This window comes from Acetobacterium malicum subsp. dehalogenans DSM 11527, from assembly GCF_000472665.1.
In the GTDB taxonomy this organism is placed as follows: Bacteria; Bacillota; Clostridia; order Eubacteriales; family Eubacteriaceae; genus Acetobacterium; species Acetobacterium malicum.
On record NZ_AXAC01000036.1, the window covers coordinates 1 to 50,029 of the forward strand.

Genomic DNA, 50,029 nt, shown 5'->3' on the forward strand with positions numbered 1-50,029 from the left:
AATATCATGAAGTTCCCAAACATCAGCACAAACGAGCCCTCGTTCTTACCGCAAGAAAACTAGTGCGCATGGTGGATGTGCTACTACGCAACCACCAACTCTATGCACCGGAAAGGAGTGTGTAGTATCGATTAATAAATCGATGCGCATATCCTTTTAAAAGCCTAATAGTATTAGGTCTGTTTAGTGATGCCTTTTTTAAAAAACAGCTCTAAATTTTTCTTAAACATTATATTGACTTATTACCACAAGTCTTTATAGAATAACATAAAATGGATATAGAAGAGATTACCCTCTCCTATATCCCTTGTACTTTTTGAAATGTTGTAGTTTACTGAATACTATTTATTAACAACTGTGGAATCATATTTTAATTGACCGCCATCGATTTTAATAATAGTAACTTCTTTGTCTTTTGGATTTCCCTCTTCATCAAACTTCAAGGTTCCGGTAACACCTGGGTGATCTGTCGCTTTTAAAGCTGTGATAATGTCTGCTGACTCAGTTGAACCAGCTGCTGTAATTGCTTCGACCATGGCATAAACGGCATCATAACCTAAAGCGGCAAAAGAGTTAGGAACTTTATCATACTCTGCTTTGTAGGCAGTGATAAAGTTTTGAACTGTTTCCGATGGTGAATCGGCTGCATAATGATTTGTGAAGTAATTTCCCTGAGCGGCATCAGCATATTCTTCCTGTACGCCATCCCAACCATCAGCTCCGACAAATTTTGCAGTAATACCCATTTCTTTTGCTTTTTGAAGAATTGGACCAACGGTTTGAACATAATCTGGAACAAACACAACATCAGGATTCATTTCTTTGATTTTTGTCAATTGTGCACTGAAATCTTTGTCCGCAGTACCGTAAGATTCGCTGCCGGCGATTGTGCCGCCTTTAGCAGTAAACGCTGCTTTAAATGCTTCTGATACGCCTTCTGAGTATGGATTACCCGTTCCAATTAATAAAGCAGCTGTTTTTGCACCTAATGTAGTAGCGGCAAAGTTAGCAGCAGCCTGACCCTGATAGTCATCCAGGAAGCACGCTCTAAATACATTTGGAGCATCTTGGGTTACTTCAACGGCTGTTGCTGTTGGTGACAATACTGGCATATTATCTTGAACCATGATGTCTTTCATTGCCAGGGTCTCGCCACTTAAGGTTCCACCAATTACTGCAACAACACCATCCTGGTCTCTTAATCGATTATAAGCATTGATTGCCTCAGTTTGATCCGCTTTTGAATCATAAGCAACCAATTCGATGTTTTTCCCATCAATCCCGCCGGCAGCATTAATTTCAGCTGCGGCTAATTGCGCACCTTCTTCTGCTGAGCTTCCATAAATAGCAGCATCGCCAGTCATTGGCCCAATAAAGCCAAGCTTAACAACATCTGCACTTCCGCCGGATGTCGAACATCCTGCAAATGCAAAAATAGAAGCGGTGAACATAACTACAAGTAAAACACTAACAACTCTTTTCTTCATTTCTTTTCCTCCTTTTTCTTTTCAATGATTATTTATAGTGATTATCATAAACCATTCTTAAGAAAAACACAAGAAATAATTGCTCTGTTCCTATGCTTCTTTAAAATTTTGGCTACCAAAAACGCAGAGACTATGCAGCATACAACCACCGCAATTGGGATTTCTTGCCGTGCAGCATTTTCGCCCATGCCAAATGAGCCAATGATGAGCCTGGGACCATTTATCTTTTGGGATACTTTTCATTAATTCTTTTTCGACTTCCAGAACAGTTTTTCCAGCGGCTAGCCCAATTCGTCGGGAAACCCGAAAAACATGGGTATCCACCGCGATAGCCGGGATATCAAAGGCGTTACTCATTACCACGTTAGCCGTTTTTCGTCCGACCCCCGGGAGTGTAATCAGTTCATCCATTTGATCTGGAACAATTCCGTTATATTCTGTCAGCAACCGATGACAGGTCAAAACAATATTTTTGGCTTTCGTTTTGGCCAGACCGCAGGTTTTTATTTTCGCCAGCAAGCCTTCTTCACCCAACTTTAAAATAGTTTCCGGGGTATTATAGTCTTTAAACAAGTCCCTGGTGACAATGTTCACCCGAACATCCGTACATTGTGCCGATAGGATGGTGGCAATCAGCAATTCAAAGGGGCTATTAAAATCTAAGCCACACTGTTCCTGGCCGTAAAGGCTTTCCAGTGTGGCTAAAATTTGTCCAATCTTCTTTTTTGTCACGAGTTTTCATTGAGAATCAGTGCCATAAAAACAAGATCCTCATCACCTGTATTGACAACGCTATGACTGCTCTGATCCGGGGTAACCATCACATCTCCGGGTCCGATTTCTGATTGCTTGCCATTATCAATTGCAATTCCATGCCCCTGTAAGAAATAAAAAATCTCACGTTCCCCGACATGCTGATGTTCCCCGATTGAATCGCCTGGTTTTACTGTGATCTGGGCAAAGAGTCGGCAATTATTTCCAAGAATTTCACTTCCGGTGATATGAGTAATTTCAATATCACCCTTACCACCACGCATACTCTGTTTTATTTCCTGCTGTTTCGATTTATTTTGGATGATCATCATCTTCCTCCTTCTTTAAGTAGTTGGGGTGGTCGGATCGGTTGGCGTCGTTGGATCGGTTGGCGTCGTTGGATCCGTTGGCGTGGTTGGATCCGTTGGGGTCGTTGGATCCGTTGGCGTTGTTGGATCCGTTGGGGTCGTTGGATCCGTTGGCGTTGTTGGATCCGTTGGGGTCGTTGGATCCGTTGGCGTTGTTGGGGTGGTTGGTGTGGTCGGAGTCGTTGGCCCGGTTGGCGTCGTCGGGGTCGTCGTTGTTGTATCCGTTGTTGTATCTTCGTCTTTATCCGTTGTGCCAGATCCCGAGTCGATCGATGATGCTCCCGAACTGTCACCATCATTGGACGTTCTTTCCATTTCTGTGATCGTCAGTAAGTCCTGATCGATAACCATGCCTAAATAACTCCCATAGATGCCAGCTGCTCTGGAACTACCGCCGTAAAGAACATCATTTTCCGGGGTACCCAGCCAAACTGAAGTCGTGAGATTTCCGGTAATGCCCGTAAACCATAAATCCTTATTGTCGTGGGTTGTTCCTGTTTTCCCGGCAGTCGTATAGATCTGAGACGCTGCTGACCCGGTACCATAACTGACAACGCCTTCTAATATACTCATCATGTTCGTTGCTGTGGTATCTGCCATTACTTTTTTAGTAGAAGTACTGGAAGCATTCTTGGTGTAAAGAACTTCACCGTTTACCTGCTCCAATTTAGTAACAAAGTACGGTTGGTTGTAAACACCGCCATTATTAAACACATTAAATGCGGCCGCCATTTCCAGCGGCTTGATACCATAGGTCATCCCGCCCAGTGCTGTCGCCAGATTATAATCGTCGTCTTCAAAGGTTGAGATACCCATAGTTTGCATAAATGCCACTGCTTCCTCAGGACCAACCTTATCAAATACCTTGACTGCCGGAATGTTATAAGAATTAACTAGGGCTGTTCTCACCGTAACAGTTCCATGGTAGCTACCATCATAGTTTCTTGGAGCATAGCCACCAAAATCCGTGTAGGTATCCGATATTGTTGTCGACGGGGTGATTAATCCCTTATCCATTGCTGCCGCATAATAGAGGGGCTTGATATTTGACCCCGGCTGTCTTGGCGTATTCGCCATATCTATTTGCGTGTTTCCGCCATAATAAGCTTTTACAGCACCGTCCAGATCCACAGTCACGATAGCTCCGGTTTCGTTGGGCAAATCTCCGTCCAGTGAACTTGTCAAGCTCTCAATTGCATCGCCCTGCATAGCCGTATTGATGGTCGTATAAATACGGTAACCGCCATTAGCAATATTTTCTTTAATATAATCAATGGCCTGATCTTCGGTGATTCCTCGTTCCTGCATAACCGCCGATGCTTTTAATCGTGCGTATTCATCCAACGCCTTGCCAACATATGCTTCATAATTGTCGACAATTTGATCGTCATTACTGATGGTCGCCGGATCCCGGATGACCAGTTCCATTGCATAAGCAGCATCAGCTTCTTCCTGAGTGATATATTTTTCCTTGACCATTCGGGTTAAAACTTCCAGTTGACGTTTTTTTGCTGCTTCAAAATCGGTATTGGGAGCATACGCACTGGGCGCCTGCGGCAAACCCGCCAGCATCGCGGCTTCTGCCAGATTGACCTGAGAAACCGGTTTATTAAAGTAAGTTTGGGCTGCTTCTTCAATCCCATATGCGCCGGAGCCAAAATAGTATTCATTAAAATACATTTCCAGAATTTGCTCTTTAGTATATTTTTCTTCCAACTGCAACGCGATTGATATTTCCTTTAACTTCCGCACCAGGGACTGATTAAAATTCTGCTCAGTTGCAATATCCGGCAGAAACAATACCCGGGAAAGCTGTTGAGTAATAGTACTGGCACCTTCGCCGATGCCGTTGCTGGCAATATTAGAGAAAAAGGCCCGGACAATGCCCAGTAAGTCAATCCCAAAATGATCATAAAACCGTGAATCCTCTACCGAGATCAGTGCCTGTTGTAATTGCACCGGGATCTGATCAATGGTAACATTGGTCCGATTCTTTGTGTACAATTCGGCAATCAGAGCATTGTCCGCCGAATAAATTTCGGTTTTATCTTTAGCCTGATACTGATAATCTGAGATATCCATACGATTTGCCGCATAGATTGAGTACATCACCCCAACGCCCAGGATTCCCAGGACTAAAAGAACAATGAGTACCTTAACTCCAATGTGTTTTTTCTTTTTACGTCTTTTTATACCTTTTACTTGCTTTTCGCTCATTCTATCACCTTTTCTATTTATTATCTATTAGACGCTTGCGAAGGTCTGTCAATTCGTTGTTATATTCGGCCTGAACGTGGAGATGATTTTTTCTGGGCAATGATAACTCCAGACTTCGTGCATGCAAAGCCTGATGAGTCATTCCAAAACAATCACTTCTTAAATTATCGCCATGATATAAGGGATCCCCGATAATCGGATTACCCAGATACTTCAAATGAACTCTAATTTGATGGGTTCGTCCAGTTTCCAGAATCAATTCCACCAATGACGCATTTTTATACTCTTCCAGTACCCGATAGCGAGTAACTGACGGTTTTCCCTTATCCATGACAACCCGATGAATGCTGTCTTCATAGGGTTGTCCGATGGGTGCATCAATGATCCCTTCGGTACCGGGAAGTTTTCCTTGAACAAAGGCATGATAAACCTTTTTGACCTTGCCTGAATTCATTTCGTTTTGGACGTAATGATGTACATATTTATTCTTTGCTATGGCCACAATACCGGTTGTATCACGATCCAATCGATTGATAAACCGAATCTTTGCAGAAATTCCTTGATCGTGCCAGTAATAACTGATGAAATTGGCCAAGGTATCCAATTGATGGCTTTTGGTGGGATGGGTCACACACAATGGCGGCTTGTTGACCACCAGCAGCTCGTCATCTTCGTAAACGACGCTCAGTTTACCGGATACCGGCTCGCCATCAATATCTTCCTGCGGCATTTTAATCTCAATAATATCCCCTGGCTTGATTTGCTGCCCCAGAAAACACTCTTTATGATTTAAACTAATTTTCCCAATCCGCTTAATTTCTCTAATTAATCGGCTGGAGTAACTATAACGGTTGACCAGTTCTTCCCTGACCAATTTTTCATGATTCTCTGATATCTGATATGTATAAACGAGACTGATAATCCTACCCCCGGTTCTGACTCTACTTGAAAACTGCTGCTGTAAATCAGTTTTCTGATTTGCCTGTTTTATTTATTTTGAACTTTTTTTATAAATCATTCAACTATAAAAACATGCATACTATTATACCCTAACTTGCAACAAGACGTTAGGTATTTTTTCAGTTTAAGTTAATTATAGCAGTTTTTCCTGCTTAAAACTCATGTATGTACCTCGTCCAATGATAATGTGATCCAATACTGAAATACCAATGAGTTCTCCTGCCTCGACCAGATGTCGAGTAATGCTTTTATCTTCAGCACTGGGTTCAGTATCCCCGGAGGGATGGTTGTGGGCTAATACAATCCCTGCGGAATGCTGTTTGATGGCCTTAACAAAGACTTCTCGTGGGTGAACCAAAGAAGAATTAAGGGTGCCTCGACTGATCTCCTCAATCTTGATCACCTTATTTTTTGTGTCCACCATGATAATCTTGAAACATTCTTGTTTCAGGTACTGCATCTCATCCATTAATAGTCCTACCACATCCTGCGGTGAAGTAATTTTAATTTCAGGAAAAACCTTCGGTTTCATCCGGCGGCCCAGTTCAATGGCAGCTTTAATCTGACATGCTTTAACAATGCCAACGCCAGATAGGTTTGGGTTTCGTTGCAACTCTAAAACATCCATTTGATGAAAATAAGAAAGATCATTATCCAGGTATTCAATGATTTTTCGCCCGACCTCTACTGATGTGGCATCCCGGGTTCCGGTGCGAATGATAATGGCTAGTAATTCGGCATTACTCAAGCTTTCGGCCCCATGACGGATCATTTTCTCCTGGGGTCGTTCATCTTCCGGGAGTTCTTTTATCGATGCGTGATAGTCTGACTTTTCGTTCACCATATGCCTCCTTATATCAACAATATCACCATTTTAACAGAATCCGAATTTATTTTATACATCTTTCCTAAAATTCTTATTAAAAATTTAACCCAATGCTCAATTGTCATAAATTCATAAAAAAAGGCTCCTCATTTTTCAATGAAGAGCCCTTTTATACTTATCGCTTATTTTGTTTTATTTGATCGCATTTCAATCGCATTTTTCTTACATTTTTTAAAGCAGATACCACAGCCGATACATTTTTCGTGTTCAATAATATAAGGTGGTTTTTTAATTTCACCAGTGATTGCTTCTACCGGACAATTTTTTGCACACGCGCCACAACCAATACAATTTGCATCGATGATGTAAGCTGTCTTTTTACCTGTTTCAACATCGCCTGAAATAGTATGCATTGGGCATTTAACTACACACTCGTAGCATTGAACACACTTGTCATAATCAATTTTCGCAATATTGTTCTCAACTGTAACCGCGTCAAATTTACACGCTTTCACACAGGCACCGCAGGCGATACAAGCTGTAGTACAAACCAGCTTTGCAGTTTTCCCTTTATCTTTGTTATTACATTTTACAATAACATCCTGAGCTGCCGGAACCAGATTCATAATCGCTTTTGGGCAGGCATCCACGCACTTGCCACAGGATGTACACTTATCAGGATCAATTTTGGGTAAACCATCTTCGCCCATAACAATCGCATCAAAAGGACATACCGCTTTACAGGTTCCTAACCCCATACAACCATAACGACAACCTTTTGCACCGCCAGAAGCAATCATGGCTTCACGACAATCCATTTCACCATAATATTCGGCTCGGTTTGGTGCTGTTTCACAGGTTCCCTGACAAATAACGGTGGCTACCCTTTTAACTGCACTTCCTGCTTCCATACCCATAATTTCAGCAATGGCGGCTGCACAGTCAGCGCCGCCAACCGGACAGGCGTCGATCGCTGCTGTCCCATCGACAATATTAGAAGCTAAAGCATCACAACCCGGCAAACCACAACCACCGCAGTTAGCGCCCGGAAGCGCCGCTCTTACCAATGGTACTCGGGGATCTTCATAAACTTCAAATACCTTGGCGGCAATTGCAAGACCGATCCCAAATACCAAGCCGAATACGCCGAGGATACCAACTGGAACTAAAATCGCATTTAACATTTCCATATCCTCCTAACCCAGTTTCATTCCGGAGAATCCCAAAAATGCAATCGCCATTAAACCGGCTGTTAACAATGCAATAGGAAATCCTTCCAGTGCTTTTGGCACTGCCGAAGTTTCAAGTCGTTCACGAATCCCGGCGAACAGTACAATGGCAAGAGTGAAACCTAATGCCGCACCGACACCATTAAAAATGGTTTCGATAAAGTTATATTCATTTTGAATATTGATTAACGCAACCCCAAGTACCGCACAGTTAGTGGTAATCAATGGCAAATACACACCCAGCGCCTGATATAGTGAAGGGCTTGATTTTTTGATAATCATTTCGACTAACTGAACCAATGCCGCAATAATTAAAATAAACGCAATGGTCTGCAGATAGCCAAGACCAAGTGGATCAAGAATAGAATATTGAACTACATATGTAATTGCAGAAGCCAGAGCCATAACAAAGGTTACTGCAACCCCCATACCCACAGCGGTTTCAACTTGTTTAGAAACCCCTAAAAACGGACAAATACCTAAAAATCGTGACAGTACAAAGTTGTTGATAAAAATCGCACTGATCATTATAAAAATTAAAGTCATCGATATCTCCCCCTATGCCTTTTTCGTTTTCCAATTAATGAGGCCAATTAAAAGACCAAGGGTTAAAAATGCCCCAGGAGGTAGGATCATTAACAATATCGGTTCATATGCTTCTCCGAACAGTGAAAATCCAAAAATACTTCCAGCCCCTAAAATTTCGCGGATCGAGCCAAGAACTGTTAAAGCCAGCGTAAAACCAAGACCCATTCCCAAACCATCCGCAAATGAGTCGGCAATACCATTTGTAAAAGCAAAAGCTTCTGCCCGAGCCAGAATAATACAGTTTACAACAATCAACGGAATAAATATCCCCAGTGCCGCATCAAGTGCCGGTACATAGGCTTTCATCAACATCCCGATAATCGTTACAAAGGAAGCAATAACAACAACAAAAGCCGGAATTCTGATATTATCAGGAATCACTTTTCGCAGTGCTGAGATGGCTACATTCGAACCAATCAGTACTGCCATGGTTGCCAGACCCATCCCCATCCCGTTAATGGCTGACGTGGTAACCGCAAGGGTTGGACACATCCCCAGTACAAGAACAAAGGTAGGGTTTTCTCGTATGATACCACGAGTTAGATTTTTAAAAAAATTCATCTCTATATTTCCCTCCTATTTCGACAAAGTCTGGTAAACTTGAATCGATGTATTTACACCTTCAGTAACCGCTCTAGAAGTAATGGTAGAACCAGTAATAGCCTGAATTTCATTACTGCCTTCTTTAGCGGTACCTTTTACCACAACCAACTCTTCTGTTGCCGATTTTCCGGTAAACTGATCATTCCATTCACCGGTAGCTAAAGCTCCCAAGCCAGGAGTTTCGTTGTGCTTAATGATGGTAATTCCTGAGATGACCCCATCCGACGAAATACCGGTCAGCACTTGAACTTCTCCTGAATAACCGCTGGTTGGACCCGTTTTGACCGTGTATCCGACGACTTCGCCGTTATTGGTGCCGATGTATACTTCCAGGAGTTCTTCGGGAGTTTCCATGTTGATTTCTTCAGCAATTTTTGCTACATCTTCAACTGGTACTTCTTCAAAATCAGTTGCGTCTGGAAGAACTTCCTGACGGGCGACAGTATTAGCCTGGATATTCATTTCTTCAATGGTTCCCGCTGTTACATAATTTGTTAATGCCAATGCACAGGCAGCCACAGCAGAAATGACAAACAAAATTAATCCGAGTTTAAAAACGACTTTCCAGTCGATTTGTACTTTTTCTTTGGTTTCCATTATGCTTTAGCCTCCTTTTTGACCTTAGTCACACCATAGATACGTTCTTTGGTGAAGCGTTCAATCAGAGGTGTTGCAACATTCATCAGCAGAATTGAGTAAGAACATCCTTCTGGATATCCGCCATAAATACGGATGATCATGGTAATTAAGCCACAACCGACGGCATAAATAATTTGACCTTTTGCTGTAACTGGTGAGGATGCATAGTCAGTTGCCATAAAGAAGGCCCCCAACATAACACCACCTGAAACAATATGTACAATTGGATCCTGTCCAACTAGCAACGCAAAAATTCCCACTGTTAATAAATAGATGGTTGGAATTCTCCAACTGATGATTCCTTTGAAGATAAGGTACAGTCCACCAACTAATAGCGCAAGGGCTGAAATCTCACCGATACAGCCATAAACACCGTTAAGTCCGGTGAAAAGATCGATTGCTGAAGGAGTCGCTTCGCCAGCCTTTAATAAGGCCAGTGGTGTTGCGGTTGTTACTGTATCAGTTACAGGAATATAAGCAGTACTGGTCATATGTCCTGGCCAGGATGCCAACAGGAAGGCTCTCGCTGCCAGAGCAGGGTTGATAAAATTCTGACCTAAACCACCAAAACATTGTTTAACGATGGCAATGGCAAACACAGAACCGACAACAGCGAGCCACCAGGGTGCATTAATCGGTAAGTTGAATGCTAAAAGCACACCCGTTACAACCGCACTCCAGTCATTGACGGTAATCGGTTTTTTGAGCAGTTTTTGAATAACCGCTTCTGTAACCACTGACGAGATAACACAAATAGCTACTAGTGCCAACGCCCATACCCCAAAAACAAATCCTGCGACAGCCAATGCAGGTAACAAAGCAATAATAACATTTTGCATAATATTGGCTGTGGAATGTTTTGCCCGGATATGGGGGGATGATGACACTGTAAGATTTAATTCATTCATCAATATTCCTCCTAATTTCCTTTTCTTCGTTGCGCGATAATTTCACGTTTAGCCACACGAATGGATGATACCAGGGTTCGTTTCGCAGGACAGATATAAGAACAGCTTCCGCATTCAATACAATCCATGGCATGGTTTGATTCACATTTATCCCAGTTATTCCGTTGCGAATACTCAGCAATATAAAGTGGTTGTAAATGAATTGGACAGACCCCCACACATTTACCGCAGTGAATACAGTTTGATGGTATCGCAATTTTTGCAGACTCTTTGCTTAAACAAAGAATACCTGATGTTCCCTTCATAACCGGAATTTCAGTTTCAAATTGGGTAACGCCCATCATCGGTCCACCGGAGATTACTTTTCCAGGGTCAGATGAGAAGCCACCACACTGGTCAATCACCGATTGAAAAGGCACACCGACGCGAATTTCCATAGTTTGCGGATTTTTAATGGCATCGCCAGTACAAGTCAGATACCGCTTATATAAAGGCATCCCCGTTGTCATAGACTCTGCTATTTGAGCTGCTGTACCAACATTCATAACGACGACGCCAGCATCTGCAGGCAGTGCCCCCGAGGGAACTTCGCGACCTGTGATTGCCGCAATTAGTTGCTTCTCTGCACCCTGTGGATACTTTGTGTGCAGTGAATAAACTTCCAGTCTGCTATCGTTTCCAATTGCTTTTACAAGCGCTTCGATGGCATCGGTTTTATTATCTTCCACACCGATAAAACCCTTTTCAACGCCAACCGCTTTCATGGCTGCTTTTAATCCCATGACAACCTTTTCAGCTTGATTCAGCATTAAGTGATGATCAGCTGTTAAGTAGGGCTCGCATTCAGCACCATTTAAGACAACACAATCAACTTTTTTGTCTGGTGGAATCGCCAATTTTACGTGAGTTGGAAAGGTTGCCCCGCCAAGACCAACAATACCAGAATTCAGAACCATTTTTTTAATGGCATCTGCGTCCATTTCTTCTAAAGTACCATATGGTTTGATACTTGGATCGATGGTATCTAAACCATCCGATTCGATCACAACCGACATGACCCGATCACCCGATGCATGTGGACGTTCTTCAACCGCAACAACTTTTCCAGAGACACTGGCATGTACCGGTACGGAAACAAAACCATTTGGTTCTCCGACTCTCTGTCCAAGAAATACCTGATCGCCTTTTTTTACGATCGGTGTACAAGGTGCCCCAATGTGCAGCGACATGGGTATGATCACCATTTCCGGCTTTGCGCCAAAGCCCAGAGGAACTTCAGCAGTACTTTCCTTTCTATAGGGTGGGTGGATTCCCCCCTTAAAGGTTCCATGTTTTACATTCATCTTAAGTCAAACACCCCTCAAATTAAATTTTTTACACAAGAGAAACTGTATACTTGTATATATAGGCAGTATCATAACATATAAATTATTTTTTTTCCATACGTATTGATAAATTTGTTTAAAATAATACTGTACCCACCGGGCCCATAAAAAAAATGGTAATTTATAGTTCTAAAAGTATAAATTTTAGACTGTAATTACCATTTTAAGGTGACCATTTATATGATTAAAATCACAAATGCACTATATGGCATTTGTTACTATATTAACAAGTAGGTTTTCGAGTCAGTTTTTTTGTCATAAAGAGTATTATTTTGTCATTTTGCCTACGCTAGAAAAGTTTTGTACCCTTTGTAGCACATATACAGGTCAACTTTGGATGCCAATTCAAAGGGTGAATGCATACTCAGCAACGCCGGACCACAATCCAGTACATCCATCCCATATTCAGCCAGAATATGGGCAATGGTGCCGCCGCCGCCAAGATCCACCCGACCCAGTTCCCCCATCTGCCAGATTACGCCGGCAGCTTCCAGGGTTTTTCGCATTTTTCCCATAAACTCGGCATGAGCGTCATTGGACCCAGATTTTCCACGAGCGCCGCCGTACTTTGATAAGACCATTCCTTTGCCAATATATGGAGCATTTCCTTTATCATGGGTACCGGTAAAGTTAGGATCAACCCCAGCAGTAACGTCAGCAGAGAGCATTTCAGAATTCATAAAACATCGACGCATGGCCATTTCTGGTTTTTTTACATCGATCAGATCAATCAGCTCGGCTACTGTGTTCTCAAAAAAACGAGAATGCATGCCCGTGTTGCCAACACTGCCGATTTCTTCCTTATCAGCCAGAATCACACAAAGGGTGCGGTTTGGGATTGTTTCCTGGTCGAGTATGGCCCGCAACGCCGTATAGGCGCAGATCCGATCATCCTGTCCATATCCGCCGATCAAACTTTCATCAAAACCAACGTTACGAGCTGCTCCGGCTGGTACCACTTCCAATTCAGCGGTGGCAAAATCTTCTTCCAACATCCCGTATTTTATGTAAAGATGATTGAGAATATTGAGTTTAACCCCGTCTTTGAGATCCTTTTCGGGATAAGGCTGACTGCCAACAATAATATTCAGCCCTTCTCCTGTGATTCCTTCCGTCATTTTTTTGGTATTTTGTTCTTGAGATAAATGAGGCAATAGGTCAGTGATACAGAAAACCGGATCTTCTGGTGCTTCTCCAATGGAAATATTAATCCTCTTGCCGTCTTTTTTTACTACTGTGCCATGCATGGCCAAAGGTATCGTCACCCAGTGGTATTTTTTTATTCCACCATAATAGTGGGTTTTGAAAAAAGCCATGTCATCGCTTTCGTAGAGTGGCGACGGTTTTAAATCCAGCCGGGGCGAGTCAATATGAGCGCCGATAATGGCCATCCCCTGCTCAATCGAATCGCTGCCGGCGACAAAGAAAACCACGGTTTTTTCTTTATGAACCATGTAGACCTTATCCCCGGGATTGATTTTCCCGGCATTTTGATAGGCTTCCAGTGGCTTGAACCCGGCTTTTTCGGCCAGATCAACACTGAGTGTCACACATTGTCGTTCAGTTTTTCCGACGGTCAGAAAGTGGATGTAGTCATCGCTGATTGCTTTGACCTTTATCGCATCTTCATCACTGAGGTCTTTCCACGCCAGCTCCCATTTTTTACCCAGTTGCTCCTGAAGCAAAGCCCCAGGGCTCTTTTCTTTGTCTTTATTATTCATCGCAATTTCCTCCTTAGTTTCCAACCTGATTATAAATTTCTATTTACTTGTCGACGATTTCGATATTGTCCAGTTGAGCTCTTAAATTTGTTCTGATAGCCGACAGATATTCGGCTCGCAGTGTCATTTGCTCATCCGATTCATCTTCACTCAGCCCGCATTCTTTTTTCTTTCGGGCCAATTCGTTGATTCGATCAATTTTTTCTTTAGTTATCATGTTTCTCACCTCTATTTATTTATCCAAATTTTTATATTTTTACGATTTGTTTATCCAATAGGCGCTGAAGGCTGAGCAAAATGCCCAGCTTTCCGTGAAAATGGGTCAGTCCGCCCTGAAAATAAACATAATATGGCTCCCGCATCGGGGCGTCAGCAGAGAGTTCAATGGAAGAACCCTGAATAAAGGCGCCGGCTGCCATAATAATGGGATCTGAATAGCCGGGCATATCCCATGGTTCAGGAGTGGCCTGGCTGTCCACCGGGGCCGCTTCCTGAATTGCCCGACAAAATGTTTTCACCCCTTCAGCTGTTTTTAAACAGACGCTTTGAATGATGTCACTGCGATAGTCCATTACTTCAGGGCAAACGGCAAAGCCCAGTTTTTTATAACAGGCTGCTAAAAGCACCGCCGACTTAATCGCCTGGGCTACCACCGTTGGTGCCAAAAAAAGACCTTGCAGCAGAGTTCGATTTATTCCCAAAGTCGCACCTGTTTCTCTGGCTACTCCGGGGGCGGCCAGACGGCAGGCCGCCAGATGAACCAGATCCGCCCGACCAGCGACATAACCGCCAGTCGGAGCCAAGCCACCACCGGGGTTTTTGATCAGCGATCCGGCCATCAGATCGGCACCAATGGATACTGGTTCGACCCGATCCAAAAATTCACCGTAGCAGTTATCGACAAAAATAACTACATCTGCTTTTACCGCACGAATTTTTTTAATCATCGCTGCCATGTCATCGATGCTAAGTGCCGCCCGCCAGCTATAACCGGTGGATCGCTGCAGATAGATCATTTTCGTATTTGCGGTAATGGCGGCAACAATGGCCGTTTCATCAAAACTCCCGTCAGGCAGCAATTCAATCTGATCATAGGTCACCCCAAATTCTTTAATGGTTCCCTGGCCAACACAGGCCTCTTCCAGTCCGATTACGCTACGTATGGTATCGTATGGCGAACCGGTAATGGCCAGTAAATGGTCACCGGGCCGCAATACCCCATATAGTGCCAACGAAATCGCGTGGGTTCCCGATGAAATATGGGGTCTCACCAATGCGTCTTCGGCACCGAAAACATCGGCGTAGATGGTTTCAACAACTTCCCGTCCAACGTCGTCATAGCCATAGCCGGTGGAAACGGTGAAGTGACGATCTCCCAATCCTGCCTTTTGCATCGCTTTGATGACCCGATACTGATGGAGTTCTGACAGATCATCGCGTTTTTTAAGTTGAGAATGAACTTCGTCTTCAACTTTTTTTACGAAATCGATGACCTCTGCCGAAATTTCAAATTCCTGTTCAAGATAGGTTTTAATGTCCTTTTGTATATTCAAACAATTACTCACTTTCATTTATTGGTTCGAGTTGAGGCATAATCAAATTAAGGGATTCCTCAATCTGGGTCTGCACCGTTCTGGTTTCATTCATTTTCAGCCATTGGATCCGATCATCCTTGCGAAACCAGGTCATTTGACGTTTAGCATAGTGGCGGGAATCCCGTTTTAAAATAGTGACTGCTTCCGCCAGTGTGGACGTTCCTTCCAGATAAGGTTTCAGTTCCTTGTAACCGATCGCCTTCAATGCCGTCAGATTCCAGTCATATCCCCGTTCAACCAGCATTTTAGTCTCATCAATGAGGCCTTCCGTAATCATCAGATCGACCCGGCGGTTTATTCGATCATAAAGGGTCTCCCGATCCCAGTCCAAACCCAGCATGACATAATCGTAGGGAACTTCCTGTTTTTTTGTCTCTTCATCAAAATGAGATTTCGGTTTGCCCGTGAGCTCATAAATTTCCAGCGCCCGGATGATCCGATTCAGATTATTGGGATGAACGATTTGTGCCGTAGCTGGATCTATCGTTTTAAGCCGCTCAAACAAAGCTTCTTTCCCCAGGACTTCAGCTTCGGCCGTTAGCCGCCACCGTATTATTTCATCACTGTCCTTTTTCTGAAAATCCCAGGGTAGCGTGAGACTGTTGATATATAATCCGGTCCCCCCTATTATAATAGGAAGCTTTCCTTTTGAAAGAATGGCTTCGATGGCTTCCAATGCTGCTGCTTTATACTTTGCCACACTGAATTCTTCATCTGGAGACACACAATCAACCAGGTAATGGGGGACCCCCTGCATTTCTTCTAAAGTAACCTTCGCCGTACCAATGTTCATATATTTATAAATTTGCATGGAGTCAGCGGAAATGATTTCCCCATCGAGTTTTTTGGCAAGTGCCACGCCCAAGGCAGTTTTCCCGCTGGCCGTCGGTCCTACCACTACTAATACTTTGGGTTTTTTAGCTTCCATCTTATATCACCCGTTTAAATAATTTCATTAATTCATATTCCTTTAACCTCATTATGATGGGACGGCCATGGGGACAGGTATAGGGATTACTCAGTTTCATCAGATTCTCAAGAAGTTTTCTGATTTCAGCCTGAGTCAAAGATTGGCCGCCCTTGATAGCTGCTTTACAAGCCATGGTAATGATTTTATTTTTTGCCTTTTCGGAAAAAACCGTTTTGTTATCAATATTTTCGTCACTTTCAAAGAGATTTTCTTCAATCATTGCTTTTAATAAGTCCGGACTTTGAGGTTCCCCCAACAATACCGGGACACTGCGCACCAGCAGGGTCTCTTCCCCAAAAATATCGCAGTCATAACCCAAGTGCTTGTACTCAGCCAACCGAATCTCAATCCCCGTTAGATCTTTAGGACGAATCTTTAAAGGGATCGGAGTCATCAAGCCCTGACTGGGAAGCCCTTCCTTGTGATCAAATATTTCCATCAGCTCCTGAGTTAGAAAAGCTTCATGGGCAGCATGTTGATCGAGAAGATAGATTTCTTTGTCGCCCTCCAGAAGAATGTACACATTAAACAGCTGTCCGACAATTTTCATATTGTTCAGATCCTTAACATCTTTTTTTACAACCGATAACGCGCTTGTTCTCAACGTGTTTTTTTCTGGATTTTCCTGATTCAGCTCATATATCCCCGGGGCTTCAGTAACGCGATTAGGAAGATTCGATGATAAGATTACCTCAGCTTTCGCTGATAGTACTCCCTGTTTATCTTTGCTGATTTCTGATATTGGTGCCTCTTTTAATTTAACTTCTGATTGTCCTGAGACCACAGTGACTGGACGATGATCGTCATTCCGTTTTTGCGACAATTCTTTTGTTTTACCAATACTCGGCTCATGATCAAAGCGGTCCGTCATTTGATTTGCCTTCATCGATTCTAACAAATTCGGATCACTCTCTGGGAGTGCTACTTGCTGGATCATCGTTTCAATGGTAGTTTGATCTTCGACTAAAGCCTGTTGAGTCGATGCCACCGGAACTTTTGCTTTTGCTTCGCTGTACTGATTGTTTAATTCAGGTTCATCCAGATCACTGTTGTCAGCTGGCTTGTTATTAAAACGATTCTTGTTCTCGTGGTTTTTAGCGTAATCATTATCCGCGGTTCCCAGTTCTACAATCAGATTGGTATTTCTGAGGGTTTCCCGGATTCCCTGCTTAAAGAGCAGACAGACCAGACTTTCATTTAGTATTTTTATTTCGGTTTTAGCCGGATGAATGTTTACGTCCAACATTCGACCAGGCAGTTCCATAAAAATAATGCCCAGCGGATGCTGATGTTTCATGCTATAACCCTCATAAGCTTCATCCAGAGCCTGAGCCAGGCGGTTGTTTTTGATATAGCGTCCATTAATAAAAAACACCTGGTCGTCGCGATGGTTTCGCAGGGTTTTAAGGTTTCCCACAAAACCTGCCAGCTTCATGGGTTTGTTCTCATAATCCAGAGCGATCAGATTATCGGCCATCTCAAGTCCATAAAGCCCCTTGATCACATCCATCACCTTGCCTGTTCCTGGGGTATCAAGGACAATTCGTCCATTGCTGCTGAGCTCGAAGCGAATCCCCGGATGGGAAATAGCAATTTTCTCCAACAGATCGCGAACGATTATTTCCTCTTTTTTATCCTTTTCCATATGTTTGCGACGGGCCGGGGTATTATAGAACAGATCACTCACCGTTATCTCGGTACCGCGATTATAAGCGCAGACCCGCTGATTGAGAAGCTTCCCCCCTTCAAACAGGGTTAGACTGCCAACCTCTTCGTGCTCGAAGCGGGTGGTAATCTGGACCTTGGCGACAGCCGAAACACTGGACAAGGCCTCGCCTCTAAACCCCAGTGATTCGATGGATTCCAGATCTTCGATGGTCGACAACTTACTGGTGGCATGGCGCTTAAAGGCCAGCGGAATTTCGTTATACGCAATACCGCAACCATTGTCCCGGACCGTAATCCGATTTTTTCCGCCCGCCTCGACGATCACGGTAATCTGGTCAGCACCGGCATCAATGGCATTTTCTACCAATTCTTTGACTACCGACACCGGTCGGATAATCACCTCACCGGCTGCTATTTTATTAATTGTTTCGTTATTTAACATCTTAATTTTCATGGAAAGTATTATATCATAAGATAATTAGACCGTCGACAAAACCTGGTAGAAAAAAAGGAGCTGTCATCTGACAGCTCCCTTAATCACGGAGTGGTTTGTGCTAAACTTACCTTTTAAATCAGGCGTTCATCCCCAGAGCGAAAAGGGGTTGCTGACCCAATGGTTCAGGCATTTGCCTTAACAACACTTACTAGCCTGTCCGGTTCTGCTTAAGACTTATTTCTACTCCTTTAAATTACAGTAATATTATTCTCCTACCATGCTCAGTTGTACATTAGAATCACCTTTGGGTCTGTTTAATACTGGTTTGCACTCTGGTAACTCAATTCCCAATGCTTCTTTCAGTACTTCTTCAATGGTTGAAACATGAATGATGGTTAAGGCATTTCGTACTTCTTCAGGAATATCACTGACATCTTTTTCATTATCTTTTGGTAACAAAATTTTTGTGATGCCACTGCGTTGAGCAGCGATAACCTTTTCCTTAATACCACCAACTGGCAACACCTGACCGCTTAAGGTAATTTCTCCGGTCATGGAAAGTTTTGAATCCACTGGCTTACCCAGAATCAATGACGCAAGTGCAGTGGTTAGGGTAACCCCGGCAGATGGTCCATCTTTTGGTGTTGAACCAGATGGTACATGAATATGGGTATCATTTTTGAAATAATCAAAACCATTGGCCAAATCACCCAAACGGGACCGGATCAGGCTCATCGCGATGGTGGCACTTTCTTTCATGACATCACCCAGTTGACCGGTTAGGGTTAGCTTGCCACTTCCTGGCATCAAGCTTGCTTCGGTAAAGAGGATTTCTCCACCGACAGCGGTCCACGCCATTCCAGTTACAACACCAGGCTTGTTATTATCCCCGGCTTTTTCGTGCCGTCTGGTTTTGTTTCCCAATACCTCACTAATATTTTGAGTTGTGACAACAAATGGCAGGTCAACTTTTTTCGAGACAATTTTCTCTGAAACAACCCGGGCAATTTTTGCCAGTTGTTTGGTCAGGCCTCGAACACCAGCTTCAGCGGTGTAATTTTCAACGATCGCTTCAACAGCAGTTTCCTCAATCTGAAGCATGTCAGTGGTTAAACCATGATCTTTTAAAACACTTGGTAATAAGTGATCAATGGCAATCCGTTTCTTTTCACCATTGGTATAGCTTGACAGTTGAATAATTTCGGCCCGGTCTAACAATGGTGCAGGGATCGTGCTGAGGTCATTAGCTGTCGCAATAAAGAATACCTCAGATAAATCGTAGGGAATTTCCAGATAATGATCTGAGAAGGTACAGTTTTGCTCTGGATCTAAAACCTCCAGGAGCGCTGAACCGGGATCACCCTGGTGGGACATACCCATTTTGTCAATCTCATCCAGGATGAAAACTGGGTTTTTTGCTTCAGCGTTGGCAATTCCTTTAATGATTCGTCCTGGCATTGCACCCAGATATGTTTTACGATGTCCTCGAATTTCAGCTTCATCCCGAACCCCACCTAAGCTGGCTCGTACATATTTGCGATCTAAGGCTTCGGCAATACTCTTGCCCAAACTGGTTTTTCCGGTTCCCGGAGGTCCCACAAGCAGAAGGATTGAACCTTGTTTATCTTCTTTTAATTTCATCACGGCCAGATGCTCAATGATTCTTTTTTTCACATCGTCGATGCCAAAGTGGTGAGACTCCAGTACCTGTCTGGCGTGTTCAATATCGATTTCTTTTTTCTCGCTGGTCCATGGCAGTTCTAAAAGCAAGTCAAGATAATTCATGATAACATTGCTTTCGCCACCGTTCGGCGGTGAGTTTTCAAATTTGCGAACTTCTTTTAAAGCGATTTTTTTGATATCGGCAGGCATATCTGATTCCAGAACTTTTTTCCGGTAATCAGCTTCTTCTTCGAGTTCCTCGTCCAATTCACCTAGTTCAGCTTTAATGTTTTTCAATTGTTCCCGAAGCATGGCTTCACGATAGGTTTTATCCTTACGTTGGGAGTATTTTTTGCTGATTTCCAGTTGCAGGTGTACCGAGTCCTTTTCCCGAATGATATAATCGATAAAACTCAGGGTCCGTTCTTTCAGTGAATCAATCTCCAAAAGAACCTGTTTGCTTTTTAAGGGAATGCCCATCATTGGGATCGTGTAACCCATAATTTCTTCTAAAGAAGGTAACCCTTCGAGGATGCTGACAAAATACTCAGCCCCTTTGAAATTATGACTTAAATCTTTCATCAGACCTTTAATATATAAAATCATTTCCTGTTCTTCATCAGCGTTGATATCAAGGACATCTTCCTGAATGGTGTAAGAAGCAGTAATTTGTTTTTCTTCAAAGGTGAAATCCAGAACTTTAACACGATTGATGGTGGTAATATCAATAATAAACCCATTATCGGATTTTTGGATATTGTCAAATTTCATTAACACACCGATACGATAAAACGAATCAGCCGTCAATTGAACTAATCCTTTATAATCCTTTGTTGATAAACCAATTGCCAGGGTATTATTCTTGATGATCAATTCTTTGATATTGTTGCCAATATCTTCGTTCACAAAAATACGATTTGAAATCCCCGGATAAATCACAGTTTCTGTGATCGGGATTAATGGTGCGTTTTTGATTTCTAGTGTGCTCATTTTTCTTCCTCCTCATCCTCTAATGATTTATTTTGTTTATTAAAGGATTTTGTTTAGTAAGGTGATCAATTGATCCAGTTCTTCATCGGTAAGACTGTTTTTAATACGTTCAATAACTTGAATCTGGGTTCTTTCTTCGGATCTGGCAATTGATTTACCCTTTGGTGTAAGATAGATAAAATACACCCTGCCATCCTCTGGCGAACGTTCCCGATACACACAGCCCATGGAAATAAATTTACTAATCAATTCGGTAATCGTCGGTTTCGAATTTTGCGTTTCCTGAGCCAATTGGCTAAAGGTAACCCGATAATTCTTGTCGATGACTTTCAGATAATATTTCTGTTTTGAGGTAACATCTTCCGCCTGACACTGGCAGGTTTCATTTTCATGCAAGGCCGCATCCAGTTTCAGCAGTTTATGATAAGCCTCATATAATTCATTTTTTTTACATGTCATATTATCACCCAACTTTTTATTAGTTAGTGCTTACCTAACTACTTGTTATTAGTATAGCTCCATGTGCCATTATTGTCAATAAAAGGTTAGGCTTATTCGGAATCGTTAAGCTTTACTTAATTTTTCTACTTCATTCACTCTTGATAAATCGTCTTTAATCCGCTATTGAACAGAACTTATCGGACTATTATTAAAAAGATTCGTGTCTAATCCTTTATCACTCTACATATTGACAAAAATCACTTGAAAGGCTATGATTTTAGGATAATAAATTAATTTGGACCAAAAGGAGACTATTATGGAAAAAACACCTTTGGCTTCCGTGGCTGGTAAAACGATTTACACCGCGGATTTAGATGCCTTAATAAAACAATTACCCCAGGAACAGGCGAATCAGTTTACTTCAAAAGAAGGACGACGTCAATTACTGGAAGAACTCATTGCCCAGGAACTTTTTTATTTAGAAGGTAAAGAAGCAAAGGTCGATGAAAGCGAAGAGTTTCAAAAAATGCTCATTGATGCCGAAGAAAAACTTCTTAAAACCCATATGATTGCAAAATTCATGATGGACATCGCCGTGCCGGATGAAGAAGTTCAGAAATTCTATGATGAAAACCCTAATCAGTTCATTGCTCCAGACAGCATTCGTGCCAGCCATATTCTTTTACCCAACGAGGAACAAGCTGTAACCATTATTGACGAAATCAAAAACGGCAAATCCTTTGAAGCAGCGGCAAGAGAGTATTCCATTTGTCCTTCCAACGAAAAAGGTGGAGATTTGAGCTATTTTTCCAAAGGCCAGATGGTTCCCGAATTTGAAACGGCTGCCTTTGCACTGGAAATTGATGAAATGACTGAACTGCCTGTGCAAACCCAATTTGGTTTCCATATTATCAAGCTGACCGACCGCAAGATTGCTCAAACGATTCCCTTTGATGCCGTCAAGGAGAATGCCCGCAATTACTTACTGCGTGAAAAACAGAACAAAGCATTTATCGGCAAGGTCGAAGACCTCAAACAAAAATATCCAGTTAAAATGGAAACAAGTACCCTATAACAAAAAAGACCGAAGCAATTTCTATGCTTCGGTCTTTTTTGATACTCTGGCCGTTCCGTTTTTCTTTCTATTCTTCGTCCTGATTTTTACAACACCCTTTGCCAATAAATCGGTGACCGATGATGAACCCGGCAATCGTAAAGGCAATTGTGAGTGCAACTAAGGCGCAAGGGACAATTTTATCCTTGTGAGCCATTACGCAGCATTGGCTGTCTTCATTCTTATTACAACACATTTTATTTCCTCCAGTTTACTTTATTTTATAATCTGATTTGTACCCTTATTTTTACTTTTAAATCACGAGGTCTATCGTACACCTCGTCACAGCATTTTTAACAAAATTTGAGATTTCCGGTTTTTAAAAATCTGTTAAACCGCTGAAAAAATCCAGCCGGTACACTTTATCCGGCTGGATCCTTTTTAAACCGAGATATCCAACAACTGGCCAATATTGGGGTCCGGTGCGGGACCTGCTACAGCTGCTGCCGGCGATGCTGTTTCCACCATTGCCACCATATCCGCCATTTGCTCGGTCCCAGTCTCCATGGCCATCTTCATCACCGATATACTGGCCTGTTGAGCGACCTGCATTTGACTCATTCCCATCGAAAGTGCTGCAATATCCATGTTTATTCCACCTTTCTTGCGGGTGATCCATGTACTCTTTCATGAATCAACTCCATCAAATTTAATCTCTGCCGTTTATTAAGTGCAGAACATACCTATATTTGTTATCGTATTAATTTGTATTTACTTAAACATTATATCACAATTTCAGAAATAATCCTTTAATCATCGATTAATTGATAGGGAATCTACAGATTTTGATTATATAAGTATTTTTGCCAGGATAAAAATTGCGGCCATCGCTGTCGCCCCCATAATGAGGGTCAATAGGGTCTGCGTTTTATAGCCATCCTGGGCCTCCATGCCGCCAAAGTTTGTCACCACCCAAAAGTAACTGTCATTTGCATGGGATACAGTCATTCCCCCCGCACCAATAGCTAGTACAGTCAGAGTCGCTGCCATCGGGCTGGTCAAACCTAACGCTGACATCATCGAGGTGGGATCTGAGTAGATTCCCATAATTCCTGCTGTGGTTGTCATTGCGACGGTTGAAGATCCTTGCGCGGTTTTTAAGATGGCCGCAATTAAAAACGGAAAAAAGATCCCGGCCTGGGAAATGAAACGCGCATTTACTTCAATAAAGTCAACAAAGCCGGCGGCTACAATTACCTTACCTAAAACCCCGCCAGCAGCTGTGACAAAAAGGATCGGTCCCACTACCTTTAAGGTTTCATTAGTCAACTCATAAAAATCAGCCATCTTCTTTGTTGAAATTAACAGGCCCAAGGCACATAGCAAGCCAACCGTCAAGGCAATCATCGGCGTCCCTAAAAAAATCAAAAGCTGTCCCGGCATTCCGGCAATAGCAAGCAAACTGGTAAGTGACCCCAGCGCCATCAGCAAAATGGGTACTAGAATGGGAGAAAGCGAAGCTAAACCGCCAGGTATTTCACCATACTCGGCAACCAGTTCCGTAACACTCTTTTGATAATCCAAATCCCCCACTTCATCCCGCGAACGCACTTTTCTACCAATAAATTTGGCAAATATCAGAGCGGCAATCAAAGTTGGTACAGAAACCAGGGTGCCCACACCGATGACCAGTAGCAGATTATTACCAACACCCAGGGATCCTGCTGCAGCAATTGGTCCCGGTGTTGGTGGAATAAAAACATGGGCCGTATAAAGCCCTGCCGATAAGGCTACGGTCATGGCCACTGATGAGTTTCTGATTTTCGCGCACATTGCCTTGCGAATTGGATTCAAGATCACAAACCCGCTGTCACAGAAAACCGGTACTGCCACAATCCATCCCATTATCATTAAAGCCAGCTCCGGGTTTTTGGGGCCAATCACCTTTACTACCATGTCTGCCAGTTTAATCGCGGCTCCTGTTTTTTCCAGTATCAGCCCAATTAATGCACCTAGAATAATTACGATCCCGATGCTTGTGAAAATTCCTGCAAAACCGGACCCCAAAATTCCGGGAATCTCAGCAAGTGGCAACCCTACTATTAGTGCAAGCAACAATGAAACGCCCATAATCGCTAGAAAGGGATGTACTCCCCATCTGGAAATGGCCAAAATCATCAAACTTATTGCGATCACAAATGTAATCATCAAAGCTAAACCGGTCATAAAATTCCCCTTTATTGATTTTATCAGCAATTGAATTGATCTAAAAGATGGGCACTTCTTTTTCTCTTTTTAATTTATAATTCTGAGGAAGTTTACCTAAAATAACGGATCATTCATTTTAATCAGCATTTCTTTTGCCATCAAAATATGTTATGATTGAAAAATGCAATAAGTGTCAAAAATAGTTAAGGAGAATAACTTTGAAAAAGAAACTGTATTTAATAGGTGTTCTTATCCTCTGTATTGTAACGCTGTCCGGCTGTATCTCTTCAGCTGAAAAAAAATCTGATCAGCTGGGTCTGGAATCCAGCGACCGCTATGAACTCCTCATTGGACTGAATGATGTGGGTACTGGCAAACAGGTTATGGATACCCAGGAAGCCATTGAAATAATTAAAATGAAACTGTTAAGCCATGTCAGTGGTGTCACCATTACAGTATCAAATGGTTATTATTATGTTGGGGCTTTTATTGTCGATGAAACGACCTTAAACTGCGTGATTTATGGTGCCGATGACGAATCCATCGCCGCCTTAGTTGATGAAATCAACAGCGATATGAATGTCTCTGTGCTGGTATCAAAAACCCCCAGCCAATACCGTCTGATCACACCATAAAACACAGTGGCACGATTAAAATACCCTTATTTCTTCAGTCCTTCTGGTAGAAGTCTGATCTAATTGAGGGTTTATTTTTTGTTCTGACAATCTCAATAACGTCCCATATGTTGTCAATCATAAAAGTGGGCTTGCACTTTTCAAGTGCCGAGGGGGTATTATATCCCCAGTTCACCGCGACCACATCCACCCCAACCTTATGACAGGCTTCGATGTCACGAACCTCGTCCCCGACATAGAGCATCTCGCCTGGTCTAATGTCATGTTTTCGCAGAACTTTTTTGATTTTTTTTGACTTGGATAAGAGCGCCGAACACATAATAAATTCGATCTCATGACTGATATCATAGGTTGTCAGAAAATCAGAAACCGTTTTTTTTATATTTGAAGTGAGAATTCCAATATGGTTGGTTTCCTTTCTCAGCGCCGTAAAAAAATCGTGAATATCTGCTGCAAAAGCATGAATTTCGGTTGATTCCTTTCGCATCATCTTTTGTCCATCCCGAAGCGCTCGGGGAAATTGGTAAAAGGGAATGTCCACAATTTCTTTGATTTCTTTGACATGGAGATTCTTAATATGCTGTAATTCTTCCATGGTCACGGTGCTGTATTTATACTTTGTCGCCAGTTCATTGTATATATTAAAGGCTTTCTCTTCGGTATCCGCAAGGGTACCGTCAAAATCGAAAACCACACATTTATAGGTCATAGATGACTCCTCTAATTTAGTTGTTGTTTAGTTCATATCCATTCACTTTACTTTTTAACTTTTTTCCTAAAGATTCGTGATAGAAATAATAATCCAAATCCAATCGTTGAGCTTCATGCATGGCCGCACTGCCAAAACGGATCAGATCCTCTTTGGTGTTGGCATGGTCCGGGTATTTGGAAATCCCGATATGGTTTCTCAGAGTAATTGATCTCTCCTCAATGATAAAGGGGCTTTCCAGCAATTTGGCCACTAACTGACAAATTTCCATTATTATTTTTATGCTGGCATCACAAGGATAAAACAAAACAAACTGATCCGTATAACGACGGACAAAGAGCCCATATTTTCCAATGGCACCATACAACCGCTCACTTAAAGACCGCATCAGCTGATCTTCAATATCCTGACCGAAAGCATCCCCGACTGCATGAATCCCCTCAACATGTATAAAAATCAAAGCCAGATACCTTTCGGAATTGATCCCACTTTTGTTAAAATAGTTGTCCAAAACCTGTTCCAATTTATAACGATTGGGCAGTTTGGTCACTGGATCCTGAACAAAAGCAGCTTCAAGTGCTTTTCGTTTTTCAATGGTTTCACTGACGTCAATCCCAAGCAATATATTCGTACTTTCCCCGTCTCTTCTGGAAAAAGTCGCATGATCCCACTGGATATAATGGATGTTTCCTTTGTAATCCTTGAATGGCAATGGTCTTTTGAAGTTTAAATTTTCATTGACAAATTTTCGATGCGCCCGATTGAGATTTCCGAAAATATCCCGCAAGTTTTTATTCTCAACATCGTCATAGGCAATCCCACTTAGTTGCTGTACTACATGGTTAATGCTTCTGACTTCAAAACTACTGTTGAATTCAATAAACAAGAGCCTGCTGTTATTAAGCACCTTATCAGTAAAAACAACTTGGGCATTCAGTTCTTCGCGCAAATCAACCTGTTTGGTGACATCCTGAAGAATCCCGATGGTTCGCAGATGCTCGTTATCTTTCGTAAAATAATGTCGGATTCGCAAATAAATATCCCTGATTTCGCCCCGGTTATTTTTAATCCGGTAATGGGTATCAACCTTTTCCTGTGCTTGAAATGCCCGCAAAAAAGCTTTCCACACCCGGTTCTGATCGTCCTCGTAGGCCATCCAGTAGATAATATCAAGGTTCGGTTCTACTTCCCCTTCTTCATAGCCCAGTATACTATAAAGTTCCCTCGACCAGTATATTTTTTTTGTTAAATAATTCATTTCCCAGTAGCCCAAATGGGCAAGATGTTGGATTTCCAGAAGCTCTTCTTTCTGCTGACTGATATACTCATCCTTCTCATAGGTTTTTTTCAAATCCGTACCGGTTACGACCATATAGGTCTTTTCTTGTCCCTTTTTTTTGCTTATTTTCAACGGTTTGAATACCAGATGAATTGGGATTATCTCGCCGCTTTTATGAAAAAATTTGATATCTCTTTCATAAACACCCTTTTCGGCAATTCCTTTTTTCAGTTCATCCAGTTCGTCTTCAAAAATGTAGTCCATGGGAATACGCTGGATACTTTTGCCAATAATTTTATCTGCCGGCTTTCCCTGGTATTTCAAAAACGTTTCGTTTGCCTTATATATAATTCCTTCTTTATCAACCACGACGATGCTGTCCGTTACCTGGTTGAACACACCCTGAAACATTCTTTCAGCCTGTTCCCATTCTTCCCGCCTTCTTCTAAATTTTACGAGATGATATGCTATTGCTCCAGCCATACTAAAAAAAACAATGGCTCCAAAAATTACCATCGTTATTATTTTCTCTCCTGAAAAAATATTTATTTCATTCAGCATAGCGAACACCTTACTTTCTGATGTCTCATGTTATCGGCATTTCCTGCCCGATCATATCTATAGAAAGATGATCATCAGGATATTTGCCTTCAATTCACAGATATATTATAATACATACTGTCAACAAAATCCATTGCTGAACATTATTATTTTCGAAATTGTAAAACCTGTTTAAAAACAAACAATAAATTAAACGGTTGATACTTAAGTGATCATTTTTGACTTATGGAGCGATCTAGATTCAGGTCAAAATGAATTCGATATTTTTACAAATCCTCAGAAGAAAATAAAATAAAATATCTTAAAAGCTTTGACAAACTGAAAAATAATGTTACAATAGATTCATCACTTCACTAGACTACAGTAATAAAGTATATGTTTGAACAAGGAGGTTCACATGCTTTTCAATTATACCATCGACGGATTCGAAAACATTCAACATCAGGATTATTTTGCTTTGCAGCAAATTAACCATAAGCTCATGTCGCTTTACCGGTCCTTTGGCTATCATCAAATTTCCACCCCCACCTTTGAAACCTACGATCTATACGTAAATGAAGATTCCATACCGAGTGACGATCTCTTCAAGCTGGTGAATCATCAAGGTAAGGTCCTTGTGCTGAAACCGGATGCCACGTTGCCAGTCACCCGAATGGCCGCCATGAACCATCCCAATTCTCAGGATGTCATCAAATTTTCTTATGAGACCAACATCTATCGGAATTTTTCATCACCGGAGATTATTAAGAAAGAAATCACCCAAATTGGGATCGAATATTTTGGCAACAACAGCCCCGAATGCGACGGCGAAGTGATTGCCTTGGCCATCCGTTCCTTATTGGAAAACGGCATTAATGATGTGCATATTGATCTGGGCCATGTCGGATTCATCAATTTTCTTTTTGATGACCTGGCCTTTTCTGATAAAGAAAAAGCAACCCTGTTCAAATACATCGAAAACAAGAACATTGGCGATATCGCTGACTATCTGGAAAAGCTGGCCTTGCCGGATGATAAAAAAGCCATCATTCTTAAACTTCCACTGCTCTATGGCGAGCCTAAAACCGTTTTAAAACAGATGGAAGCCCTGTGTATCAATGATAAAATGCATCAGGTCGTCGAAAAAATCTCTGAAATCTACGCCCATCTGGAAATCATTGGCCTGGCCGACTATGTGAGTTTCGATCTTGGTTTTACCAATCAGATGAACTATTACAGTGATATCAACTTTAAAGGCTATATCAACAGCTGTGGCGAACCGGTGATCAGCGGCGGACGTTACAACCATTTATCAGAAAAATTCGGCATTCCCCGCCCTGCCTGTGGTTTTGCCATTGATCTGCTCAAAGTGATTGATTACATGGAGCAACACCAGCTGCTGCCCCGGGATGACCAGAGGATCCATGTGATTTTTTATGAAAAGCCACAAAAAACGGATGCCTACAAAATAGCGGAGCAATTGCGATCTAGAGGATCCATTGCCGAAGTTTTCCTGCTAAATGAGACGAAAGAATCACAGGTGTCGTCTTTCCAGGCAAATGCTCTTTATAAAAATGCCGCGTTGTACTTCCTGGCCGGTGGCAAACTCTTATCTGAACATAATGGAAAATTCTCGGAAATCAAAGCAATCGATGCAGAATGCGAGGTGGCGTAAATGGTAATCCGATTCGCCCTGGCCAAGGGCCGTGTCGCCAAAAAAGCGATTGAACTGTTAATCGATCTGGGTTATATTTTTGAAGACTACTCGGAAAAAAGTCGCAAACTGATTTTTACCGACACCACCGGTACAATTGAGTTTTTTCTGGTAAAATCACCGGATGTTCCCACCTATGTGGAGAAAGGCGCCGCCGATATTGGGATTGTCGGTAAAGATGTGCTACTGGAACACCCAGCCCAGGTTTATGAGATGCTCAACCTGAATATCGGCAAATGCAAAATGTGTGTGGCTGGCTTTGAAAACCACCCCATCCCCTATGGCAAAAAAATGGTGGTCGGCACCAAATATCCGGTCATTGCCAAAGACTATTTCCACACCAAGAACCAACTGGTGGACATCATTAAAATTAACGGCTCGGTGGAGCTGGCCCCGCTGATTGGTCTGGCTGATTGCATCGTCGATATCGTCGAAAGCGGCAGCACCTTGAAAGAGAACGGGCTATCGGTCCTGGCTGAGATCTGCGAGATCAGCTCCCGACTGATCGTCAATCAAGTCAGCCTGAAAACTAAAAGGGAAATGATCGACCCCATTATCAAGGCATTTGAAAACCAGTTGTAGTTATTCGTGACGATCGACGAGAGCTGGTTATTTAATAAAATCGAGAGGAATAAAATGAAAACTATCATCTATAAACTAGGCATGGATCTTGATACCATATTGAAGCGCAACGAAGATGAGCGGGAGGATATTCGCAACGCCGTTCTGGAAATTATCAAGGGGGTAAAAAAAGAAGGCAATGCCGCCCTTTTGTATTATACTCAGGCCCTTGATCACTGTGTCCTCACCCACTTGCAGGTGACTGAAGCAGAAATTGATGAAGCTTTTTCCGCGGTGCCCGCTGAACTTCTGGATATCATCCGGGAAGCGGCCCAGAACATTCGTGATTTTCACGAAAAACAGTTGGAAACAACCTGGACCTACACGCCCAAACCCGGGGTCATCCTGGGTCAACACATCACCCCGATTGAACGGGTAGGACTCTACGTCCCTGGCGGTAAGGCCACCTACCCCTCAACCGTGCTGATGGATGCCATACCGGCGCTAGTGGCCGGGGTAAAGTCCCTGGTGATGGTAACTCCGCCGGGACGGGATGGAAAAATCAACCCCACGATCCTGGCTGCCGCAAAAATCGCCGGCGTCCACGAAATTTATAAAATCGGCGGTGCGCAAGCGGTTGCTGCCCTGGCCTATGGCACGGAAACCATTAAACCGGTCAATAAAATTGTCGGTCCTGGTAATATTTATGTGGCCACCGCTAAAAAAGAAGTTTTTGGCAAGGTTGATATCGATATGATTGCCGGTCCCAGCGAGGTGCTGATCATTGCCGATGAAAATGCCAACCCGGTTTATGCTGCTGCCGACCTACTATCGCAGGCCGAACACGACGAACTGGCGATGCCGATTCTGGTAACGACCTCCGAAGCGCTAGGGACGCAAGTCATTGAAGAAGTCTACCGGCAGATCAGTGAAGACCTTAACCGCAAAGAGATCGCCAAAAAATCAGTGGATGAATATGGGTTTGTCTTTATTGTCAAGGATCTCGACGAAGCCTTTGAGCTGTCCAATCAGATTGCTCCCGAACATCTGGAACTCTTGATCGAACACCCCATGGATTCGCTGGAAAAAGTAAAAAATGCCGGTGCCATCTTTATGGGTGCCTACACCCCAGAACCCCTGGGCGATTATTTTGCCGGACCCAACCACACCCTGCCGACCTCCGGCACGGCCAAATTCTCCTCACCTCTGGGAGTCTATGACTATCTGAAAAAATCCAGCATTCTTTCCTATGATCAGGCCGCATTGCAATCAGTCTATCCAAAGATTGCCGCCTTTGCCCGTTCCGAAGGATTGGACGCCCATGCCAAAGCAGTTGAAAGGCGGTTTGAAGACTAATGGAATCACTGATAAGAAAAAATATCCAGCAATTAATTGCCTACAAGGTGGACGCCCCGCAGTTTGAGATCATCGTCAATGCCAATGAAAGTCCTTATGACTTTCCCATGCAGCTCAAACGAAAGTTTTGCGTCGACATCTGTAACACCGATTTAAACCGCTATCCAGAGGCCTGTTTCCCGGAACTGATTGAAGCCATTACCGACTACACCGGTGTCCCGGGCGAAGGCATTATCTGCGGTTCCGGCTCTGATGAGCTGATTGCGATGATCAACCAGGCCTTTGTGGATCCCGGCGATGTGGTGGTCTCCCACTCGCCCTCCTTTTCAATGTACGACATTTGGGCCACCATTGCCAACGCCCGGCATATGATGGTACCGGACCTACCAGGTCACCTTCCCGATGTGGAGGGCATGATTGCGGCTGCCTGCCAGAATCAGGCGAAACTGCTTTATATCTGTAATCCTAACAACCCCACTGGCTATATTTTTAGTCGAACAGATATTATCAAAATTTTGGATTCGGTCCCTTCGCTGGTGATCCTGGACGAAGCCTATATCGAGTTCTTTGGCGAATCTGGTGTTGATCTGCTGGATAAGTATCCCCGCTTGCTGGTGCTGCGAACCTTGTCCAAAGCCTTCGGTCTGGCTGGCATCCGCTGTGGCTATGCTCTGGGCAACAAAGAGATTATCGATATTCTTTACAAGGTTAAAGGGCCCTACAACCTCAATGTTCTGACCCAAAAATTAGCCGTCATCGCCTTGAAAAACCGGGATGCAATCCTGCGAAATCTGGAAATTTTAAGGGCAGAGCGCCAAAAAGCCATGCGTGTGCTGGAAACCATGCCTGGCCTGACCCTTTTTCCTTCCGGTGCCAATTTTATTTATTTTGAAACCGACCGGGCTGAAGCCATCTATCAAGCGCTCCTGAAACGAAATATCCTGATCAAACGCTTTATTGAAACAGATGCAACTCCCGGCAGTATTCGTTTTTCAATGGGTAAACCCCAGGAAAACCAAAAGATTCTGGATATTATCAAGGAGGTCGTGTACAATGAAGCGTAAAAGCACATTAAGCCGGTCCACCACCGAAACCGAAATTTCGCTTTCACTCAATATTGATGGGTCTGGAATAGCCAAGATCAACACCGGCGTTGGTTTTTTTGATCACATGCTGACACTCTTCACCAAGCATGGTAAATTTGATCTGACCATCGACGCCCATGGGGACGAGGCTGACAACCACCATGCCATTGAAGACATTGGCATTCTACTGGGAAAAGCCTTTTATGATGCGTTGGGGGACAAGGCTGGCATTAATCGCTATGCTTTCCAGTTCACCCCGATGGATGAGGCCCTGTGCCGCACCTGTGTGGACATCAGCGGCCGCAGTTACCTTGTTTTCGATGTCCCCCTGAACCGGGAATTCATTGGTGACTTTGAAACTGAAATGCTGGAAGAGTTCTTTAGCGCTTTCACCAGCAACAGCAAAATGACCCTCCATGTGGCTTCCCTCTACGGCAAGAACAACCACCATATTGTGGAAGGAATTTTCAAATCGCTGGGCCGAACACTAAAAGACGCCTGCACGATCGAAGCTGGCAACACCGAAATTCCATCCACTAAAGGAATAATAGAATAACAGGAGGACAACCATTGATCGCAATTGTCGACTATGATGTCGGAAATTTAAAAAATGTCTATACGGCCCTGGGTGATGTCGGTCTTTCCGGCACCATCACCCGGGATAAAAAGGTCCTGGATGCGGCTGACGCCATCATTCTACCAGGAGTTGGAGCTTTCTCCGACGCCATGGACAACCTCAGAAAATTTGATCTTATTGACACCCTTAATGATAATGTAAAAAAAGGCAAGATCCTGATGGGCATCTGCCTCGGTATGCAACTGCTTTTTGATAAAAGCTATGAGGACGGTGAATTTTCCGGACTCTCCTATATCCCTGGAGAAATTGTCAAATTCAACGCCCCCGGGATAAAAATCCCCCATATGGGCTGGAACAATCTGGTGATCAACCGGGACAGCCCATTGGTCAAGAACATCGGCACAGAAGACTATGTCTACTTTGTCCATTCCTACTATGCCAAACCAGACAGCTTTGATGATGTGGTGGCTTATGCGGAATACAGTGTCAAGGTACCCGCGATTGTTCAAAAGGACAACGTCATTGGGATGCAGTTTCATCCGGAAAAAAGCTCCAATGTGGGCTTCCAACTACTAACGAACTTTAAGGAGATGATATCATGATTGTGTTTCCGGCCATCGATTTAAAAAACGGCAAATGTGTCCGCCTGATGCAAGGGCAGAAGGATGCCGAAACCATTTATTTTGACAACCCGGTGGATGTCGCCCTGAAGTGGCAGTCCAAAGGTGCCCAGTATCTGCATCTGGTCGATCTGGATGGGGCCTTTGACGGTCAACCGAAAAATCTGGAACTGGTTAAAGATATTGTCACCGCTCTGGATATCCCAGTAGAATTGGGCGGTGGCATAAGAACCCTGGAAATCGCCAAAGACTATATCGACAGTGGCGTGGCCCGGATCATCATTGGTACCCAGGCCGTCAAAGATTTTGAATTTATCGTCAAACTCCTGGATCTCTATGATGAAAAGGTCTGCGTCTCCATTGACGCCAAAAATGGTTTAGTTTGTACCGAAGGCTGGGTCGAAAGCAGTAACATTGAAGCCCTGGAACTGGCCAGCAACCTGGAAAAACTGGGTCTATCCACACTGGTTTATACCGACATATCAAAAGACGGCATGATGACTGGTCCTAATTTTGAGATGCTCAAGGTGCTCAATGACAACCTGAAAATCGATATCATCGCTTCGGGCGGTATCTCAAAATCGGCCGACCTGATCCGTCTTCAGGAAATGGGACTTTACGGTGCCATTACCGGAAAAGCCCTATATGAAGGAGCCATCGATCTGGAAAAACTGTTGCAAGAGGAGCTGAAATCATGCTGACCAAACGGATCATCCCCTGTCTGGACGTGGATCACGGCCGGGTGGTGAAAGGTAAAAAATTTCAGGATATTCAGGATGTCGCTGATCCGGTCGAACTGGGCCGGTACTACTCTGACCAGGGCGCCGATGAGCTGGTTTTCTACGATATCACCGCCAGTTATGAAGATCGGGACATATTTATTCATATTGTAGAAAAAGTAGCTGAAGCAATTCGTATTCCTTTTACCATTGGAGGCGGTATCAGCAAGGTCGAAGATTTCCGAAAAGTGTTGATGGCCGGCGCTGATAAAGTCTCCGTTAATTCATCAGCCGTTAAAAACCCCCAGTTGATCCGCGAAGCGGCCCTTCGTTTTGGAGCCCAATGTGTGGTTTTATCCATCGATGCCAAACGCAATAATAAGGGTTCCTGGGATGTCTATGTTAAAGGCGGCCGAGAAAACACCGGCATTGATGCCATTGAATGGGCAAAACAGGGTCAGGACCTGGGAGCCGGAGAAATTTGTATCAACTCCATCGATACCGATGGGGTTAAAAAAGGCTATGATCTGGAGCTCAACCAAAAACTCTCCAGTCTTCTGACCATTCCGATTATTGCCTCCGGCGGGGCCGGAAAAATGGAAGACTTTGCCGAAGTCTTAAAAGTGGGCGCCGATGCGGCACTGGCGGCATCCGTTTTTCACTATAAAGAAATTCCCATTGTTGATTTAAAGAATTATTTGCACAATCAGCAAATACCTGTCAGACGGGTATAGAAAGGTAACACATGGATTTAGAAAACATAAAATACAATGAAGCGGGATTAGTTCCTGCCATCGTTCAGGATTATGAAACCCGTCAGGTGCTGATGATGGCCTGGATGAACGAAGAAGCTTTAAAATTGACCCTCGATACTAAAAAAGCCACCTTTTACAGTCGCAGCCGCCAGGCCTTGTGGGTAAAGGGCGAAACCTCTGGTAATACTCAGGCAGTGGTTAAAATCAACTACGATTGCGACGGTGATACGCTCCTGCTCCAGGTAAATCCAAACGGACCAGCCTGTCATACCGGAAATACTTCCTGTTTCTACCGCAGTTTAGCCATTGATCAAGATGCCAACCTGGGTAATATGGAAATCTTAACAATGCTTTATGACCTCATTGCCGACCGTAAAACAAACCCTCTTGCCGGTTCTTATACCAACTACCTGTTTGAAAAAGGCGTAGATAAAATCTGTAAAAAAATTGGCGAAGAAGCGGCTGAAACAATTATTGCCGCTAAAAACAATGATCCTGCAGAGCTTATTTATGAAGCTTCGGATCTGATCTACCACTTGCTGGTATTGCTCAATAACCAGAATATCGATTTGGAATCGTTATTCCATGAACTGACTAAACGACATAAATAAGTCTTCCTAAAGCCGATTAAATAAACTTTAATCGGCTTTTTCAGAAAATTTTATCCAAACAAAAAAGGGGCGCTTGTCACACCCCCTACTACTCCAATTAACAACAATCACCGCCGCAAAAACTACGATTGGTCATTTTGGCTTTCATCAGCATCACAACCAGTTCGTCCTGGGTCATCCCTGACCAGGTCGCTAATTCAAGATTTGATGGATAGGAGCCTTTTCGTTTGATTTCACCATCCACCACCGTAATCGGCAACTCACTGGTCCCGTTTTTTGAAACAACCTCACTGACTTCTTTATTCCTGGCGAATACATCCGGGTTTTCAATCAAACCATATCGCAGCACATTTTTACCTTCGCTTGTTAACGCCCGAAGCATCGTTTTAATCCTTAACGCTTCGCGATCTGCTCCTGAACCACAACCATTGCCAGTGTTGCATATTTCCGGATCGTATATCTCAATTGTTTTCATTTTCTCCACTTCAGTTCATTTTTATTTCGACTAAAATTAATCAGCACTCACATGAACTACCTTTCATATTAGTATAGGTCTAAAGTAATCCAATTATTCGATTCTGTCAAGTTATATTGTGAATCGCTTAAGATGTTTTACAGCTAGTTTAACAAAACCTTCTTTTATCAAATATGTTAATTCTAACCGATATTTTTATTGCATTCAAACTATTAATCATGTATAATATAGATACTCCGAAGTTTAAGATTTCTAAGGCGTCTGCTATGAACTTAAACCCGTAGGGTATGACCGGAAACGGTTATGTCTCCCATTGTGGAAAAGGGGCTTGACAGAATAATTTTCTTGTCATTTTGCATTGTTTTAGTGCAGAAAAAAAAGGCCATTCCATCCGGAGTGGTCTTTTTTTTCCCTGAACGTCCCTGAATTTTATTTATTTGTAACCGAAATAATTTAATCAGGACACTTTCTTTTAGACACCAAAACCGGACTAACCAACCGGTTTTGGTTTTTTTTAAGACTAATTATTCAGAAGACAAGCCCTGATAGCCATTACTGGTTCAGGACTTGTCTTTTGTTATCGATATTAGGTATCAACCTCCTGCAACAGGTGGAAAAATAGCCATGTATCCATCCTCTTTAATAGGAACAGCGAGCATCGCATCGACCTTCCCGTCAACCCCATCGACAATAAGTGCAGCGATTTCCGGTGCGGTAATTCCCAGACTGTCAATGACATCCTGGCCAGTCATCCCAGGTGTATAGTCCATTTCGACGATCTTTCCTCGGCCTTCCCGAAAGTTTGCAAATAATTTTATCTTGATTGCCATAGTTCCTCCTAAAATTTAAGGGACGATCAAAGATCGTCCCTTAAATTTATTTTATAATAAACCTAATTTTTCAAGACGTTCTTCCGTTGGAATACCATCTTCATCCCAGCCCCGTTCTTTGTAGTAAAGTGGCAGTAATTCATCCAGTTTATGGACCCAACCTTTTGTCGGTCCATCTGGCATTTCTTCCTCCAGAAAACGCGGTGGTAAGGTATCTTCTTCTGATGAAATACCAGCTTCTAAGTTAAAGAGTTTTTCCAGATTCCAGATTCGTTCGCCGGCTAACAGAACGTCTTCGGCACTCCAATCGGTTCCCAGAACCTCGTTTAACATATCAGCGTATTGCTGAGCACCCAGAGCAAATGAGGTAAACAGACATAAGCCAGTAGAGTCGATAACTGCGGTCAGATCCTGGAATACTTTTGCCCAAACCTCTTTACCAGCTAAATCAAAACGATCCAATTTTTCTGGTAAACCCAGGATTTCAGGAGAAATCAGGTAACCACGAACATGGCATCCACCACGGTTGGAGGTTGCATATTGAAGACCCATGCCCTGGATTCCACGGGGGTCATAAGCTGGTAAGTCTTGTTTCTTAACCGACATTGAGTATTCCGGAACGCCAAAGAAATCAGCCAATCGGTAAGAACCACGAGCCAGTAAATCACCAAAGCCTTCTCGATTACCCATCTTTTTCAGCCAATGGACAACTGAATCAGCGTTGCCGAATTTCAGGATCACATCATCATCCAACATTTCATCGGTGATGTAACCACGTTGATATAATTCCATGGCAGCTGCTAAAGTTGCGCCGGCTGAAATGGTATCAATACCCAGTTCATTACACCAGTAATTCGCATCGATAACCACTTCCATATCATCAATTCCGAGGTCACCGGCAAATACCCAAAGGGTTTCATATTCTGGTCCGCCAATCCCATCAGGACTCTTATCGCTTTTGACCCAGCGACCACAACCAATTGGACAATGGTGGCAGGGATTACGTTTGATCAGATATTTTTCGGTCAAGGTTTCGCCGCTGACTGCTTCAGCATCCGGATCCTGGCCGCCCTGGAAGTTTTTAGTTGGGTAAACCCCATGTTCATTGATAATATTAACCAGTACGGCGGTTCCGTAAGTTGGTAGCCCACCACCAGTAACACCATTTTCTTTTAATAAGGTTCGGCATTCTTTAGTAACGGCCTTTAAGCCATCTGGTCTGGCAATTTCTGGTTTTAAACTTCCTTTAACGGTAATGGCTTTCAAGTTCTTGGAACCCATTACCGCACCAACACCAGAACGGCCAGCAGCTCGATCTTTTTCATTCATAATGGCTGCCATCTGAGACAGTTTTTCACCAGCCGGGCCGATGGTTAAAACCTTGGAACCTGGCTGTTTTTCTTGTAATAGATCACTGGTTTCGGAAACCATTTTGCCCCATAGATCAAGAGCCGGTACAATTTCTACCTTATCTTCATCGATACTGAGGTAAACCGGCAGGCTAGCTTTACCTTCAACAATAATGGCATCATAGCCAGCATATTTCAGGTAGGCACCCCACTCGCCACCAGAGTTTGAAGAAGCGATGCAGCCGGTTAACGGTGACTTTGTAACAACCATATACCGACCACCGGTAGGAGTCGCTGTCCCCGACAACGGACCATTGATAAAGACGATCTTATTTTCTGCCGCAAAAGGATCAACCTGCGGATCAACCTCATCCATATACAGCTTTGTTCCTAAACCACGACCACCAATATATTTTTTTGCCAACTCAAAATCCAGATCTTCAGTTGTCACTTCATTGGTCGTCAAATTGACACGTAAAATTTTTCCCATGTAACCAAACATTTCGTACGCCTCCTAAATTTTATTTATTTGTAACCACTATCATTATACCCAAATTTTACCTTTTATTCAATCGAATAAAGGAAAGATAATGACAAGCGCAAAAATTTATAGCTGTTTTAGGATTCATCGCGCAATTTTTGATCAATTTTCGAGCGTAAATTTTATCAGTCCACCAGACCGATAGTTTTGAGGATGTTATAACCTAGTCTTCGTTCCTGACCTGCATAAGGATAAGCATGCATGACGATCATCGGATTAAAGTTAAGCTCAATGATTCCGTAGTTTGAATCGGGATCGCGATAGTCTGCTAAGATAATATCAATCCCACAAAATTTCGCATCGAAAGCCTTGGCAGCCTTTAAGGCAATTTCAGAAAAATAGGGATGCATTTCTTCAGTAAAGTCAATACTGTCCCCACCAGTACTGATATTGGAATTTCCCCGGAGAAATATCATTTCCTCTTTTGGGGGTACCGACTGATTAGACAGACCCTGTTTTTTTAGAAACATCTGGGACTGATCATCCAGCTCAATTTTTTTTAGCGGACTGGTATGGCCGTCGCCCCGATAAGGATGTTTGTTTTTTTCATCAATAAGTTGCTGGATGGTGGAAGACCCATCGCCAATCACGTTGGCGGGACGGCGATGCAGGACTGCCACGACCTCGTCTCCCATCGTTAAAAAACGGTATTCCAGGCCAGGGATATAATCTTCTATTAATATTGTATCGTCGTGCTCAAAGGCAATCCGAGCGCCTTCAAAGAGTTCCTCCAGGGTGCCGCCCTGATCAAAAATACAGATGCCCAAACCAAAATTGGTGGACTTAGGCTTGATCACAACTTTTTCACCTACATATTTTGCCAATTTTTGTTTTGCTTCCTGAAAAGAAAAGTATTCTTCACCATTTGGAACTGGTAGACCATTTTCTTGCAGAATTTTTTTGGTGACAACCTTATTCTCCATTAGCAAAGGCGTAATATAATTATCAACGCTGGTCTTTGTCGCCTGCTTAACATATTCCCGGTGACCATTTTTCTCCAAACGCACAATATTGTCAGCCGCATCCATGGGCACCACTTTTATTCCCCGGGTCAGCGCCTCTTTGATTAAAATCTGTGTCGACATTTCCCAGCTTTCAAAACCTTTCAGACGATAGTGATCCGCGTCAGACTGTTTTTTGTACGCTTTGGCCATTTCCAGATTGGCATCGAGACAGCCATTTTCCTGCATTAATAATTTTAGTCGGTGAGCATAGGTCGTTTCCGGTTGTCTTACCCGGTTCTGCATTTCTTTAATACACTGTTCCTGATTTAAACCCAGGTATTCATTAACTTCAGCCACCTTTTCCAGAATATCGTCAGCCCAGGCCGTTTTCAGCGTCCAGTGCCGATGATCCAGCAATTCCAAATCTGGCTCAAGCCCATGTTCAGCCACCGCGACCTCATTAATAAGGGCTTCCTGCTGCCAGGTATCAAAAAACTCTTCTCCTTCCAACAATAAAAAGAGCATAAAAATATTCATAAATTCCAGATCTATTTTTGCGATACCGCATTTATCAAAAACATTGAGATCGATGGTTCGTATTTCCAGATATTGGATGCCTTCTTTCTCTAAAGAGTCCAGTACGTTTCGATAATCTTTTGGTTTTAAGCGGATCTGCGCATACAATTCTTTCGCTTCAGAAATGTCTCCCCGTTCCACAAACTCATTGATGCTCCGGATATAATCTTTGATCGAACTATAATCCGGGTAAAGATCTATTTCATTTTTATAACCGCTGCAACTGCCATTGCGGGCGGAGGTTCCGCCGGGGCTGAGATAGGTTTCATTACCACAGTCTCCCATACATTGCAGGCATTCCTCAATGTATGAATTATGAAGACCGGGAGTACAGCCCATTAAATAGATGATCAACCAGCGATAACGCAAAAAGTTGCGCAGGACCTTTAAATAAATACGATCTTTAAATTCTTTATAGCTTTCCTGCGTACCCAGTTCCTGCCAGAGTGTTGTCAAGAAATCCTCGCTAAAAGAAAAGTTATAATGGATACCAGAAATCAGTTGTCGTTTGCCGCCATACTTGACCATCAGTTTTTCGCGATATGCCCTTGCTTTTTTCCCTTCTTCCCCCTGATAAGAGGCAATCGGGATCTGTTTGTCATCTGGGATATTACATGGCATCGAGTATGGCCAAAATAACTCATTATTCTCGCCAATCTCGCCAATGACAATATCTGTAAGTGCTTCCAGAAAGTCATAGGTTTCGTCTACTGAATAAAAAACCGGTGTAACCAGTTCAATTTGGCTTTCCGAGAAATCTGTTGTAATATAAGGATTTTTAAGTTTATCGCCAAAAATCGGCGGATGTGGTGTTAATGCAAGCCGTCCCTGTTGTGTCACCCGGAGTCCTTCTCTTTCTACTCCAAACCCTGCAGTTAAAATACTTTCTGGTGTCATTTTATTTTTTAATATTTCAATCATGCTCATAGCCTTTCCGTTGTTGTACAGATAAATCGGTCTGAACTGTACAAAATTTTTTTAATTATACCACAAAAAAGATTAATTCTAACTAACTATTTCCCTTTGATTGCTAGGGAATAATCATTATTTTCGCCCTATCACGATCATTCTATCCCGATTGCAATACTTATTTGCTTAAAGTATTGACAAATAAAACAGATGATGTTAGACTTTACTCATTGAGTTAGGAATTGCTAACTCAATTTTAGAAATCACTTTGTTAGTTAATGCTAACCAATCAGGAGGAAAACCATGCTACTATCAATGGCGACACCCGGAGAAAAAAATTACATAAAAAAAATCACCGGTAAAGATACCACCCACAAATTTCTGGCCAGCCTCGGTTTTGTTGAAGGAGCTGATGTCACGATCATATCTGAACTTTCTGGCAACATTATTTTAAATATTAAAGATACCCGGGTTGCCATCGATAAGAGTATGGCCAACCGCATTATAATTTAAGGAGATCAACATGAAAACACTCAGAGCTGTAAAATGTGGAGAATCCACTAAAGTTGTAAAACTCCATGGCACCGGCCCGATCCGACGCCGGATCATGGATATGGGCATCACCAAAGGTGTTGATGTCATTGTCAGAAAAGTTGCACCCCTGGGAGACCCCATCGAAATCACTGTACTTGGTTACGAACTGAGCATTCGTAAAGCCGATGCTGAGCTGATCGAAGTTTTTTAACCGCTACCGAAAAAAATAATTTAACAGCCATGGCTGTTAAATTTTTGCCCGTAATGTTAGGCAATGCTATCAAATTAAAGAGGAGAACTTATATGAACTTAAAAATTGCATTAGTTGGAAATCCCAACTGTGGTAAAACAACCATGTTCAATGCGCTCACTGGCAGTTCCCAGTATGTGGGCAACTGGCCGGGGGTCACAGTTGAAAAGAAATCCGGCAAACTGAAAGGACACAGCGATGTTGAAATCATCGATTTGCCTGGTATTTATTCCCTGTCTCCCTATACTCTGGAGGAAGTGGTCTCCAGAAACTATTTGCTAAACGAAAAACCCGATGTCATGATTAATATCGTTGATAGCAGTAATATTGAAAGAAACCTCTATCTAACCACTCAATTGCTGGAAACGGGTATTCCCATGATTCTGGCCTTGAATATGACCGACATTGTCAAAAAGCGTGGCGATATCATCAATATCAAAGCCCTTTCCAAGCGGCTGGGTTGCGAAGTGATGGAAACCTCCGCCGTCAAAAGCGAAGGCTGTGCTGAACTGGCCGAGAAAGCCATTGCTCTTGGCAAAAGCAGGCAGAAGCCAAAACCACTGCTGATTTTTTCAAATGACATCACAGAAACCCTTAGTAAAATCGAATCAATCATTAAGGCCAAAAGCACCACCGAACATCCGGATTTTTATGCCATCAAACTTTTCGAACGCGATGAAAAAGCCATCGAACAGCTCAAACTTTCAGATACGGTAATGGCCGAAATTACGGCCCTCACCGCATCATGTGAAGAAGCCATGGATGATGATAGCGAAAGCATCATTACTCATGAACGCTATCAGACCATCAGCCGAATCGTTTCAGATACGATCAAAAAGAAAGCCAGCACCGGTATGACTACCTCTGACAAAATCGACCGGGTCGTGACCAATCGCTTTCTGGCCTTACCCATTTTTGCCGGTATTATGTTTTTGATGTATTTTGTCTCTGTTACCACGGTGGGCGCCTGGGTAACGGACTGGACCAATGACGTACTCTTTGGTGAAATTATTCCCCCGGCTGTGGAAGGGTTGCTTATTTCCTGGGGCACGGCAGAGTGGCTGAATTCGTTGATTCTTGATGGAATCATTGGCGGTGTTGGTGCGGTCCTCGGTTTTGTCCCGCAAATGTTTGTCCTTTTCCTCTTTCTTGCCATTCTTGAGGATTGCGGTTACATGGCCCGGGTTGCTTTTATCATGGACCGGGTCTTTCGAAAATTCGGTCTGTCCGGCAAGTCGTTCATACCATTGCTGATTGGGACCGGCTGTAGCGTTCCCGGAATTATGGCATCCCGAACCATTGAAAATGAACGGGACCGTAAGATGACCATTATGACGACATCCTTTATTCCCTGTTCAGCCAAGTTGCCCGTTATTGCCCTGATTGCCGGCGCCTTATTCCCCGGATCAGTCTGGGTTGCACCTTCAGCCTACTTCATCGGGGTAGCGGCTATTATTGTCTCCGGTATCATTTTAAAGAAAACCCGGGGCTTTTCCGGTGACCCGGCGCCCTTTATTATGGAACTACCCGCTTATCATGTCCCCGGTGCCAAAGGGGTTCTGATCCACATGTGGGAACGGGGCAAATCCTTTATCAAAAAAGCCGGGACCGTTATTTTTGTGGCCAGTATCACCATCTGGTTTTTATCGTCCTTTAACTTTGGGCTGGAAATGGTCGACACCAATGATTCGATCCTGGCCTCCCTTGGGATGATCATTGCACCGGTCTTTATTCCCCTGGGTTTTGGTACCTGGGAAGCGACCGTTGCTACCATAACTGGTCTCATTGCCAAGGAAACGGTCGTCAGTACCTTTGGGGTACTCTTTGGTTTTGCCGAAGTGGCCGAAGATGGTGCCGAACTGTGGCCCCAGCTACAAATGGCCTTTACCCAGATGGCTGCCTTCTCATTTCTGGTTTTTAATCTGCTCTGTGCCCCCTGCTTTGCCGCCATCGGCGCGATTCACCGGGAAATGGGCAGTGCCAAATGGACACTGATTGCCGTCGGTTATCAGACCGCTTTTGCCTATACGATCGCTCTGATCATTTATCAACTGGGGGTCTTCTTCACTGGCGGTGGCTTTGGTATCGGTACCGTTGCTGCGCTAATGATGATTGCTGTCCTGCTCTATCTGCTCTTTAGAAAGCCGGTCAGCCAAACAAAAGCCGGCCAAAAACAATTGACCCCGGTCAAAGAAATTTAACCCTTAACTATCAAAAGGCCAGACGAAAATGATAATCCTTTTCGTCTGGCCTTTTTTATTACTTATTACAACCCCAACTCTTGTTTGAGTTTAGCTAATTCCTCATCAACCGAGGCATTTCCGCCGTCGCCGTACTTTTCTTCCAGCGCTTCAGCGGGGTCAATCGGCTCAATGTTCAGTTCTGCCATCGCATTGGCTTCGTCCAGCATCCGATCAGCCTTTTCTTCCATTCGGGTGAAGGCGTCCATGGCATCCTCGGTTTGATTAGCTGAGCTGCTGGCTTCATTGATGATTGCCTGGGTTTTGGCAATGGACACCTTGGACTTGATCATAGTCCGGCGGGCCTGCAGAGTTTGGATATCGGCTGCCAGTTTGTCATGCATCTGTCGCATTTTCATGGCATTTTCATGAGCAGCGGCATACACATCCATCAGTTCAGGATCCAGGTTTTCCAGCTCCTGTTTCTTTGCGAGAAAGGTCCGGGCATCTCCTTCATTCCCTGCCATCAGGGCTTTTTTGGCTAGCTCGGCATATTTTTCCACCTCGGCCTTGTTGTTGTCAACCAACCGTTTCGTGCGGGTTTCTTCGCCCATGATTTCGGCGGTGCTACGCTTCACTTCGGCCAGATCATCCAACAGATCAATTAAATACTGGTCGATCATGATCGCCGGATCTTCCATTTTGTCCAGCATATCGTTGATGTTAGCCCGAATGATATCACCGAATCGTTCTAAAATTGCCATCTCTTTCCTCCTTTAATTTTACTAACTAGTCTTTGTGCTGATCTGACGGGCTATCCTGATATTTCTTCGCCAGGTCTTCAATTTCCACATCGTCAAATTTTTCAAGCGGGGTATTCAGCATTTCTGCAGTCCGTTTAGCCTCGAGATTTTTCTGATTTTTGGCATGTCGCCACCAGACGAATAATAGAATTGCTAATATTACCACTGCAAAAACAATTCCAATGGTCGTCATCGCCGCGATCCATGGTGACTTGGTAACGGTCATGATCCGGTCAGCCGCATCCCGGAACGAGTTACTGAAGAACTCCTCATCCGTGAGGCTACTGTCGTAATAATTGCGGTCAATATAGTCAAGCAGAATATCAGCCGCTTCCGTATCAATGACCGTTTTGGCCTGAGTCCCAGCCACATAACGATCCATATAGAAATCATTATACTCATAAAATACAAAGAGCAGATGGGCTTCATCCGCAAACAACTGATCATAAAGGGCATTTGCATAACTGTCCAACTCACTTTCGGTAGGGTTATGCGAACCATTGACATTATCGATGATTACCACATGGGGTTGGACCCCGGTTTTCTGATAAAAGTATTTTAGCCCTTCCTCCATTTTTGTCTGATTATTGATCCATCCCAACTCATCGGTATAATATTCAGTTTCGTTGACTGAGCCGGCCGGTAGCGGCTGCCGAGCCACTGATGATTTAGTGATTTCTGAAGAGCTTGTAAAAACCGATGCCACAAAGACACCAATAATCAACATAACAATTAGAACGATCACTAAAATGATCATGACAGCCCCGCAACCACAACCCACCGGACCGCCACTGCCACTGCCACCGTAGTTGCTGCCGCCAGAACTCATTCTGGATCCGCTGCCAAAAAAACCGCCCCCGGAGCTGCTACCAAAGCTGCCAAATCCGCCACTACCGCCGCTTCTGTGACTGCTTCCAAAGCCGCCGCTGCGACCACCACTGCTACGGCTGCCGCCACTGGAGCCGCCACTGCTGCGACCACCTGAACCGCCACTTCTTCCCATGATACCCCCTCCATTTGTTAGCGTGATATACAATTACTATTTACCCCAAACAGCGCCATTCATTCATTATTGACTACTGCCAAAAAAGAAGCATAAACGATCATTTTCTGATAAAATAAACAGGTTACAAAACCAGTTTTACTTTAAGGAGAAAAAAACAATGGCTAAACAAAAAGAAGTGAAAACCAATGCCATGCGCATTTTGGATAAATTAAAAATTGACTATACCCACCAAAGCTATGAGTGCAATGAATTTGTGGACGGGTTGCAGACCGCCGATCTGCTGAATCTACCTTATGAACAGGTCTATAAGACCCTGGTGACTGAAGGAAAAAGCAAAAATTATTTTGTTTTTGTGATCCCCATCGATAAGGAACTGGATATGAAAAAAGCCGCCAAAGCGGTTGGCGAAAAGGCGGTAGCGATGATTCATCTCAAAGACCTGACTCCGATCACCGGCTATGTCCGGGGCGGCTGCACCGCCATTGGTATGAAAAAACAGTTTAAAACCGTCATCAACGACACCGCCAAAGAGCTGGACACCATCTACATCAGCGGTGGGAAAATCGGGCTGCAGCTTCAATTACGACCCGATGATTTTTGCACCGCGGCCGCGGCTGTTTATGGGGATATCATAACAGTCTGAATCGTAATCGCGTTTTGACTGACCTAGTTGCTTGCATCTGCTTAAGATTTTATAAACCAATCCGCAGTCGTTACTCCCAAATCAAATTTTGCCAACTGGTGCCATATAAACGACAAACTCCTCATCGCCATCAACATTTAATAACAGGTCGGCACTTTGCTGATTGTAGGCAGCGATAGCACAGGTTCCTGCACCAATTGCTTCACAGGCCAAATAAAGGTTTTGACAGACATGCCCGGCATCCAACGCTATCACCTTGTACGAGGCCTCGGCATAGCGCCATTCCATCCGATAGGGAATAGTTGTCCAGATAAAAGTAACCGCGCCGGAACCGGCAAATTGCTGATTGAGAGCTGCCTCAATCAGCCGGTCTTTGAGATGATCCGGGGTTGCTTCCAGGACCAATTTGTTCAGTGAGGGCAGATAGCGGTAAATCCCCGGTTCCAGACTATCGACATTGAACACCACCAGATAGGTTTCCAGGGCATGCCGGTTTCCCGCCGAGGGAACCGTTCGCAGGGCATTTTTCTGACGCCACTCACGAACCCCCTGGGTAGACCAGAGCAGGAATGACAACTCTTCCATCGACAAGGCCTGACGCGTAAATTTCCGTCGTGATTCCCGGTGCGAAATGGCAGATTTTAAGGACATTTCACCGATCGCAAAGGCGGCTGGTTCAAGCAAGGGTATTTTCCGGGCATCCGCCGGCGCTGGTTTTTCAATCGGTGGCGACGGCACCCCGATGTTCTGATCGGTGTTGCGAAAATTGGTTTCCTGACGAATATCATCTTTTAAGAAATATTTTAAGGTTCTTTTGTTTTCAGGTTTCATATATTTAGCCTGCCTTTCATTTTTTAGGGATAACTAGTCATTTTTCAAAAATATTTACCCACAACAAAGGGATCGCCATCATCAACAACTTCCTGAATAATCACAATGGGATCAGATATGAGACCATATCTCTCATCTTCCGAGTATGTCACCGCAATTGTCGGATTATTACCAGCATAGGCGATCATACTTGCCATTGAATCCCATTTCGTACTCAAGAAAAAATGGGCATACTCATCTTGTTCAACAATTTTCAAAAATGCCCCACAATTACCATCGATTGCCAGGGTATCCTTGACACCGGTCTCGTATTCATATATTTCAAAGGCATCCCACATTTTTAGGGGTACCATCCCGTGCCATGTTCTCGCTATCATTTTAAAACTCCTCTCTCTTTTTTTGAACCAGTATCGGGAGTTTACATTAAGTTGGTACTCGGCTCCCGCATAGTTTAAAATCATCAAAGATTACAACGCCTAATCGGCTATCGGGTACCCCAGTTCTGCAGTTCGACGATGTTTCCTTCGGGATCGGTGGCATATACAATGGTTGCTACTACATTATTGGGATAGTCGGCGACAATCTGCTCGCCAATCTGACCACCACCGGCAGCTTGTAACTTTTCGAGCACCGCCGCCACGTCGTCCACCTCAAAAGCGATATGCCCAAAACCGGTCCGATTAATTTGCGGCAATCCGCCCTCAACCCAATCGTTATAGGAAAAAATTTCCAGGGTTGGCAGTTTATCTTCATAGCCGGGCAAACGGAGGTGTTCACCCCGTATATGCGTACCCCTGACCCCCGTCATCCGATCGATCCAGTCACCTTGCATGTCTCGTTCCGGCGGTACCGGCACACATCCAAAAACCTCCTGATAAAACTGGGAGAGTTTTTTCCAGTCTTTGGCAATAATGTTGGTGTGGGTAAATTTAATCTTCATGGTTCTCCTTCTTTGTTTTTGACTTATTTGACCGCTTCGAAAGTAGAGTATACAAGGAAGGTAATTTAGTGTTTCAAACAAGAGGTCACTGCACTATTTGAACCGCCCTTCTGAGTTTTCATTCTGAGTTTTGCTTATGCGAGAAAATTTTTGTTTACCAGAAATTATCGATCCCTTCAGAACCTTTTAAATTATTAAAAATCCAGCGTGCATGATTCATAAACTTTTTTACCTAAAATTGTACGAGAAATAAGGTGATAATCCCTGCTAGGTCCCATTCTCTGCATTCCATTGATGCAACCCAATCTCTCTAAATTACTTAATGAGAATTCTATATTTTCACTAAGATCAAATTTTAGTTCTTCTTTTCCGCCATTAGAAATTCTAACTCCTGAAGGTAACTCTTTAGTTATAACGTTATCGTTAAAATTTTCGAATGGTTGCTTATAAATAGTTAGAAGTATCTCTGCATCCTGAAGCGATAGCCTTCTTAACACATCAACGCATGCTATGTCTACATTTGATTTGCTGTTTTCATAAGTTGCGTTTGCAAACAAGTTTGCCCACAATTTTCGCATAAATTCGTCATCTTCTAATGAAGCCTCTTCTAAAATAGAAACTGAGACTCTTAATTCAATAGGGATTATTTTATACGGCAATCCTTTATCTTCGAATTCCTTAATTGTACTTTCTAACATATTGATTAAGTTCTTTTTTCTTCTGGCATCTACGTCAGTTTTCCACGTCCCAACCCAACTTTTCGCTAGTTCGTAAATACCAGTCTCTTTTGCAATATCCATAACATTGTTACCTGCTTTAAGCGCTTCAGTAGAAAATTCAATAATAACTTGCGGATCCATTTTTTTTATCGCCTCCAATTTTTTCGTAAATTATATCACAAAAAATAAAAGAAAGGACATATCAAAGTGGTTGTCAATAGAAATCTCTATTGGCACTATTTCAAGCTGTTCCCTTTTATTTCATCTCATCTCAAGTAGCTCTATACTCCGCAATATCTTCCTGTATTTCGTCGTTCCGAATGAAGCTTTCCTTCTAAATTTTCCGATCGAGTAGCTAGAAATCCGGGTAATTAGTCCGGATTTCTTTGCTCTCACAGAACCGTGCTTACGTTTGCCGTACACGGCTCCTGAAATCTCTCACCGAATTAATAATAATTCGACAGTAACCCAACTTTATATTGACATAAATCGATGAGTCCCAGATCTTCAAAGTACTGGTTTGGGAGTAACATATGGATGATATGGACATTTGAATTCTTCCATTTCGTCACGGCCATCTTTTCACCACTACCTTTGATTCCCTGTTTTCTCATTGCCTTATGCATGGCT

Annotated in this window: 49 protein-coding genes, 1 pseudogene and 1 riboswitch; of the genes and pseudogenes, 15 read left to right on the forward strand and 35 right to left on the reverse strand. The window is 43.2% G+C overall.

From position 1 onward, the window contains the following. Positions 1 to 341 precede the first annotated feature (341 nt). The 19 genes from A3KS_RS0113980 to A3KS_RS0114070 form a co-directional block, all read right to left on the reverse strand. Positions 342 to 1,487 carry an ABC transporter substrate-binding protein gene (locus A3KS_RS0113980; protein WP_026395428.1) on the reverse strand — a complete coding sequence of 382 codons (1,146 nt, stop codon included), beginning with the start codon at positions 1,485 to 1,487 and terminating at the stop codon, positions 342 to 344. Positions 1,488 to 1,577: 90 nt separating this feature from the next. Further along, positions 1,578 to 2,219, reverse strand: a complete 642-nt coding sequence (nth, locus tag A3KS_RS0113985; RefSeq protein ID WP_026395429.1) for an endonuclease III — start codon at positions 2,217 to 2,219, stop codon at positions 1,578 to 1,580. Continuing rightward, the gene (locus A3KS_RS0113990) at positions 2,216 to 2,569 is read right to left on the reverse strand and encodes a cupin domain-containing protein (protein WP_026395430.1); all 354 of its coding nucleotides are present in this window, start codon (positions 2,567 to 2,569) and stop codon (positions 2,216 to 2,218) included. Before A3KS_RS0113990 ends, nth begins: the two co-directional genes overlap by 4 nt. 15 nt (positions 2,570 to 2,584) lie before the next feature. Continuing rightward, positions 2,585 to 4,825, reverse strand: a complete 2,241-nt coding sequence (locus tag A3KS_RS0113995; protein ID WP_026395431.1) for a transglycosylase domain-containing protein — start codon at positions 4,823 to 4,825, stop codon at positions 2,585 to 2,587. A 13-nt stretch (positions 4,826 to 4,838) separates the two neighbouring features. Then, a complete protein-coding gene (locus A3KS_RS0114000) occupies positions 4,839 to 5,699 on the reverse strand; it encodes an RluA family pseudouridine synthase (protein WP_242834773.1) in 861 nt (286 codons plus the stop codon). A 219-nt stretch (positions 5,700 to 5,918) separates the two neighbouring features. After that, a complete protein-coding gene (radC, locus tag A3KS_RS0114005) occupies positions 5,919 to 6,626 on the reverse strand; it encodes a RadC family protein (protein ID WP_026395433.1) in 708 nt (235 codons plus the stop codon). Between the two features lie 167 nt (positions 6,627 to 6,793). Beyond that, positions 6,794 to 7,795 carry an RnfABCDGE type electron transport complex subunit B gene (locus A3KS_RS0114010; RefSeq protein ID WP_084505015.1) on the reverse strand — a complete coding sequence of 334 codons (1,002 nt, stop codon included), beginning with the start codon at positions 7,793 to 7,795 and terminating at the stop codon, positions 6,794 to 6,796. A 12-nt stretch (positions 7,796 to 7,807) separates the two neighbouring features. After that, positions 7,808 to 8,386, reverse strand: coding sequence for an electron transport complex subunit RsxA (gene rsxA / locus A3KS_RS0114015; protein WP_026395435.1), 579 nt, complete (start codon positions 8,384 to 8,386; stop codon positions 7,808 to 7,810). Between the two features lie 12 nt (positions 8,387 to 8,398). Then, positions 8,399 to 8,989, reverse strand: coding sequence for an electron transport complex subunit RsxE (gene rsxE, locus A3KS_RS0114020; RefSeq protein WP_026395436.1), 591 nt, complete (start codon positions 8,987 to 8,989; stop codon positions 8,399 to 8,401). Positions 8,990 to 9,004: 15 nt separating this feature from the next. Continuing rightward, complete coding sequence (locus tag A3KS_RS0114025; RefSeq protein WP_051355896.1) at positions 9,005 to 9,628, reverse strand: RnfABCDGE type electron transport complex subunit G; 624 nt, start codon at positions 9,626 to 9,628, stop codon at positions 9,005 to 9,007. After that, positions 9,628 to 10,578, reverse strand: a complete 951-nt coding sequence (locus A3KS_RS0114030) for an RnfABCDGE type electron transport complex subunit D (RefSeq protein WP_026395438.1) — start codon at positions 10,576 to 10,578, stop codon at positions 9,628 to 9,630. Before A3KS_RS0114030 ends, A3KS_RS0114025 begins: the two co-directional genes overlap by 1 nt. An 11-nt stretch (positions 10,579 to 10,589) precedes the next feature. Further along, on the reverse strand, positions 10,590 to 11,921 hold the full coding sequence (rsxC, locus tag A3KS_RS0114035; protein WP_026395439.1) for an electron transport complex subunit RsxC: 1,332 nt from the start codon (positions 11,919 to 11,921) through the stop codon (positions 10,590 to 10,592). Between the two features lie 326 nt (positions 11,922 to 12,247). Further along, positions 12,248 to 13,684: an aminopeptidase gene (locus tag A3KS_RS0114040; RefSeq protein WP_156913295.1), complete on the reverse strand. Its 1,437-nt coding sequence runs from the start codon at positions 13,682 to 13,684 to the stop codon at positions 12,248 to 12,250. A gap of 43 nt (positions 13,685 to 13,727) precedes the next feature. Beyond that, positions 13,728 to 13,901 carry a DUF896 domain-containing protein gene (locus A3KS_RS23260; protein WP_084505016.1) on the reverse strand — a complete coding sequence of 58 codons (174 nt, stop codon included), beginning with the start codon at positions 13,899 to 13,901 and terminating at the stop codon, positions 13,728 to 13,730. A gap of 31 nt (positions 13,902 to 13,932) precedes the next feature. Further along, positions 13,933 to 15,255 carry a methionine gamma-lyase family protein gene (locus A3KS_RS0114050; RefSeq protein WP_051355897.1) on the reverse strand — a complete coding sequence of 441 codons (1,323 nt, stop codon included), beginning with the start codon at positions 15,253 to 15,255 and terminating at the stop codon, positions 13,933 to 13,935. Then, the gene (gene miaA / locus A3KS_RS21390; RefSeq protein WP_051355898.1) at positions 15,242 to 16,207 is read right to left on the reverse strand and encodes a tRNA (adenosine(37)-N6)-dimethylallyltransferase MiaA; all 966 of its coding nucleotides are present in this window, start codon (positions 16,205 to 16,207) and stop codon (positions 15,242 to 15,244) included. The genes A3KS_RS0114050 and miaA overlap by 14 nt, the downstream gene beginning before the upstream one ends. Position 16,208: 1 nt before the next feature. Next, positions 16,209 to 18,359: a DNA mismatch repair endonuclease MutL gene (gene mutL, locus A3KS_RS0114060; RefSeq protein ID WP_051355899.1), complete on the reverse strand. Its 2,151-nt coding sequence runs from the start codon at positions 18,357 to 18,359 to the stop codon at positions 16,209 to 16,211. Positions 18,360 to 18,617: 258 nt separating this feature from the next. After that, entirely contained in the window at positions 18,618 to 21,005 is a 2,388-nt protein-coding gene (gene lon / locus A3KS_RS0114065; RefSeq protein ID WP_026395443.1) for an endopeptidase La, read from the reverse strand. Between the two features lie 39 nt (positions 21,006 to 21,044). Next, a complete protein-coding gene (locus tag A3KS_RS0114070) occupies positions 21,045 to 21,464 on the reverse strand; it encodes a MarR family winged helix-turn-helix transcriptional regulator (RefSeq protein WP_026395444.1) in 420 nt (139 codons plus the stop codon). A 298-nt stretch (positions 21,465 to 21,762) separates the two neighbouring features. Here A3KS_RS0114070 and A3KS_RS0114075 point away from each other — a divergent pair, with 298 nt between their 5' ends. Beyond that, entirely contained in the window at positions 21,763 to 22,521 is a 759-nt protein-coding gene (locus tag A3KS_RS0114075; protein ID WP_026395445.1) for a peptidylprolyl isomerase, read from the forward strand. A gap of 67 nt (positions 22,522 to 22,588) precedes the next feature. On the opposite strand, the gene A3KS_RS23570 is transcribed toward A3KS_RS0114075, so the two are convergent. The 3 genes from A3KS_RS23570 to A3KS_RS0114090 all read right to left on the reverse strand — a co-directional run bounded on the left by A3KS_RS23570 (position 22,589) and on the right by A3KS_RS0114090 (position 24,726). Then, positions 22,589 to 22,756, reverse strand: a complete 168-nt coding sequence (locus A3KS_RS23570; protein ID WP_156913297.1) for a hypothetical protein — start codon at positions 22,754 to 22,756, stop codon at positions 22,589 to 22,591. A gap of 185 nt (positions 22,757 to 22,941) precedes the next feature. Continuing rightward, positions 22,942 to 23,148: a YjfB family protein gene (locus tag A3KS_RS0114085; protein WP_026395446.1), complete on the reverse strand. Its 207-nt coding sequence runs from the start codon at positions 23,146 to 23,148 to the stop codon at positions 22,942 to 22,944. A 201-nt stretch (positions 23,149 to 23,349) separates the two neighbouring features. Next, complete coding sequence (locus tag A3KS_RS0114090) at positions 23,350 to 24,726, reverse strand: GntP family permease (RefSeq protein WP_026395447.1); 1,377 nt, start codon at positions 24,724 to 24,726, stop codon at positions 23,350 to 23,352. Between the two features lie 200 nt (positions 24,727 to 24,926). Here A3KS_RS0114090 and A3KS_RS0114095 point away from each other — a divergent pair, with 200 nt between their 5' ends. Beyond that, positions 24,927 to 25,343: a hypothetical protein gene (locus tag A3KS_RS0114095; RefSeq protein ID WP_026395448.1), complete on the forward strand. Its 417-nt coding sequence runs from the start codon at positions 24,927 to 24,929 to the stop codon at positions 25,341 to 25,343. A 34-nt stretch (positions 25,344 to 25,377) separates the two neighbouring features. Here A3KS_RS0114095 and A3KS_RS0114100 read toward each other — a convergent pair whose 3' ends face one another. Together A3KS_RS0114100 and A3KS_RS0114105 are read right to left on the reverse strand one after the other, a co-directional pair. Continuing rightward, complete coding sequence (locus tag A3KS_RS0114100; RefSeq protein WP_035356374.1) at positions 25,378 to 26,052, reverse strand: HAD hydrolase-like protein; 675 nt, start codon at positions 26,050 to 26,052, stop codon at positions 25,378 to 25,380. 16 nt (positions 26,053 to 26,068) lie between these two features. Beyond that, positions 26,069 to 27,847 carry a sensor domain-containing diguanylate cyclase gene (locus A3KS_RS0114105; RefSeq protein ID WP_169727707.1) on the reverse strand — a complete coding sequence of 593 codons (1,779 nt, stop codon included), beginning with the start codon at positions 27,845 to 27,847 and terminating at the stop codon, positions 26,069 to 26,071. A gap of 442 nt (positions 27,848 to 28,289) precedes the next feature. On the opposite strand from A3KS_RS0114105, the gene A3KS_RS0114110 reads away from it, so the two are divergent. Genes A3KS_RS0114110 through hisIE form a run of 9 tightly spaced genes read left to right on the forward strand, consistent with a single transcriptional unit; the run spans position 28,290 to position 35,869 of the window. Continuing rightward, the gene (locus tag A3KS_RS0114110) at positions 28,290 to 29,546 is read left to right on the forward strand and encodes an ATP phosphoribosyltransferase regulatory subunit (RefSeq protein ID WP_026395451.1); all 1,257 of its coding nucleotides are present in this window, start codon (positions 28,290 to 28,292) and stop codon (positions 29,544 to 29,546) included. Beyond that, a complete protein-coding gene (hisG, locus tag A3KS_RS0114115; protein ID WP_026395452.1) occupies positions 29,547 to 30,167 on the forward strand; it encodes an ATP phosphoribosyltransferase in 621 nt (206 codons plus the stop codon). A gap of 54 nt (positions 30,168 to 30,221) precedes the next feature. Next, entirely contained in the window at positions 30,222 to 31,502 is a 1,281-nt protein-coding gene (gene hisD / locus A3KS_RS0114120; RefSeq protein WP_026395453.1) for a histidinol dehydrogenase, read from the forward strand. Then, the gene (gene hisC, locus A3KS_RS0114125) at positions 31,502 to 32,566 is read left to right on the forward strand and encodes a histidinol-phosphate transaminase (protein WP_026395454.1); all 1,065 of its coding nucleotides are present in this window, start codon (positions 31,502 to 31,504) and stop codon (positions 32,564 to 32,566) included. Before hisD ends, hisC begins: the two co-directional genes overlap by 1 nt. Continuing rightward, positions 32,556 to 33,143: an imidazoleglycerol-phosphate dehydratase HisB gene (hisB, locus tag A3KS_RS0114130; protein WP_026395455.1), complete on the forward strand. Its 588-nt coding sequence runs from the start codon at positions 32,556 to 32,558 to the stop codon at positions 33,141 to 33,143. The genes hisC and hisB overlap by 11 nt, the downstream gene beginning before the upstream one ends. 14 nt (positions 33,144 to 33,157) lie before the next feature. Continuing rightward, positions 33,158 to 33,766: an imidazole glycerol phosphate synthase subunit HisH gene (gene hisH / locus A3KS_RS0114135; RefSeq protein WP_026395456.1), complete on the forward strand. Its 609-nt coding sequence runs from the start codon at positions 33,158 to 33,160 to the stop codon at positions 33,764 to 33,766. Continuing rightward, positions 33,763 to 34,485 carry a 1-(5-phosphoribosyl)-5-[(5-phosphoribosylamino)methylideneamino]imidazole-4-carboxamide isomerase gene (gene hisA, locus A3KS_RS0114140; RefSeq protein ID WP_026395457.1) on the forward strand — a complete coding sequence of 241 codons (723 nt, stop codon included), beginning with the start codon at positions 33,763 to 33,765 and terminating at the stop codon, positions 34,483 to 34,485. The genes hisH and hisA overlap by 4 nt, the downstream gene beginning before the upstream one ends. Further along, the gene (hisF, locus tag A3KS_RS0114145; protein ID WP_026395458.1) at positions 34,479 to 35,237 is read left to right on the forward strand and encodes an imidazole glycerol phosphate synthase subunit HisF; all 759 of its coding nucleotides are present in this window, start codon (positions 34,479 to 34,481) and stop codon (positions 35,235 to 35,237) included. Before hisA ends, hisF begins: the two co-directional genes overlap by 7 nt. A gap of 11 nt (positions 35,238 to 35,248) precedes the next feature. Further along, complete coding sequence (hisIE, locus tag A3KS_RS0114150) at positions 35,249 to 35,869, forward strand: bifunctional phosphoribosyl-AMP cyclohydrolase/phosphoribosyl-ATP diphosphatase HisIE (protein ID WP_026395459.1); 621 nt, start codon at positions 35,249 to 35,251, stop codon at positions 35,867 to 35,869. A 97-nt stretch (positions 35,870 to 35,966) separates the two neighbouring features. Here hisIE and A3KS_RS21395 read toward each other — a convergent pair whose 3' ends face one another. The 4 genes from A3KS_RS21395 to gshAB form a co-directional block, all read right to left on the reverse strand. Further along, complete coding sequence (locus A3KS_RS21395) at positions 35,967 to 36,344, reverse strand: arsenic metallochaperone ArsD family protein (RefSeq protein ID WP_051355900.1); 378 nt, start codon at positions 36,342 to 36,344, stop codon at positions 35,967 to 35,969. A 223-nt stretch (positions 36,345 to 36,567) separates the two neighbouring features. Beyond that, positions 36,568 to 36,685, forward strand: a riboswitch (molybdenum cofactor riboswitch). 252 nt (positions 36,686 to 36,937) lie between these two features. Continuing rightward, the gene (locus tag A3KS_RS0114160; RefSeq protein ID WP_026395460.1) at positions 36,938 to 37,174 is read right to left on the reverse strand and encodes a MoaD/ThiS family protein; all 237 of its coding nucleotides are present in this window, start codon (positions 37,172 to 37,174) and stop codon (positions 36,938 to 36,940) included. A gap of 51 nt (positions 37,175 to 37,225) precedes the next feature. Then, complete coding sequence (locus A3KS_RS0114165) at positions 37,226 to 39,025, reverse strand: aldehyde ferredoxin oxidoreductase family protein (RefSeq protein WP_026395461.1); 1,800 nt, start codon at positions 39,023 to 39,025, stop codon at positions 37,226 to 37,228. Between the two features lie 164 nt (positions 39,026 to 39,189). After that, the gene (gene gshAB / locus A3KS_RS0114170; RefSeq protein WP_242834774.1) at positions 39,190 to 41,511 is read right to left on the reverse strand and encodes a bifunctional glutamate--cysteine ligase GshA/glutathione synthetase GshB; all 2,322 of its coding nucleotides are present in this window, start codon (positions 41,509 to 41,511) and stop codon (positions 39,190 to 39,192) included. A gap of 285 nt (positions 41,512 to 41,796) precedes the next feature. Here gshAB and A3KS_RS0114175 point away from each other — a divergent pair, with 285 nt between their 5' ends. The 3 genes from A3KS_RS0114175 (at position 41,797) to feoB (ending at position 44,478) form a co-directional block, all read left to right on the forward strand. After that, on the forward strand, positions 41,797 to 42,006 hold the full coding sequence (locus A3KS_RS0114175) for a FeoA family protein (protein ID WP_026395463.1): 210 nt from the start codon (positions 41,797 to 41,799) through the stop codon (positions 42,004 to 42,006). Positions 42,007 to 42,016: 10 nt separating this feature from the next. Further along, positions 42,017 to 42,238, forward strand: a complete 222-nt coding sequence (locus tag A3KS_RS0114180) for a FeoA family protein (RefSeq protein WP_026395464.1) — start codon at positions 42,017 to 42,019, stop codon at positions 42,236 to 42,238. A 92-nt stretch (positions 42,239 to 42,330) separates the two neighbouring features. Beyond that, positions 42,331 to 44,478 carry a ferrous iron transport protein B gene (gene feoB / locus A3KS_RS0114185; protein ID WP_026395465.1) on the forward strand — a complete coding sequence of 716 codons (2,148 nt, stop codon included), beginning with the start codon at positions 42,331 to 42,333 and terminating at the stop codon, positions 44,476 to 44,478. A 65-nt stretch (positions 44,479 to 44,543) separates the two neighbouring features. Here the strand turns inward: feoB and A3KS_RS0114190 are convergent, their stop codons facing one another. Together A3KS_RS0114190 and A3KS_RS0114195 are read right to left on the reverse strand one after the other, a co-directional pair. Further along, positions 44,544 to 45,221 carry a PspA/IM30 family protein gene (locus tag A3KS_RS0114190; protein WP_026395466.1) on the reverse strand — a complete coding sequence of 226 codons (678 nt, stop codon included), beginning with the start codon at positions 45,219 to 45,221 and terminating at the stop codon, positions 44,544 to 44,546. 25 nt (positions 45,222 to 45,246) lie between these two features. Continuing rightward, on the reverse strand, positions 45,247 to 46,263 hold the full coding sequence (locus A3KS_RS0114195; RefSeq protein ID WP_035356377.1) for a hypothetical protein: 1,017 nt from the start codon (positions 46,261 to 46,263) through the stop codon (positions 45,247 to 45,249). Positions 46,264 to 46,423: 160 nt separating this feature from the next. Between A3KS_RS0114195 and ybaK the strand changes: the two genes are divergently transcribed. After that, positions 46,424 to 46,909: a Cys-tRNA(Pro) deacylase gene (gene ybaK, locus A3KS_RS0114200; RefSeq protein ID WP_026395468.1), complete on the forward strand. Its 486-nt coding sequence runs from the start codon at positions 46,424 to 46,426 to the stop codon at positions 46,907 to 46,909. Between the two features lie 81 nt (positions 46,910 to 46,990). On the opposite strand, the gene A3KS_RS0114205 is transcribed toward ybaK, so the two are convergent. The 5 genes and pseudogenes from A3KS_RS0114205 to A3KS_RS23785 all read right to left on the reverse strand — a co-directional run. Beyond that, positions 46,991 to 47,740: a SagB/ThcOx family dehydrogenase gene (locus A3KS_RS0114205; RefSeq protein ID WP_026395469.1), complete on the reverse strand. Its 750-nt coding sequence runs from the start codon at positions 47,738 to 47,740 to the stop codon at positions 46,991 to 46,993. A 44-nt stretch (positions 47,741 to 47,784) separates the two neighbouring features. Then, positions 47,785 to 48,117, reverse strand: a complete 333-nt coding sequence (locus tag A3KS_RS0114210; RefSeq protein ID WP_026395470.1) for a hypothetical protein — start codon at positions 48,115 to 48,117, stop codon at positions 47,785 to 47,787. A gap of 107 nt (positions 48,118 to 48,224) precedes the next feature. Further along, complete coding sequence (locus A3KS_RS0114215) at positions 48,225 to 48,680, reverse strand: VOC family protein (RefSeq protein WP_026395471.1); 456 nt, start codon at positions 48,678 to 48,680, stop codon at positions 48,225 to 48,227. 194 nt (positions 48,681 to 48,874) lie between these two features. After that, positions 48,875 to 49,540, reverse strand: a complete 666-nt coding sequence (locus A3KS_RS0114220) for an Abi-alpha family protein (RefSeq protein ID WP_026395472.1) — start codon at positions 49,538 to 49,540, stop codon at positions 48,875 to 48,877. Positions 49,541 to 49,845: 305 nt separating this feature from the next. Beyond that, a pseudogene (locus A3KS_RS23785) lies at positions 49,846 to 50,029 on the reverse strand (group II intron reverse transcriptase/maturase); the annotation flags it as partial.

Coding starts and splice junctions, on each gene's coding strand:
- A3KS_RS0114030 (WP_026395438.1), bottom strand. CDS start 10,578: ATGAATGAATTAAATCTTACAGTGTCATCATCCCCCCATATCCGGGCA.
- A3KS_RS0114075 (WP_026395445.1), top strand. CDS start 21,763: ATGGAAAAAACACCTTTGGCTTCCGTGGCTGGTAAAACGATTTACACC.
- rsxC (WP_026395439.1), bottom strand. CDS start 11,921: ATGAATGTAAAACATGGAACCTTTAAGGGGGGAATCCACCCACCCTAT.
- ybaK (WP_026395468.1), top strand. CDS start 46,424: ATGGCTAAACAAAAAGAAGTGAAAACCAATGCCATGCGCATTTTGGAT.
- A3KS_RS0113995 (WP_026395431.1), bottom strand. CDS start 4,825: ATGAGCGAAAAGCAAGTAAAAGGTATAAAAAGACGTAAAAAGAAAAAA.
- hisIE (WP_026395459.1), top strand. CDS start 35,249: ATGGATTTAGAAAACATAAAATACAATGAAGCGGGATTAGTTCCTGCC.
- A3KS_RS0114165 (WP_026395461.1), bottom strand. CDS start 39,025: ATGTTTGGTTACATGGGAAAAATTTTACGTGTCAATTTGACGACCAAT.
- hisF (WP_026395458.1), top strand. CDS start 34,479: ATGCTGACCAAACGGATCATCCCCTGTCTGGACGTGGATCACGGCCGG.
- hisC (WP_026395454.1), top strand. CDS start 31,502: ATGGAATCACTGATAAGAAAAAATATCCAGCAATTAATTGCCTACAAG.
- A3KS_RS0114100 (WP_035356374.1), bottom strand. CDS start 26,052: ATGACCTATAAATGTGTGGTTTTCGATTTTGACGGTACCCTTGCGGAT.
- miaA (WP_051355898.1), bottom strand. CDS start 16,207: ATGGAAGCTAAAAAACCCAAAGTATTAGTAGTGGTAGGACCGACGGCC.
- A3KS_RS0114195 (WP_035356377.1), bottom strand. CDS start 46,263: ATGGGAAGAAGTGGCGGTTCAGGTGGTCGCAGCAGTGGCGGCTCCAGT.
- A3KS_RS0114210 (WP_026395470.1), bottom strand. CDS start 48,117: ATGATAGCGAGAACATGGCACGGGATGGTACCCCTAAAAATGTGGGAT.
- A3KS_RS0114215 (WP_026395471.1), bottom strand. CDS start 48,680: ATGAAGATTAAATTTACCCACACCAACATTATTGCCAAAGACTGGAAA.
- A3KS_RS23260 (WP_084505016.1), bottom strand. CDS start 13,901: ATGATAACTAAAGAAAAAATTGATCGAATCAACGAATTGGCCCGAAAG.
- A3KS_RS0114205 (WP_026395469.1), bottom strand. CDS start 47,740: ATGAAACCTGAAAACAAAAGAACCTTAAAATATTTCTTAAAAGATGAT.
- A3KS_RS0114110 (WP_026395451.1), top strand. CDS start 28,290: ATGCTTTTCAATTATACCATCGACGGATTCGAAAACATTCAACATCAG.
- A3KS_RS0114180 (WP_026395464.1), top strand. CDS start 42,017: ATGAAAACACTCAGAGCTGTAAAATGTGGAGAATCCACTAAAGTTGTA.
- hisG (WP_026395452.1), top strand. CDS start 29,547: ATGGTAATCCGATTCGCCCTGGCCAAGGGCCGTGTCGCCAAAAAAGCG.
- A3KS_RS0114070 (WP_026395444.1), bottom strand. CDS start 21,464: ATGACATGTAAAAAAAATGAATTATATGAGGCTTATCATAAACTGCTG.
- A3KS_RS0114085 (WP_026395446.1), bottom strand. CDS start 23,148: ATGGATATTGCAGCACTTTCGATGGGAATGAGTCAAATGCAGGTCGCT.
- A3KS_RS0114050 (WP_051355897.1), bottom strand. CDS start 15,255: ATGAAAGTGAGTAATTGTTTGAATATACAAAAGGACATTAAAACCTAT.
- lon (WP_026395443.1), bottom strand. CDS start 21,005: ATGAGCACACTAGAAATCAAAAACGCACCATTAATCCCGATCACAGAA.
- A3KS_RS0114025 (WP_051355896.1), bottom strand. CDS start 9,628: ATGGAAACCAAAGAAAAAGTACAAATCGACTGGAAAGTCGTTTTTAAA.
- feoB (WP_026395465.1), top strand. CDS start 42,331: ATGAACTTAAAAATTGCATTAGTTGGAAATCCCAACTGTGGTAAAACA.
- A3KS_RS0114105 (WP_169727707.1), bottom strand. CDS start 27,847: ATGGTAATTTTTGGAGCCATTGTTTTTTTTAGTATGGCTGGAGCAATA.
- rsxA (WP_026395435.1), bottom strand. CDS start 8,386: ATGACTTTAATTTTTATAATGATCAGTGCGATTTTTATCAACAACTTT.
- A3KS_RS0114175 (WP_026395463.1), top strand. CDS start 41,797: ATGCTACTATCAATGGCGACACCCGGAGAAAAAAATTACATAAAAAAA.
- hisB (WP_026395455.1), top strand. CDS start 32,556: ATGAAGCGTAAAAGCACATTAAGCCGGTCCACCACCGAAACCGAAATT.
- A3KS_RS0114220 (WP_026395472.1), bottom strand. CDS start 49,540: ATGGATCCGCAAGTTATTATTGAATTTTCTACTGAAGCGCTTAAAGCA.
- rsxE (WP_026395436.1), bottom strand. CDS start 8,989: ATGAATTTTTTTAAAAATCTAACTCGTGGTATCATACGAGAAAACCCT.
- A3KS_RS21395 (WP_051355900.1), bottom strand. CDS start 36,344: ATGAAAACAATTGAGATATACGATCCGGAAATATGCAACACTGGCAAT.
- A3KS_RS0113990 (WP_026395430.1), bottom strand. CDS start 2,569: ATGATCATCCAAAATAAATCGAAACAGCAGGAAATAAAACAGAGTATG.
- mutL (WP_051355899.1), bottom strand. CDS start 18,359: ATGTTAAATAACGAAACAATTAATAAAATAGCAGCCGGTGAGGTGATT.
- hisA (WP_026395457.1), top strand. CDS start 33,763: ATGATTGTGTTTCCGGCCATCGATTTAAAAAACGGCAAATGTGTCCGC.
- A3KS_RS0114190 (WP_026395466.1), bottom strand. CDS start 45,221: ATGGCAATTTTAGAACGATTCGGTGATATCATTCGGGCTAACATCAAC.
- A3KS_RS0114160 (WP_026395460.1), bottom strand. CDS start 37,174: ATGGCAATCAAGATAAAATTATTTGCAAACTTTCGGGAAGGCCGAGGA.
- A3KS_RS0113980 (WP_026395428.1), bottom strand. CDS start 1,487: ATGAAGAAAAGAGTTGTTAGTGTTTTACTTGTAGTTATGTTCACCGCT.
- A3KS_RS0114090 (WP_026395447.1), bottom strand. CDS start 24,726: ATGACCGGTTTAGCTTTGATGATTACATTTGTGATCGCAATAAGTTTG.
- gshAB (WP_242834774.1), bottom strand. CDS start 41,511: ATGAGCATGATTGAAATATTAAAAAATAAAATGACACCAGAAAGTATT.
- A3KS_RS23570 (WP_156913297.1), bottom strand. CDS start 22,756: ATGTGTTGTAATAAGAATGAAGACAGCCAATGCTGCGTAATGGCTCAC.
- hisD (WP_026395453.1), top strand. CDS start 30,222: ATGAAAACTATCATCTATAAACTAGGCATGGATCTTGATACCATATTG.
- A3KS_RS0114010 (WP_084505015.1), bottom strand. CDS start 7,795: ATGTTAAATGCGATTTTAGTTCCAGTTGGTATCCTCGGCGTATTCGGC.
- A3KS_RS0114040 (WP_156913295.1), bottom strand. CDS start 13,684: ATGAATAATAAAGACAAAGAAAAGAGCCCTGGGGCTTTGCTTCAGGAG.